Origin of the sequence: Aquimarina sp. AU119 (genome assembly GCF_900312735.1) — a bacterium.
GTDB lineage: Bacteria > Bacteroidota > Bacteroidia > Flavobacteriales > Flavobacteriaceae > Aquimarina > Aquimarina algiphila.
Map to the genome: position 1 here is coordinate 403,700 of NZ_OMPF01000022.1, position 57,671 is coordinate 461,370.

The 57,671-nt window shown below is 32.3% G+C and carries 47 protein-coding genes (1 of these 47 cut by a window edge); 30 read left to right on the top strand and 17 right to left on the bottom strand.

The annotated features are described in order from the left end of the window. Nucleotides 1-33 precede the first annotated feature (33 nt). Entirely contained in the window at nt 34-612 is a 579-nt protein-coding gene (locus DK442_RS19680; RefSeq protein WP_109437601.1) for an alkylphosphonate utilization protein, read from the top strand. A gap of 42 nt (nt 613-654) precedes the next feature. On the opposite strand, the gene DK442_RS19685 is transcribed toward DK442_RS19680, so the two are convergent. Genes DK442_RS19685 through DK442_RS19695 form a run of 3 tightly spaced genes read right to left on the bottom strand, consistent with a single transcriptional unit; the run spans nt 655 to nt 6,038 of the window. Continuing rightward, nucleotides 655-1,497 (bottom strand): mechanosensitive ion channel family protein, encoded by an 843-nt coding sequence (locus DK442_RS19685; protein ID WP_109437602.1) that lies wholly within the window; start codon nt 1,495-1,497, stop codon nt 655-657. A gap of 16 nt (nt 1,498-1,513) precedes the next feature. Then, nucleotides 1,514-4,147, bottom strand: coding sequence for a DNA gyrase/topoisomerase IV subunit A (locus DK442_RS19690; protein WP_109437603.1), 2,634 nt, complete (start codon nt 4,145-4,147; stop codon nt 1,514-1,516). 31 nt (nt 4,148-4,178) lie between these two features. Continuing rightward, entirely contained in the window at nt 4,179-6,038 is a 1,860-nt protein-coding gene (locus DK442_RS19695) for a DNA topoisomerase IV subunit B (protein WP_109437604.1), read from the bottom strand. 321 nt (nt 6,039-6,359) lie between these two features. On the opposite strand from DK442_RS19695, the gene DK442_RS28490 reads away from it, so the two are divergent. The 3 genes from DK442_RS28490 to DK442_RS19710 all read left to right on the top strand — a co-directional run bounded on the left by DK442_RS28490 (nt 6,360) and on the right by DK442_RS19710 (nt 8,527). After that, entirely contained in the window at nt 6,360-7,169 is an 810-nt protein-coding gene (locus tag DK442_RS28490; RefSeq protein ID WP_200825141.1) for a carboxypeptidase-like regulatory domain-containing protein, read from the top strand. Between the two features lie 315 nt (nt 7,170-7,484). Then, nucleotides 7,485-7,946, top strand: a complete 462-nt coding sequence (locus tag DK442_RS19705) for a hypothetical protein (protein WP_109437605.1) — start codon at nt 7,485-7,487, stop codon at nt 7,944-7,946. A gap of 50 nt (nt 7,947-7,996) precedes the next feature. Next, nucleotides 7,997-8,527: a GNAT family N-acetyltransferase gene (locus DK442_RS19710; protein ID WP_235010996.1), complete on the top strand. Its 531-nt coding sequence runs from the start codon at nt 7,997-7,999 to the stop codon at nt 8,525-8,527. A 48-nt stretch (nt 8,528-8,575) separates the two neighbouring features. Here DK442_RS19710 and DK442_RS19715 read toward each other — a convergent pair whose 3' ends face one another. Next, complete coding sequence (locus DK442_RS19715; RefSeq protein WP_109437607.1) at nt 8,576-10,453, bottom strand: peptidase M61; 1,878 nt, start codon at nt 10,451-10,453, stop codon at nt 8,576-8,578. A gap of 131 nt (nt 10,454-10,584) precedes the next feature. Between DK442_RS19715 and DK442_RS19720 the strand changes: the two genes are divergently transcribed. Next, entirely contained in the window at nt 10,585-11,349 is a 765-nt protein-coding gene (locus tag DK442_RS19720; RefSeq protein ID WP_235010997.1) for an alpha/beta fold hydrolase, read from the top strand. A gap of 4 nt (nt 11,350-11,353) precedes the next feature. On the opposite strand, the gene DK442_RS19725 is transcribed toward DK442_RS19720, so the two are convergent. The 3 genes from DK442_RS19725 to ychF all read right to left on the bottom strand — a co-directional run bounded on the left by DK442_RS19725 (nt 11,354) and on the right by ychF (nt 15,841). Next, nucleotides 11,354-13,510 carry a response regulator gene (locus DK442_RS19725; protein WP_109437608.1) on the bottom strand — a complete coding sequence of 719 codons (2,157 nt, stop codon included), beginning with the start codon at nt 13,508-13,510 and terminating at the stop codon, nt 11,354-11,356. A 214-nt stretch (nt 13,511-13,724) separates the two neighbouring features. Next, complete coding sequence (locus DK442_RS19730) at nt 13,725-14,624, bottom strand: DMT family transporter (RefSeq protein WP_109437609.1); 900 nt, start codon at nt 14,622-14,624, stop codon at nt 13,725-13,727. A 122-nt stretch (nt 14,625-14,746) separates the two neighbouring features. Continuing rightward, the gene (gene ychF / locus DK442_RS19735; RefSeq protein ID WP_109437610.1) at nt 14,747-15,841 is read right to left on the bottom strand and encodes a redox-regulated ATPase YchF; all 1,095 of its coding nucleotides are present in this window, start codon (nt 15,839-15,841) and stop codon (nt 14,747-14,749) included. A gap of 233 nt (nt 15,842-16,074) precedes the next feature. On the opposite strand from ychF, the gene DK442_RS19740 reads away from it, so the two are divergent. The 5 genes from DK442_RS19740 to DK442_RS19755 all read left to right on the top strand — a co-directional run bounded on the left by DK442_RS19740 (nt 16,075) and on the right by DK442_RS19755 (nt 21,458). After that, nucleotides 16,075-16,590, top strand: coding sequence for a hypothetical protein (locus DK442_RS19740; protein WP_143918121.1), 516 nt, complete (start codon nt 16,075-16,077; stop codon nt 16,588-16,590). A 174-nt stretch (nt 16,591-16,764) separates the two neighbouring features. Then, entirely contained in the window at nt 16,765-16,932 is a 168-nt protein-coding gene (locus DK442_RS28495) for a hypothetical protein (RefSeq protein WP_200825142.1), read from the top strand. 218 nt (nt 16,933-17,150) lie between these two features. Continuing rightward, a complete protein-coding gene (locus tag DK442_RS19745; protein ID WP_109437612.1) occupies nt 17,151-19,772 on the top strand; it encodes a TonB-dependent receptor in 2,622 nt (873 codons plus the stop codon). Nucleotides 19,773-19,918: 146 nt separating this feature from the next. Continuing rightward, nucleotides 19,919-21,160, top strand: a complete 1,242-nt coding sequence (locus DK442_RS19750; protein WP_109437613.1) for a mechanosensitive ion channel family protein — start codon at nt 19,919-19,921, stop codon at nt 21,158-21,160. A 25-nt stretch (nt 21,161-21,185) separates the two neighbouring features. Beyond that, nucleotides 21,186-21,458 (top strand): DUF3817 domain-containing protein, encoded by a 273-nt coding sequence (locus tag DK442_RS19755; protein ID WP_109437614.1) that lies wholly within the window; start codon nt 21,186-21,188, stop codon nt 21,456-21,458. Here DK442_RS19755 and DK442_RS19760 read toward each other — a convergent pair. After that, complete coding sequence (locus DK442_RS19760) at nt 21,455-22,039, bottom strand: hypothetical protein (RefSeq protein WP_109437615.1); 585 nt, start codon at nt 22,037-22,039, stop codon at nt 21,455-21,457. The genes DK442_RS19755 and DK442_RS19760 overlap by 4 nt on opposite strands. Nucleotides 22,040-22,097: 58 nt before the next feature. Continuing rightward, on the bottom strand, nt 22,098-24,143 hold the full coding sequence (locus DK442_RS19765) for an HDIG domain-containing metalloprotein (RefSeq protein ID WP_200825143.1): 2,046 nt from the start codon (nt 24,141-24,143) through the stop codon (nt 22,098-22,100). Nucleotides 24,144-24,289: 146 nt separating this feature from the next. Between DK442_RS19765 and DK442_RS19770 the strand changes: the two genes are divergently transcribed. From DK442_RS19770 to DK442_RS19815, 10 genes are all read left to right on the top strand, one after another. Next, the gene (locus tag DK442_RS19770) at nt 24,290-25,468 is read left to right on the top strand and encodes an acetyl-CoA C-acyltransferase (protein WP_109437617.1); all 1,179 of its coding nucleotides are present in this window, start codon (nt 24,290-24,292) and stop codon (nt 25,466-25,468) included. A gap of 33 nt (nt 25,469-25,501) precedes the next feature. Then, complete coding sequence (locus DK442_RS19775; protein ID WP_109437618.1) at nt 25,502-26,251, top strand: C40 family peptidase; 750 nt, start codon at nt 25,502-25,504, stop codon at nt 26,249-26,251. A gap of 444 nt (nt 26,252-26,695) precedes the next feature. Continuing rightward, nucleotides 26,696-28,273, top strand: coding sequence for a T9SS type A sorting domain-containing protein (locus DK442_RS19780; protein WP_109437619.1), 1,578 nt, complete (start codon nt 26,696-26,698; stop codon nt 28,271-28,273). Nucleotides 28,274-28,493: 220 nt separating this feature from the next. Next, complete coding sequence (locus DK442_RS19785; protein WP_109437620.1) at nt 28,494-31,502, top strand: carbohydrate-binding protein; 3,009 nt, start codon at nt 28,494-28,496, stop codon at nt 31,500-31,502. 651 nt (nt 31,503-32,153) lie between these two features. Beyond that, nucleotides 32,154-37,751, top strand: a complete 5,598-nt coding sequence (locus DK442_RS28665) for an Ig-like domain-containing protein (RefSeq protein WP_109437621.1) — start codon at nt 32,154-32,156, stop codon at nt 37,749-37,751. Between the two features lie 117 nt (nt 37,752-37,868). Continuing rightward, the gene (locus tag DK442_RS19795; RefSeq protein WP_109437622.1) at nt 37,869-38,396 is read left to right on the top strand and encodes a GNAT family N-acetyltransferase; all 528 of its coding nucleotides are present in this window, start codon (nt 37,869-37,871) and stop codon (nt 38,394-38,396) included. A gap of 80 nt (nt 38,397-38,476) precedes the next feature. Then, nucleotides 38,477-39,058 carry a TetR/AcrR family transcriptional regulator gene (locus tag DK442_RS19800; protein WP_109437623.1) on the top strand — a complete coding sequence of 194 codons (582 nt, stop codon included), beginning with the start codon at nt 38,477-38,479 and terminating at the stop codon, nt 39,056-39,058. 65 nt (nt 39,059-39,123) lie between these two features. Then, entirely contained in the window at nt 39,124-39,873 is a 750-nt protein-coding gene (locus DK442_RS19805; RefSeq protein ID WP_109437624.1) for an SDR family NAD(P)-dependent oxidoreductase, read from the top strand. Between the two features lie 249 nt (nt 39,874-40,122). Beyond that, nucleotides 40,123-40,419, top strand: a complete 297-nt coding sequence (locus DK442_RS19810) for a hypothetical protein (RefSeq protein WP_109437625.1) — start codon at nt 40,123-40,125, stop codon at nt 40,417-40,419. A gap of 41 nt (nt 40,420-40,460) precedes the next feature. Then, nucleotides 40,461-41,213, top strand: coding sequence for an SDR family NAD(P)-dependent oxidoreductase (locus tag DK442_RS19815; RefSeq protein ID WP_109437626.1), 753 nt, complete (start codon nt 40,461-40,463; stop codon nt 41,211-41,213). Between the two features lie 124 nt (nt 41,214-41,337). Here DK442_RS19815 and DK442_RS19820 read toward each other — a convergent pair whose 3' ends face one another. Then, nucleotides 41,338-42,471 carry a T9SS type A sorting domain-containing protein gene (locus tag DK442_RS19820; protein ID WP_109437627.1) on the bottom strand — a complete coding sequence of 378 codons (1,134 nt, stop codon included), beginning with the start codon at nt 42,469-42,471 and terminating at the stop codon, nt 41,338-41,340. Between the two features lie 219 nt (nt 42,472-42,690). Between DK442_RS19820 and DK442_RS19825 the strand changes: the two genes are divergently transcribed. Together DK442_RS19825 and DK442_RS19830 are read left to right on the top strand one after the other, a co-directional pair. Further along, complete coding sequence (locus tag DK442_RS19825; protein WP_200825144.1) at nt 42,691-43,479, top strand: LytTR family DNA-binding domain-containing protein; 789 nt, start codon at nt 42,691-42,693, stop codon at nt 43,477-43,479. After that, nucleotides 43,463-44,542 carry a sensor histidine kinase gene (locus DK442_RS19830; protein ID WP_109437628.1) on the top strand — a complete coding sequence of 360 codons (1,080 nt, stop codon included), beginning with the start codon at nt 43,463-43,465 and terminating at the stop codon, nt 44,540-44,542. Before DK442_RS19825 ends, DK442_RS19830 begins: the two co-directional genes overlap by 17 nt. Nucleotides 44,543-44,561: 19 nt before the next feature. Here DK442_RS19830 and DK442_RS19835 read toward each other — a convergent pair whose 3' ends face one another. From DK442_RS19835 to DK442_RS19850, 4 genes are all read right to left on the bottom strand, one after another. Then, on the bottom strand, nt 44,562-44,912 hold the full coding sequence (locus DK442_RS19835; RefSeq protein ID WP_109437629.1) for a hypothetical protein: 351 nt from the start codon (nt 44,910-44,912) through the stop codon (nt 44,562-44,564). Between the two features lie 7 nt (nt 44,913-44,919). Further along, nucleotides 44,920-45,909 carry a type I glyceraldehyde-3-phosphate dehydrogenase gene (gene gap, locus DK442_RS19840; protein ID WP_109437630.1) on the bottom strand — a complete coding sequence of 330 codons (990 nt, stop codon included), beginning with the start codon at nt 45,907-45,909 and terminating at the stop codon, nt 44,920-44,922. A gap of 93 nt (nt 45,910-46,002) precedes the next feature. Next, on the bottom strand, nt 46,003-46,683 hold the full coding sequence (locus tag DK442_RS19845) for a DUF2461 domain-containing protein (RefSeq protein WP_109437631.1): 681 nt from the start codon (nt 46,681-46,683) through the stop codon (nt 46,003-46,005). A 187-nt stretch (nt 46,684-46,870) separates the two neighbouring features. Further along, complete coding sequence (locus tag DK442_RS19850; RefSeq protein ID WP_109437632.1) at nt 46,871-47,290, bottom strand: CBS domain-containing protein; 420 nt, start codon at nt 47,288-47,290, stop codon at nt 46,871-46,873. Nucleotides 47,291-47,604: 314 nt separating this feature from the next. On the opposite strand from DK442_RS19850, the gene epsC reads away from it, so the two are divergent. The 3 genes from epsC to DK442_RS19865 all read left to right on the top strand — a co-directional run bounded on the left by epsC (nt 47,605) and on the right by DK442_RS19865 (nt 51,497). Further along, the gene (epsC, locus tag DK442_RS19855; protein ID WP_109437868.1) at nt 47,605-48,396 is read left to right on the top strand and encodes a serine O-acetyltransferase EpsC; all 792 of its coding nucleotides are present in this window, start codon (nt 47,605-47,607) and stop codon (nt 48,394-48,396) included. Next, a complete protein-coding gene (gene cysM / locus DK442_RS19860) occupies nt 48,396-49,280 on the top strand; it encodes a cysteine synthase CysM (RefSeq protein ID WP_109437633.1) in 885 nt (294 codons plus the stop codon). The genes epsC and cysM overlap by 1 nt, the downstream gene beginning before the upstream one ends. A gap of 171 nt (nt 49,281-49,451) precedes the next feature. Then, nucleotides 49,452-51,497 carry an alginate lyase family protein gene (locus tag DK442_RS19865; protein ID WP_109437634.1) on the top strand — a complete coding sequence of 682 codons (2,046 nt, stop codon included), beginning with the start codon at nt 49,452-49,454 and terminating at the stop codon, nt 51,495-51,497. 56 nt (nt 51,498-51,553) lie between these two features. Here the strand turns inward: DK442_RS19865 and DK442_RS19870 are convergent, their stop codons facing one another. The 3 genes from DK442_RS19870 to DK442_RS19880 all read right to left on the bottom strand — a co-directional run bounded on the left by DK442_RS19870 (nt 51,554) and on the right by DK442_RS19880 (nt 54,930). Further along, entirely contained in the window at nt 51,554-52,195 is a 642-nt protein-coding gene (locus DK442_RS19870; RefSeq protein WP_109437635.1) for a hypothetical protein, read from the bottom strand. Between the two features lie 185 nt (nt 52,196-52,380). Beyond that, nucleotides 52,381-54,057 carry an AraC family transcriptional regulator gene (locus DK442_RS19875; protein WP_109437636.1) on the bottom strand — a complete coding sequence of 559 codons (1,677 nt, stop codon included), beginning with the start codon at nt 54,055-54,057 and terminating at the stop codon, nt 52,381-52,383. 537 nt (nt 54,058-54,594) lie between these two features. Next, nucleotides 54,595-54,930: a helix-turn-helix domain-containing protein gene (locus DK442_RS19880; RefSeq protein ID WP_109437637.1), complete on the bottom strand. Its 336-nt coding sequence runs from the start codon at nt 54,928-54,930 to the stop codon at nt 54,595-54,597. A gap of 105 nt (nt 54,931-55,035) precedes the next feature. Here DK442_RS19880 and DK442_RS19885 point away from each other — a divergent pair, with 105 nt between their 5' ends. From DK442_RS19885 to DK442_RS19905, 5 genes are all read left to right on the top strand, one after another. Next, on the top strand, nt 55,036-55,635 hold the full coding sequence (locus DK442_RS19885; RefSeq protein ID WP_200825145.1) for a nitroreductase family protein: 600 nt from the start codon (nt 55,036-55,038) through the stop codon (nt 55,633-55,635). 10 nt (nt 55,636-55,645) lie between these two features. Continuing rightward, on the top strand, nt 55,646-55,942 hold the full coding sequence (locus tag DK442_RS19890) for a putative quinol monooxygenase (RefSeq protein WP_109437638.1): 297 nt from the start codon (nt 55,646-55,648) through the stop codon (nt 55,940-55,942). Nucleotides 55,943-56,199: 257 nt separating this feature from the next. After that, nucleotides 56,200-56,553: a hypothetical protein gene (locus DK442_RS19895; protein WP_109437639.1), complete on the top strand. Its 354-nt coding sequence runs from the start codon at nt 56,200-56,202 to the stop codon at nt 56,551-56,553. A gap of 111 nt (nt 56,554-56,664) precedes the next feature. Further along, nucleotides 56,665-57,516: a helix-turn-helix transcriptional regulator gene (locus DK442_RS19900; protein ID WP_109437640.1), complete on the top strand. Its 852-nt coding sequence runs from the start codon at nt 56,665-56,667 to the stop codon at nt 57,514-57,516. Between the two features lie 73 nt (nt 57,517-57,589). After that, on the top strand, nt 57,590-57,671 hold the start of the coding sequence (locus DK442_RS19905) for a metallophosphoesterase (RefSeq protein WP_109437641.1). The gene runs 641 nt beyond the window's last position; the window shows 82 of its 723 coding nt (coding positions 1-82); the start codon lies at nt 57,590-57,592; its stop codon lies beyond the right edge, outside the window.

The window sequence follows — 57,671 nt, forward strand, 5'->3', positions numbered from 1 at the left end:
TTCTAAAAAACGTATCAAATATTAGTCTTGAATATGAGTCTTGAAAGAGAATTACTTAAACGTAGCGGATCTGTATGTGAATTATCAGGAGAAACTGAAAATTTAAAAGTTTATCAGGTTCCAAAATCTCCTGGAACCGGTATAGATGCTCATATTCTTATTTCTCAAATTTGTTTAGATCAAATTGAAAACCCAGAAAGTATAGACCCTAATCACTGGCGTTGTCTTAATGATAGTATGTGGAGTGAAGTTCCTGCTGTACAGGTAATGGCCTGGAGAATGCTAAATAGACTAAAATCTGAAGGTTGGCCTCAAGATTTACTTGATATGCTATATCTAGATGAAGATAGAATGGCATGGGCTGCAGCAACGGGTGAAGGTGATGACCCAGATGAGGCTATAAAACATTTAGATGCTAATGGAGCACTTTTACAAACAGGTGATTCTGTTGTTTTGATAAAAGACTTGGATGTCAAAGGAGCAAATTTCACAGCAAAAAGAGGTACAGCTGTTCGTAATATCTCGCTAGTGTATGACAATCCTGAACATATAGAAGGACGTGTAAGTGGCCAACACATAGTAATCCTTACTAAATTTGTCAAAAAAACATAATAGATTACTTTAGATATATTACTTAAAAGGCCGGCCTCCTAATCAATTTATTATTCTACGAATAGGTACTGGCATTTCTATATTTTCTTCTAAAAATCTTTTATGTACATTTTCTTTGAGTTTACATTTCATTTTAAACTCCTTAAAAGGCTCCGAAATCCATACATATGCCCTAACATGAACATAAGATTCATGAACATCAATTACACGAACTTCTGAAACAACCTTATTTTCTTCTTCTTTAAACTTAGCGATATATTCTAATTTTGCTGCTTCTTCTAAAATAATTTTTCGAACCACATCCACATCTGCTTTTAATCCTATTTTAAAATTATTAAAACTAAGTACTTTGCTATCCTCAATAGTATGATTTAGAATGGATTCTGTGCTAATTATAGAATTTGGTATGATTAATCTCTTGTTTTCAAACGTATTAATTACTGTATGTCTAAGTGTTATATCGACAACAATACCAACTCGTTCAAGGTCTAATTTGATATAATCTCCTATCCTAAAGGGCTCAAACAAAACAATAAAAACTCCGGCGATAAGGTTAGATATTGCTGCCTGAGCTGCAAAACCTATAATTGCAGCTAGAATACCTGCTCCAGAAAATATTAGTGTAGCCTGTCTTCTTAAAAAAGGAACAGTTCCAACAATAATCACAAAAGCAATGATAATAAAAATGAAACGTATTGAGTTTTTTACAAATTTTAGTTTTGTGACATTATAACTCCCTCGTTTTTGTCTTCTATTTAAAAAAAGAATTAATAACCACTTAACAACCAAAGAAATACCCCAACTGATCAGAATAATAATAAAAGCGTACAGAATAACACCTTCTATATCTTCTACATTGATATATTTTTTAATTAATTCTGTCACCTAAGAATTGTGTAATCTAAAACAATGTCGGTTGCTCATTATCATCATCTACTTCTGTGGTTCCGTTAGAATCAGAAGAAGAAACATTCTCTTCTTCTATTACCTCTATTTCTTCTGCCGGTAGTGCTTCTGGCTCATCATATGGTAAAGATTCTAATAAATTGATCTGTCTTACCTTATGTGTAGTTAACTGATTTCCTAGTGCTTTTGCTCCCTTAATAGCAATAAATTCTTCAAGATTTATTTCTTCATTCGGGCGTTGGTCTTTTCCTCGAAGCTTAGTAAATACCATTTCTGCAATAGGTCTATAATCTGTAGATACTACTTCCAAAAATGATTTAGGATGCTCTGTAATAAACATTTCTTCTCGTTCAGGACTATCGATAAGAAAACGTTTAACATAATATCTTTCTTTTTCTCCATCCCAATAAATCGCAGATATTGGTTTTTTTGGTTTCCATTTTTCCAGAACGATCATATCTGAATTAAAATGCAGTGTCATCTCTGGGATAATTGTTTTTGCTATACCTTTTTGAGTAATCACCAGTAAACGATCTTCTCCTCTAAATTCACCTAACAATTCTCCTCTTCCATCAACATTAAGACGTTGTACAGAGTCATCAAACCATATTTTTCGTGGCTTTAAGGTAGAGACTCCTTGCTCTTTGAGCTCTACTCGCTTAATATTGTATTTGGTAACTATATTTCCTTTTACCCCTCGACCTTTTATTAATAAATCTGAAAAATCCAGATCAAATTTTAGTTTTTTAATACTTCCTGCCTGACGTAAGAAAATAGTAATCACTTCGGCTTCGCCATTAGGGTTTGCAGAAAAATATATGACTTTTGAAGATTTTTTACCTTGTGCCAAATCATACTCTTTATCTCTAGTCACCCCTGTAACAGCAAAACGTTTTACATAAGACGAACCCCCTTTACCATCTTGATAAATCATATTATAAATGGTACGCTTATCCTTTTTCTTAAATACTGCTACATGAATAATATTTTTGCCAATAAAGGTCTTTGCTCCTACTTTGGTTATCATCAATTTTCCCTCACCTGTAAAACAGATAATATCGTCAATATCTGAACAATCTGCTACATATTCATCTTTTCGCAGAGAAGTACCTATAAAACCTTCTTCACGATTTACATATAGTTTTGTATTACGAATAACAACTTTGGTAGCCTCAATATCATCAAAAATCCTGATTTCGGTTTTACGCTCTTTCCCTTTTCCGTATGTTGTTTTTAATCTTTTAAAATAATCAATTGCAAATTGTATAAGGTGTTCTAAATTGTATTTTACCTTTGCAATATCCTCTTCCAGAGCTTCTATTTTTTGCTGGGCTTTATCAATATCAAATTTTGAAATACGTTTAATTCGAATCTCAGTTAGGCGTACAATATCTTCCTCTGTTACTGCTCGCTTCAAATGTTTTATATGAGGTTGTAACCCTTTATCTATAGCTTCTATAACTCCTTCCCAAGTGTCTACCTCTTCAATATCACGATAAATACGGTTTTCTATAAATATTCTTTCTAAAGATGCAAAATGCCATTGTTCCTGAAGTTCTTCAAGTTGAATTTCTAATTCTTTTTTGAGTAATTCTACTGTATTATCAGTAGAACGACGCAGCATTTCTGACACTCCAATAAAATTAGGTCTGTTGTCCTCAATGACACAACCTAATGGTGAAATAGATACTTCACAATTTGTAAATGCATATAATGCATCTATTGTTTTATCAGGAGAAATTCCTGAAGGAAGATGTATTAATATCTCTACCTTTGCGGCAGTATTATCTTCAATTTTTTTAATTTTAATCTTTCCTTTTTCATTTGCTTTAAGGACAGAATCAATTAAACTAGTAGTTGTAGTAGAGAAAGGAATCTCATCAATGACCAATGTGTTTTTATCAAATTGAGCAATTTTTGCACGTACTCTTACCTTACCACCTCGATTACCATCATTATAGTTTGTAAAATCAGCGATTCCTGAAGTAGGAAAATCAGGTAAAATAGTAAATCTTTTGCCCTGTAAATGCTTAATTGAAGCTTCAATTAATTCTATAAAATTGTGAGGAAGGATTTTTGTACTTAATCCTACGGCAATTCCTTCTGCGCCTTGTGCTAATAACAAAGGAAATTTAACCGGCAGATTAATGGGTTCTTTCTTTCTCCCATCATACGATAATTGCCAATCTGTAACTTTAGGATTATAAACTACATCTAGTGCAAATTTAGACAAACGTGCTTCAATATACCTGGATGCAGCCGCTCTATCACCGGTAAGTATATTACCCCAGTTTCCTTGCATATCAATTAGTAACTCTCTTTGTCCTACTTGTACCATAGCATCAGCAATACTAGCATCACCATGAGGATGATACTGCATCGTATGTCCAACAATATTAGCTACTTTATTATATCTACCATCATCCAGATCCTTCATAGAATGAAGAATACGACGTTGTACTGGTTTCAAGCCATCTTCTATTGCGGGTACTGCTCGTTCCAGGATTACATAAGATGCATAATCCAGAAACCAATCTTTATACATTCCTGTAACTTTAGTAATCACCTCTTGCGGCTGGTGATCCTCTGGAGTTAAATCGTGATCTAGTTCTTCGTTTTCGTTTTCCAAATCTATATATAATTTAGGGGCACTTTAATAATTACAACTCTTCCTCTACTGTATCCAATTCTACTTTTAGGTTATCAATAATAAACTCTTGTCGTTGTGGTGTGTTTTTTCCCATATAAAAAGACAGTAATTCTTCTATTGATTTTTCTTTATCCAACATTACCGGATCAAGACGTATGTCATCTCCAATAAAATGTACAAATTCATCAGGTGAGATTTCACCTAATCCCTTAAATCGAGTAATCTCGGGTTTCCCTGACAATTTTGCGATAGCATCTCTTCTTTCCTGTTCAGAATAACAGTAAATGGTTTCTTTTTTATTACGTACCCTAAACAATGGTGTTTGCAGTATGTACAAATGTCCTTCTTTTATAAGTTCTGGAAAGAATTGTAGGAAAAATGTAATCAATAATAACCTAATATGCATTCCATCGACATCGGCATCAGTGGCAATTACAATATTGTTATATCTTAAATCTTCTAAAGATTCTTCAATATTTAATGCAGCTTGCAACAAGTTGAATTCTTCATTTTCGTACACAATCTTTTTACTCATATTGTAGCTATTGAGGGGTTTTCCTCGTAAACTAAATACTGCCTGGGTATTCACATCTCTGGATTTGGTAATAGAACCACTTGCCGAATCTCCCTCTGTTATAAACAATGTACTTTCAAGATTACGATCTTTCTTACTATCAGTAAGATGAACACGACAATCTCTTAATTTTTTATTATGTAAACTAGCTTTCTTAGCTCTCTCCCGAGCCAGTTTACGAATCCCCGATAAGTCTTTACGTTCTCGTTCTGCCTGTAAGATTTTACGTTGTAAACTTTCTGTTGTATTAGGATTTTTATGTAAGAAATTATCTAATTTAGTTTTTACAAAATCGTTAATATAGGTTCTCACTGTTGGTAAGTTTCCTCCCATATCGGTAGATCCTAATTTTGTTTTTGTTTGACTTTCAAAAACAGGTTCCATAACCTTAATACTTATGGCAGATACAATAGATTTACGAATATCACTCGCTTCATAATTCTTACCATAATATTCTCTGATGGTTTTTACAACAGCTTCCCGAAATGCAGCTTGATGTGTACCTCCTTGTGTTGTGTGTTGCCCATTTACAAAAGAATGATATTCTTCACTGTATTGTGTTTTACTATGGGTAATCGCGATTTCAATATCATCTCCTTTTAGATGTATAATATCATATAAACGATCCTCTGTATTTATATTATCAGCAAGTAAATCTCTTAATCCATTTTCTGAAAAATATTTTTCTCCATTAAATATGATGGTTAATCCTGGATTAAGATATACATAATTCTTAAGCATTTTGGCTACATATTCTGAACGGTATTTGTAGTGCTTAAAAATAGTATCATCTGGAACAAAAGAAACTTTGGTTCCTCTTCTTCGCGAAGTTTCATCCAGTGTTTCCTGGTTGGTTAAATTTCCTTTTTCAAATTCTGCAGAAGCTGATTTACCATCACGAGTAGATTCAACTCTAAAAAAAGTAGATAACGCATTTACCGCTTTGGTACCAACTCCATTTAGTCCCACCGATTTTTTAAACGCGCGAGAGTCATACTTCCCTCCCGTATTCATTTTTGAAACCACATCAACCACTTTTCCTAAAGGAATTCCACGACCATAATCTCTTACGATCACCTTATCTCCTTGAATAGAAATTTCTATAGTTTTACCAGCACCCATTACATATTCATCTATCGAATTGTCGAGTACTTCTTTTAATAAAATATAAATTCCATCATCTGCAGAAGATCCATCTCCTAACTTACCAATATACATTCCAGGTCGCATACGGATATGCTCCTTCCAGTCGAGGGATCGTATATTATCTTCGGTATATTTGGTTTCCTTGCTCATAAATTTCGGGTAGAATGCCTGCTAATATAAGGCTTCACTTATTAAATTAAAATAGCCATCCTACAAAGTAATTAACAAATGCATAACGAATTTTGTTGATTATTTGGTATCCAGTGAATTGATAAATTATACCTAATAATTTTAAGATCTAATAATAAGGAAACAAAAATGGTAAAAAACACCTTAAAAATACGTAAAAATACGTATAGACTCTAGTGTGCTTTGCTTCATACATTTGTTTAGCGAAAAAACTTCCCTCAAAACCAATATAAAAAACACTAAACAAAAAATACGAATTGGAAAACAAAAACACACAAAATCATGAAAACACTGTCAATTTATTTTTTACTTTTTTCATTCTTATTATTCTCAAGTTGTAGTAATGATGATAATTTTATCCCAGAACCTGAACCTGAACCAATTGCAGAGCCAGAACCTGAACCAGAACCAGAACCAGAACCTGAGCCGGAACCAGATCCTATACCCGCTGCTGATATCATCGGAACAGTAGATTTATTTGACGATGATCAAAGTATGGTTGATAACTCTGGTATGTCTGTAAGTATAGAAGGAAGCGATCCATTAATTACTACCACAACAGATCTCAATGGGAATTATTCTTTAAAAGATGTTCCTTTTGGCACATATAATTTGGTATTTGAGAAAGAAGGTTTTGGGATCCACAAAATTTTTAATATCGAGCATAAAGATGAAGGAGAATTTACATTAATGGCCAATGTCCTTAAATTAGGTCAAATATCTAATAGCATGATAACTGCTACTTCTGTTAGAATAGAAGGCAATTTTATTATACTTAATATAAGTCGACCCATGACAGAGAATCTTTTGGTAAAAAGAATACGAATTTTTTATCATAAAAGTGATGATGTAAGTAATGAAGTGTATACACAGTTCTCTCCTATTATTGGTACTACTGGCAATCCGGCCAATTTAACATTCTCTATTTCATTTTTCAGATCACTAGGCTTCGAATCTGGAGAAACCTTATGGTTTAAAGTATATGGAGATAACTTTTATAGTAATTCTTATGAAGACCCTGATCTGGGAAGAACTGTATTCCCCAATGTCAATACCAATACTGTGGATGCAATTTCAGTTGTTATTCCATAAAACCAACTTAACAAAACGAAATCTAACTCATTAAAAACCGCCTATGATTTAACATCATAGGCGGTTTTTAATTAGCATTGTAAATAATCACATCCTTATTAAATAGTAATGAGGTTCAAAAAAGCTTCTCCAAAATTTAGAATAAAGTTATTAATATTCTTTTAATAGTTCTTTATCGGTTCATTAGTACATTATGCTAAAGAATTGTTATTAAAGGTCTAAATAATTTATTTCCTTTTTACCTTTAATCTCTTATTATTAAACTATTCTTTATAAAGAATAATTAACTATTACTTCATAATTTAAAATTCAAGAATGAAAAAAATAATCGTTTTACTATCAATCTTATTTTTGTCTATACACAGTTTTGCACAAGATAGTAGTAACTGGAAACTCATCTATCATAATGATAAAGACGGAAAAGCCTTAGAAGGAAAAATTGAAACCCTTATTAAAGCTGTTCGAAATGGAGAAAAAATACGTGTATATTGGTCATCACAAAGACGAAGTGATAAAACCAAAAAAGTTGAGCATTTTACTGATGCAAAATTTTTAACCATATTAAGTGACACCATTGTTTTTGCACAAATAGATCCTATAATTGGGCAAACGCCAAGTTATGACACACAAACTGTAAAACTAAAAGAAAACCTGGAATGGTCGCTAATAGCAGCAACAAATGGCAAATCTGATACAATGATGCGAAATGTAGTTACAGGAGAAATATTAGGACATGGTTTGGTACCATTTGCTATTAAATGGTATGTAAAACGTTAAATTTCTCTTTTGGAAACAGGTATTATTTATGTAACAAAAATCTAATTAAATTGAATATAGGCACTACAAAATATAATGTAAGAGAGGCTAATCAGAATGAGTTTGATGAAATAGGAGAATTAATGGTTAATGTATATTCTCAATTAGAAGGCTTTCCAAATAAAAATGAGCAACCAAACTATTATTCAATGCTTGCAAATATTGGAAATTTAACAAAAAACCCAAAGACTAAGCTATTGGTAGCCGTTTCTCCTAATGGAAAGATTGGAGGGAGTGTGGTTTACTTTGGTGATATGAAATACTATGGTTCGGGAGGTACTGCCACAAAAGAGAAAGGCGCAGCGGGCTTTAGGCTGTTAGCGGTTGATGTAAATACCAGAGGCAATGGCTTAGGCAGGCTCTTGACTGAAGCTTGTATAGAAATAGCGAAAGATGAAAATCAAAATCAGATTATAATTCACTCAACAAAAGCAATGCAAATTGCATGGAAGATGTATGAGAATATTGGATTTAAAAGGTCTGAAGATTTAGATTTTAAACAAGGAGAACTACCTGTTTTTGGTTTTCGACTAATGTTATAGTATAAAAAAAGCCCTTTAAAAGGGCCTTTTTTATACTATAAGGAATAGTTATCCTTTTAACCACGCATCCCTAAGCGTGGATTTTTGTTTTGATGCTGCTGTATCTGCTTTAAGTTTTTTACCATTTGTAAAAGACTTAGTTACTTTAGTTTTTATAACAATATCCTCTCCTGCTCTATTTAACTTTACTTCGACATCATCTCCTTCTTGCCATTGAAAAGTTGAACCCAATACACTATTTGCATTCTGTAAGGTTAGTTTTGTACCATTTACCTCTACGATATCGTCATTAGGCTTCACTCCATTATCTGCCCAGAAACTGTTGTCTGAAACTAAATCAGTAAAAAAGATAGTGCCTTTTTCTTGATTACCAGCAACAATTAACGCTCCCGAATTTTGAATATAATTTGTTTCCACTTTTTCAGACGCTACAGAAAGCCCTACTTTATTAAAGAAATTCTCATAATTAATTGGTGTTTTTCCTTCTACGTGTTTTTTCAAAAATTCACCAATCGATGGATACGTCATGGCAGTAATTTCTTCAATAATTTTGTCATCTTCAAAAGGTTTGTTTTTCCCATATTTTAAAGATAATTCTTTCATCAAAGATAAAATGCCTCTCGTACCATTACTTTCTTCTCGCATCAAAATATCGATACACATTCCTATGAGTGCTCCTTTTTCATATACATTAACATAATTGGACGCGTATGGTTCTTCTAAAATATTCTCACTCATTACCGTAAAACTCATTGTATCATCAAATCCATTTGCACTTTGAATTTTACCCATTACTTTATCATAAAACTCTTGTTCTTCTACCAAACCTTGATTTACTTGAAATAAAGTAGCAAAGTACTCAGTTACTCCCTCATACATCCATAAGTGTTTTGAAAAAGTCGGTTTATTATAATCAAAATAATGTACATCTTCAGAATGCACGCTAAGTGGAGTTACAATATGAAAAAATTCGTGAGATACTACATCTATCATAGCCGAAGCAAGAGCCTCATCTGGCATTTGCTCTGGCAAAACAACAACAGTAGACGTATGATGTTCTAACGCTCCAAACCCTGTTGGCGAATCTTCAGTTCCCTCTGCTAGATAAAGATAAATATCATATCGAGGGGTACTATTAATATCTCCAAGATATGCTTTTTGTCCTTTCATCATTTTAAATACAGTCTCTTTTATTTTTGCTGCGGTATGTACTTTATTCGGAGAATATATACTCAAAACAATTTTAATATCTCCAACCATAAATTCCTCGACATCAAGATTACCATACATCATTGGATTATCTGTTACCTCAAAATATCTAGCTGCAAAATACTTATCTGTAGTAACCTTACCATCTTCACTAGTTTCTGATCCTACTTTTTGTAACGCAGATGTCCTTTTCATATCTGTTGGTGCTTTTACATCCAAAGCATACTGATTGTTTTTTAAAACATCAAAATACCCAATAAATCCATGAAGGTTTAACACGTAATTTTCTGGTTCTGTATTAGTTCCTGATGGGGAAAAAGGAGTACCGACATCTGTATTTTCAATATCATACGTATCATTTACTAAATACGTTATTTTATCAAGTTGTTTAGCATTTGGTATTAACCATATATTAGTATCCTTTTTCTCGATATTAATTTCATTCCCTTCATAATCAAAAGCTTTAACCTCATCAACAAACTTTCCAAAATCACTAACGGCATAGGTTCCCTGAACTACTTTAGGAATATAGTACTTTACAGAATCTTGGGTAAAACGTCCCGGATCTATTGTAACCGGTATTTTATCTTCTTTAACTTGAGTTAAGTCAATAGCTGTCGCTATAGGTGAGTTTGTTGCAATATCATTGGATGGGTTCTTTGTTCCACATCCAATTAGTAATACACCAATTGAAATCTTGGCTAATGTGTTCTTCATTGTATAAAATTAACTATTTACTATTTCTAGACTAAAAAAAAAGTTGAGTGTTTCAACTTTAATATCGCAAATTATACATTTTGTGTAGACTTTGGCTTATTTTTAGCACTTTTTATAACAAAACCTCAATTTTGGACTTAATAATTGATAATCATCGATTACGACTCTCTACAACAATCGATTTAATTGACAAGAGAAAACCGACGTTTATTTTTCTTCATGATTCTCTAGGATGCAATGAATTATGGAGAGATTTCCCTCAGAAACTGGCTTCTGAAACAGGATATAATGCTATTTCTTATGACAGGCAGGGATATGGCCAATCAGAGCCTTTTGCAACCTTAGAACGTGATCATAACTATTTAAAAAAGGAAGCACAGACGTTAGGAAAAATAATAAAACATTTATCGTTAAAAAATGTAATCTTATTTGGTCATAGTGATGGCGGAAGTATCGCACTCCTTGCAGCCGCATTATTTCCTGAAAGTATAATTGGTATTATTACAGAAGGAGCTCATGTATTTGTAGAACAAGAAACTATTAATGGTATTAAAGCTGCCGTTGAAGCCTATAAAAATACAAATCTTAGGGAAAAATTAATAAAATATCATGGAGATAAGACTGATGACGTTTTTAGAGTATGGACCAAAACCTGGTTATCCAAATCATATCAATCCTGGAATATTGAAGAATATTTACCACACATCATCTGTCCATCATTAATAATCCAAGGTAAAAAAGATGAATATGGCACAATTGATCAAGTAAATGCTATTGTAAATACAACTAAAGGAAATTCAACATCATTACTAATTCATGAAGTAGGTCACACTCCGCATCGGGAAAATCCTGAAGTTGTTATTGGTGAAACTATAAAGTTTGTAAGAAGTTTATAAAGTGTTATCTCAATAAATGCTTTGTAATTATATTCTTGAGGTCATTTTTATTAAGTGGCTTATTTATAATATCATTCATTCCAATTGCCATACATTCTTCTTCTATTTCACTTAACTCTGAAGCGGTGAGTGCAATAATAGGTGTCGTCTGATCAAATTCGCGTATACGTCTAGTAGCCTCTGTTCCGTTAAGGTACGGCATATTAAGATCCATAAGAATAAGGTCAAAATCTTCCTTTTGAACCATTTGTACAGCATTAAAACCATTTTCTACAATAGTACAATCATATCCTATTATGTTTAAAAGATTTTTAGTCACAATTTGATTTATCTTATTGTCTTCTGCAACCAATATTCTTCTATACATTGCATTAATCCCATCAGCATTCGTATCGATGTCTTGTTCTTCTTTTTCATTTATAACCTCTAACTCTAAATCAAAATAGAATCGTGTCCCTCTTCCCTCTTTACTATCCAGATGAATTTCGCTATCCATCATTTCTAAGAGATTTTTCACAATCGACAGCCCTAATCCAGTTCCCTCTGCCTTGTTAAACTCCCTACCTACCTGAGAAAATTTTTCGAATACAAATTCTTTTTTATCTTCGGGAATACCTACACCATTATCTTCTATTTCATATCGAATTGTGATCATATCCTTATCCAGGGAAATGATCTTAATTCTTAGCCATATCTTTCCGTTTTCGGTAAACTTAGTTGAATTTCCTATTAAGTTAATTAAAACTTCAGAGACTTTAAGCGAGTCAACACTTAATACATCCGGCAATTCATCTGGTATTTGTAAGATAAGTTCATTGTTTTTATTCTTTGCCTGATACTCAAAAGAGTATAATAGATTTTTTGATAATTGAAGAAGGTTAGTTGGAGTACGTGTTAATTTTTCATTGTTAGATTCTATTTTACTTATTTTCAGAACTTTATTTATCAAGTCCAATAAATAATCTCCAGAGAATTTTAAAGAGTTAAGGAGTTTTTTATGTTTGGCAGGAATATCATTTTCTTCTAATAATAAGGTGGTAATACCTACAACCCCATATAGCGGAGTTCTTAATTCATGACTTACGGTAGAAATAAATTGAGATTTTGTATTCGTAAGTTTTTCTGCTTCAGCTTTTGCTTTGATTAACTCTTCATTTCGTTCTTCTAATACTTTATTAAGTTTCTTCTTTGATGAATATCCATAAAAAACAAAAAGTATCCCAGCTAGTAACAAAATAAGACTTATCGAAGTAATAGTAATAACAATATTTCTCTTATCAATTTTTGCCAGGTACTCTTTTTCTCTTCTATTAGCTTCTAATTCTCTTTTAAATTCACTTATATTAAAATTTAGTTTAGCAACTTCTATTTGTTGTAATTTTTCTTCATCTAATAGTTTATCCCTATAAAACAGGTGTTTATTTATGCTATATAGTGCAGAGTCTGCATTACCTACTTTTTCAAAAGCTTCTGCTTTTGCTTTATATGCCTCATTAAGGATCGAAAAAACATTTATTCCTTCTAGGTTTGTTATAGCTTCATTTAATAACTGATGAGATCTCTCATATTGTTCTTTGCCAATATAATAACGGCCTAAAAGGTATTTCACATGACTTGTTGCCACAATACCAAAAGAACCTGCATGATCTTCGGTTAATTTTTCGGCTTTTTTTAGATATGGAAATGCTTGATCAAATTCTTTTTCTTTAATATATATCCACCCTATGTTTAATACAGGCGGAAATTCTTTGCTTTTGTCTTTAACCCTTTCTGCTACCTCAAGCGATTGATTGAAATAATCCATACCTCTTTCTACCTCTCCAAGTCCATCTGAATACACCCCACCTAACGCATTTAAACTATATGATATCATTACTGTATCTTTAGCTTTTCTTGCATATTTTAATGCTTCCTGACTATGAAACTCCATGTTTTTATAGTCTTCTATAACTTCATAATTACTTACCATTAAATAATGACCTTTACATATATACTCGTCATTATTTAATTGATGTGCAAGATCAATTGTTTTAATGGCATAATCCAATGACTCTTTTATTTTGAAAGCAGTACGAAATTTTTTGGATTTTGAAAGGAACACTTCTAAACTATCACTAACCTCTATTACATCATTATTTTGTCCATAAGAAACAAATCCCATGAATATAAAGTAACATACGAACAATACTTTTCTAAAAGTTCCCAAACTATAGATTTAATATGTATTCTATTAATACAGTGAATTTGTAATTCCTAAAGATTTTCCCCAAAATCTGTAAACAGATATTCACTATCAGAATGTTAAATTAATGAAAAAAACATTAAAAAACACCTAAAAGTAACATTGATCCTTTTATATCGATATAGATTTTATCTTATTTTTTCTGTTTTGAAATCACGTAAACTCCAAAAATGACAATTAAAGCTCCGACAATTTGTATTAATGAAAGGTTTTCTCCCAAAAAGAAATATGCCAATACTATTGTAGATACAGGACCTAAACTTGCGATAATAGAAAAATTAGATGCTCCTAGTTTAGCTATCGCTGCTGAAACAAGATAAGACGGTATAATTGTTGAAAAAATTGCCATTGCAATGCAAATCAAATACAATTCTAAAGGATAATTCATAATATCTCCTCTATCAAAAACCAGATATTGTATAATGATACATAATGAAGAAATTATCATTGCATATGATGTAAAGGTTATCACTCCAAATTTAGGAATCAGCCATCCACTTCCTACAAGATAAGTAGCATATGTTAATGCACTCAAAAAGATTAACATTGCTCCTAACGTAATGTTATTGGTTTCTGTTTCCATCTGGAGTTCTCCCCAAAATGTAATAATTACCCCTATATAAGTTATCAAAATAGCAGCTAACTGTTGCCGTGTTATAATATTTTTTAAAAAAACTCTTGAAATAATAATTACTAATGTTGGATATAAAAAAAGAATGATTCTCTCTAACCCTGCCTTTATAAATTGTAATCCAAGAAAATCAAAGTAACTGGCTAAATAGTATCCTACAAACCCAAAAAATACAATCCAGCTATAATCTTTGATTTTAATTTTTTCTTTCTGTACAGGTTTATTAAAAAAAGTAATCACAAGATAAACCGGTAGCGAAAACACCATTCTAAATAATAATAGATGTTCAGAACTTATTTCATACTTATACGCCAGTTTAACTAAAACAGCTTTCGCAGAAAATAGAACTATTCCAACTACAGCCAGTACAATTCCATACGAAGATAATTTGGTGTTTTGCATTTCTCAAAAATAGTAGTATTCAGTTTTAGTCATAATCACGGTTTGTATAAATTACAATCGCCAACACAAAAAAACCTTCCTAAAAAATAGGAAGGTTTTTTAAAATGTCTTGATATTGTTTATTATACATTAAACAAGAAATGCATTACATCTCCATCATTTACCACGTATGATTTTCCTTCTACTCCAAGTTTTCCTGCTTCTCTTGCTTTTGCTTCGCTTCCATATGCTATAAAATCATCATATTTGATAACCTCTGCACGTATAAATCCTTTTTCAAAATCTGTATGAATTACTCCTGCTGCTTGGGGAGCCGTCGCCCCTATGTTTATTGTCCAGGCTCTAACCTCTTTAACTCCTGCCGTAAAATATGTTTGTTGATTTAATAGCTTATATGCAGCACGAATTAATACAGATGCTCCGGGTTCTTCCAATCCCATATCTTGTAAAAAAAGTTGACGTTCTTCATAATCCTCCAACTCTGTGATATCCGCCTCTGTTCCAACAGCCAAAACTATAACTTCAGCTTTTTCTTTAGCTACAGCTTCTTTTACCTTTTTCACATAATCATTTCCATTAACAGCAGCTCCTTCATCTACGTTGCAAACATAAAGCACTGGTTTGTCTGTAATTAATTGTAAAGGTGCAACATATGCCATATGATCATCATCAGAAACTGCAATAGCTCTAACAGAGGTACCTGCTTCTAATCCTTTTTTAAGTTCTAACAAGATAGCCTCTTCTTTCTGAGCTTCTTTATTACCTGTTTTAGCAGCACGTTTTACCTTATCTATTTTCTTTTCAACAGCTTCTAAATCTTTAAGTTGTAATTCGATATCTATAGTTTCCTTATCTCTAATAGGATCTACTGATCCATCAACATGAACAATATTATCATTATCAAAACAACGTAATACATGAATAATAGCATCTGTTTCTCTAATATTTCCCAAAAACTGATTCCCTAGACCTTCTCCCTTACTTGCTCCTTTTACCAAACCAGCAATATCAACAATCTCTACCGTAGCAGGTAGTACTCGCTCAGGATTTACAAGTTCTTCAAGTTTCTCTAACCTAGAATCTGGTACATTAACCACACCTATATTAGGTTCTATCGTACAAAACGGAAAGTTAGCACTCTGGGCTTTGGCATTAGATAAACAATTAAATAATGTTGACTTTCCAACATTTGGCAATCCTACAATTCCTGCTTTCATGGTACTTAATATTATAATGACCGGGATCTTTTAATATAAAATCCCAAATTTTGAGAATGCAAAGATAATGGTATTCATACGTAGTAAACAAATAACAGATTCATTAGATTATAGATTAATTCAAATAGCATAAAAAAACACCATAAAAGGCTCTTTTTTACGTTTATTAAAAATACAAACCAAAGTCTTTTTTACATTTTTTGTAAATTTGACAACCAAAATAAATACGCAAAATGAAAACTTTACAAACACTAGTCACATTGACATTCATGATTTGCGCATCTGTTAACTACGCGCAAGAAGATGAAAACAAAACCAAAAATTCATCTGAAGAAATAGTAACCAAGATTATTCGCATAAAAGGCCCAAATGGAGAAGAAAAAGTGATTAAAAAACAAGAAGTGATCAAAAAAAAGAGTCAGATCAAGCTTAACCCAGGCGATGAAAACAAAACCAATCAATCTGCTCAATATACAGAAGATGAAGTTATAGTACAAAAGTCTCATTCTTCTTCTGATATGGAAAAATATAATAAGGTTAGCGATGATAAAGGTTTTGTTATTACTTTTTTAAAAAAAGAAGGTAATCAAGTTTCAAAAGTAAGACCTATAGGAAGTGGGTATTATCTTGTTAATATGGGAGAAAAAGATAATTGTGTCGGTCATTTTGATAAAGATAAAAACTTTATTCTTGAAGCTTATGATACAAAAACAGATGAGATTATAACAACAGTTTATCAAGCTAATTAACCTTATACAAAATCATCAAAATCTTTTTATAATACATAGTAAAGTTGAACTACGAGTTCGACTTTACGTATTTATATGAATTAACGAAATCTAATTGTTAATTGTTTATTATACTCAATACTAATGGTTTTATAAATATGTATCTTAGTCTATATAATCTTAAAACCTAAAATTATGTTACAAAGTATTTTAAATCTAAATGGAGTTCAAAAATTGAACAAAAATAAACAACAAGCGATTAAAGGTGGTGCATGGCCTAGAAATGAGGAAGATTGTCTTCTTTGTGGTGGCGAATGGGATTTCCCATTATGTGCCTTACCTGTTAATTCTGTCTGCCTTTAATCAAAAAAGCTTATCTTAATTATAAAGAGTCTTAAATCCACAAGGCTCTTTTTTTTGTTTTTATGAATCTATATCTCTTTGATTTTCAAAATCTAAAATTATATAACTAAATATATAAGAACTACATAATATGGTTAAAAACTAGTTAGAATAAGATGTGTTATAATTATCTTTTAAATATCTTTAGCATAACAATCAACTTAAATAAACATTAATACATGAAAAAATTCACACTCATTTTATTCGGGTTACTTACAAGTTTAGGCTTCAGTCAACAAATTGTAACAGGAACTGTAACAGACACTCAAGGAATTCCTTTACCTTATGTAAATATCATAGAAAAAGGCTCTTCTAAGGGTACAACCACAGATGATCAAGGTAATTATTCTATTGCAGTAGATGCAAATGCTACCTTAGTCTATAGTTTTGTTGGTTTCCAAACTCAAGAAATTCTGGTAGGAACTCAAGAGAAGATTGATGTTGTTCTATTAGATGGAGAAGCATTAAGAACTATTGTTGTTGTTGGATCAAGGAGTCCAAAACGAACTGCCACAGATACCCCTGTTGCTATTGATATTATTGATATGCAGGATGTAATTACCAAAAGTGGTAAAATAGAAATTAATGAACTATTACAATATGCTGCTCCCTCATTTAATGCGAATAAACAATCTGGATCTGATGGAGCAGATCATATAGACCCTGCTACTCTACGTGGTCTCGGTCCTGATCAGACTCTTGTTTTAATTAACGGAAAAAGAAGACATTCTTCTTCTCTAATCAATGTGTTTGGAACAAGAGGTAGAGGTAATTCTGGTACAGATCTTAATGCTATCCCTGCCTCTTCTATAAAAAGAATTGAAGTCTTAAGAGATGGTGCTGCAGCGCAATATGGTTCTGATGCTATTGCCGGTGTAATCAATATTGTTTTAAAGAACAGTGTCAACAAATTAACGGGTAGTATTAGTTATGGAGCATACAATACAAATGCTAAAGGAGATTTTCCGGCAGGGACTCCTAATACAGATGGAAATCGTTTGGATACAGAAAACGATGGAAACCGAATCGCAGATGATAAGGATTTTGATGGAGGGTCAGTAAAAATTACTGCAAATTATGGTGTTGAAATTGGAGAAGGTGGTTTTGCTAACTTCACTACAGAATATCTTAGTAAAAATAAAACATTACGTCCTGGTTTTGATTTTAGAAGGGGGTTTGGTGAAGCTGCAATAGATGGTTTCAATTTCTTTGCAAATGCCGCAATACCATTATCAAAAAAGACAGAACTGTACGCTTTTGGAGGAAGAAATTATAGGGATACTGATGCTTTTGCATTTACTCGTAACGGAGGAGAACGCGTTGTAACTCAAATCTATCCAAATGGCTTTACTCCTAGAATAACATCTAATATCATAGATAATTCAGTTTCTGCAGGAATTAGAACAGAAACAGATAGTGGTTGGAAAATTGACATTAATAATACCTGGGGTAAAAACAACTTTCATTATTTTATTAAAGGAACATTGAATGCTTCTCTTCAGGAATCTTCTCCAACAGATTTTGATGCCGGAGGACATAGTTTAAGTCAGAACACGACCAGCTTAGATTTTTCTAAATACTACCCTAATATCCTTCAAGGACTTAATATAGCGTTTGGTACAGAATACAGAACTGAGAATTTTGAAATTTTTGCTGGTGAAGAAGGATCTTATGCTACATATGATGTTAATGGTTTACCAATAACAGATCCTGCAACCCAGACACAACCAACTGATCCCGATTCTGGTAATTTAAGACCAGGTGGTTCACAAGGATTCCCGGGGTATAGCCCTGCAAACGAAGTAGATCGTTCTAGGTCAAACATTTCAGTATATGCAGATAGTGAACTTGATATTACTGATCGTTTCTTATTAGGAGCTGCTGCAAGATTTGAAGATTATAGTGATTTTGGAAGTACAATTAATGGAAAATTATCCTTTAGATTCAAAGCAACAGAGGATATTAATATTCGAGGTTCTGTGAGCACAGGATTTAGAGCTCCATCATTAGCTCAAATTTATTACAATCTTAGATTTACAGATTTTCAAGGAGGTGTAGCAACAGAAACATTACTATCTGCTAACAACAGTCCGGTTACGGCTTCTTTTGGAATTGATCAACTAGAAGAAGAAACTGCAATAAACGGAGCACTAGGAGCTACAGCTACTTTTGGGAGTTTTACAGCAACCATAGATGGATACTATATTAATGTTAAAGATAGAATTGTGCTAACTGGTACATTCGCTGCACCACAAATACCAAATGTAGCAGAAGCTCAATTCTTTGCTAATGGAGTGGACACAGAAACTGTAGGTCTAGATTTAATACTTTCCTGGAAAGGAAATTATAGTTTTGGTAACCTTTCTGCTACATTAGCAGGAAATATAAATAACATGAGTATCGAAGATGTGAATAATGGGCCTTTGGATGAAGGAACTTTCTTTGGAGAAAGAGAAAAAGCCTTTTTATTAGCTTCTGCTCCAGAAAGTAAATTTTCTTTGAATACAAGTTATACCAAAAATAAATTTAATGCCGGAATTGGTTTAACTCATTTTAGTGAAATAACGCTTATCGATTTTACAGATGCAGAAGATGTATACGGAGCAAAAATTACTGCTGATTTAAACTTAGGATACAAAGTAACAGATAAACTAAAATTTACTATCGGCGGAAATAACATTTTTAATGAATATCCTGATCAACAAGATGATGGAGAAACTGAAGCTGGTGGATATTGGGATGCTGTGCAAATGGGATTTGGCGGAGCATATTACTATGCAAGATTAGATTTCAACTTCTAAAAGTTTACATCATAAAGATATAAAAACGCTACATCGAATGATGTAGCGTTTTTTATTTTTTTCATAATTGGTATAAAAATATTGTGTTTCATTGCTCCATCAATAACTATAATCATAATTTTGTATAAAATAGTATTGAAATACAGATGAAAGATTTAACACGTTACTTTTATAACCTTTTTGTTTCTAAAGGACTTTCAGAAAATATAGCAGAATATTTAAATGTACTTATTGGAGTTTGCATACTTGTTATTGTTATTTTCTTTTTAGATCTTATGATGAGGAAAGTAATCATAGCCATTTTTAAGAGCTATGCCTTTAGATCAAAAAATACGTTTGATGATTATTTAGTTAAGAATAAAACCTTTGATTATCTAGCTCATATCATCCCTCTATCCATTATCATTTGGGTTCTACCCATGCTATTTATTGCTTTCCCAACTGCAGAAAGGTATTTGGAGACCTTGTTCGATATTATGGTTATTGTATTAGTGATTTGGATCTTAAGAAGTATTCTAAGAACCTTTAGAGATTTTTTAAAATCCTTAAGCTCATTTAAAGACAAACCAATTGATAGTTATGTACAAGTCTTTATGATTTTTGTTTGGACAATCGGAATTATTTTTGTCTTCTCATCCATGACAGGAAAATCTATCTTAACATTTCTTACTGCATTAGGAGCTATGTCAGCGGTTATTCTTTTGATTTTTAAGGATACTATCTTAGGCTTTGTAGCCAGTATACAAGTAGCAGTAAACGATACCGTTAGGATTGGGGATTGGATTACTATGGAAAAATATGGCGCTGATGGAGATGTGATTGAGATCAATTTATCTTCTGTTAAAGTTCAGAACTTTGATAAAACCATTACAACAATTCCTACGTATCATTTAACTTCAGAATCATTTAGAAATTGGCGAGGTATGATGGATTCTGGCGGAAGAAGAATTAAAAGAGCTTTATTAATCAAAACTTCCAGTGTTTCATTTTTATCGAAAAAAGATCTTGAAGATTTAAAAAAAATAGCACTTATTAGTGATTACATCAAAAGTATACAAAAGGATATTGACACATATAATCAGGATCATAGCATCGATAAAAGTACACTTATAAATGGAAGAAACTTAACTAATATGGGAGTCTTTAGAGCATATGTAGATTTCTACCTCGAAGATCATCCTTATATTAATAAAAACATGACCATTATGAGTAGACAGCTTGCTCCTAGTGCACAAGGAACACCATTAGAAATATATGCTTTTAGCAACGATAAAGTTTGGAAAAATTACGAAAAAATAATGGCTGATATTTTTGATCATCTTTTATCTGCAATACCTTATTTTAAACTAGAAGTGTTTGAACTTAATTATACGATTGAAAAACAATAATCTTTTTTGTACTAAATAGAAATTTATGATTACCAGTTTTAGAATTATTAGTTACCTGGAAGGTATTTCCTATTTACTTATCCTATTTGTAACCATGCCATTAAAATACATATTCGAATCTCCTGAACCCAATAAAATAATTGGAATGGCTCATGGGTTTCTCTTTTTGGGTTATATCGTAGTTGCTATTCTTATAAAAACAGAAAAAAAATGGGATACTAAGACATTAGCTATTGTACTTATTTGTTCGATAATTCCATTTGGGACATTTTGGATGGATAAAAAATATTTACGTTAGAAATTCACAGTACCATTGAAATTTCCTTCATATATACTATGTAAATTAAGCACACTATGATATCCTCCTATACCTTGGGGTTCTATGGATATACTCCCGGTATGTAAAGGAATTTCCTGTCCATTAAAAGTGATCGCTAAAATTATATTATCGGGTGGTAAACTATTATAATCAGGGTTAAAATAATGATAATTATAGTCTGCATAATTACCTGTAACTATAATAATTTCAAGCACATCACCTGTATCTAAATCGTAGACTATATGATCCTCTCCATTTTCTGAAGGTACTAAAGAAGCATTCGCAACTTGATACAAATATTCTCCACTAGGAGCATTTTGATTTTGGATAGCGCCAAAATCATGATGACACGTATGATCACATCTATGTATAACAATTGGACGTCCCCTCTTTGATTTTGGAAGCTGTTGTTTAGATGTTCTTCTTTCAATAACAACATCTGGGATAGGTAAATTTATGTCTACATCCACAGCTACTCTACCTCCTACTACAAGTTGTGCAGAAATTGGAAATATTATTAATACACTAAAAAATAATAGTAAAAAAGAGTCTTTTTTCATGTTGATTTAAATTGTGTAAATCTTACATCAATTTAATCAAACAATATGCCATAAAAAATTACTCAGGATATTCGATCCTCAAATGATAAATATTAGTCAATTTGCGCTTAAAAACCTTTTTTACCTGTTGAATTTCTTTAAAGGTGATATTCGCATTTAAGAATTGGCCATCTTCCATTTGTTTGCTCACTATCTTCTCTACAAAAGAATCAATCAGACTACTTGTAGGGTTTTTAAGACTTTTTGATGCAGCTTCAACACTATCGCTCATCATAAGAATCGCAGTTTCCTTAGAAAAAGGTTTAGGTCCGGGATATTGAAAATCTTCAATATTTACATTTTCATTTGCCTCTTTTTCTTTAGAATAAAAATAATATACTGTGCTGGTTCCATGATGTGTTCTAATAAAATCAATAACACGATCAGGCAGGTTATTTTTTTTAGCAATTTCTACACCTCGAATTACATGATTAATAATGATTCTTGCACTTTCTTTTGGAGATAGCACGTCATGGGCATTACCAGAAGCCGATTGATTTTCGGTAAAATAAGTAGGATTGGCCATTTTACCAATATCATGATATAGAGCTCCTACTCTAACTAGCATCGCATTTGCACCTATTTCATTTGCTGCAGCTTCTGCAATATTAGCCACGTTAAGAGAGTGATGAAATGTTCCTGGAGCCTTATTAGATAACTCTTTTAATAATACCGAATTAGTATCACTTAATTCTAATAGAGATACGTCAGAAATTAATCCAAAAATCTTTTCATAAGCATATATCAAAGGGTGTACAATTAAAGTAGCAAACCCACTAATAACGAATAACCCTACAGTAACCCAATCGATATTGCCAATACTTCCTTCATGGATAACATGAAAAGCAATGTATGCCAAAATATAGATTATAGTAATTTGTCCAACAGATATAAACAAATTGGCTCTCTTAAATGATTCTGAAATTGTAAGAATCGTTACAATTCCTGCAATGATCTGTAAGAACGTATACTCATAACTATTAGGCACAACAAAACCTAATATTAAAACTGTAATCACATGGGTAAACAACCCTAATCTTGAATCAAAAAATGCTTTAAGTACTAAAGGAAGAATACACAAAGGGACGACATAAATATAGTCTGAGCGATATTTTACCATCAATGTCGTAATTAAAACCAAAAATAAAACATTGAAGAAAATAAAGGTCACCTGTGTGTTATTCTCATAAATATCTTTTCTATATTTTCTTATAAACAATAAAAGCATCATAAGAGCCAAAGAAACCAGCAGACAATATCCCAATACAATCCAATAGAAGTTTTTATCACTCCATACCTGAGATTCATATTCTGCTTTTAAAGAATTTAATATTTGTAGTTTATCTCCTTCTACTACTTCTCCTTTGGCAATAATTCTACTTCCTCTAGAAACTCCACCCCTAGTAGTCAAAACTTTTGTTAATTCATTCTCTAATGTACTTTCAGTAAGCTTTTGATTTAATTTGACATTAGGTTTTATTAAATCAAAAAACAGTGCTACAAAGTCACTTTTAAACTTAGCATATTCACTTTTATCTATTCTAGAATTGATAAGTTTTGTTAGCGCATTAGGTGTTAGAATTTGTCCGTAAGTTATCGCTTCTGCTTCATTACCTTTATTCAAAAATATTTGTCTCTTATCATCATAAGAATAGGTTTCTTGTAAAACACCATGTCGGTAGATATCATTTAAGACTATTCTTCCAAAAAGTTTAGCTTCATCTCTAGAACTGCTTTGACTAAAAGTTTTTAAATAACTTGAAAACGCTATATCATAAGAATCTTTAGCTGTATTCGCAATTATTGTATCATAATCAAAGTAAGGAATAACATTGTCTTTAATACGAGTCTTCTCTATCTCTATCTCTGATTCAGTCTTTGCTATAGCAAAATCAAAAGGAGCATATAAGTTTTCATATTGCCAAGGTTTACCTTTGGTAAATTCGTATTTAAAAATTCCTCCTTTAGGAAATAAATACACGATAAGTGCAGTGGTACATATAAACAGAAAAATCCTGTACATTGAGGATTGCCGTTTATATAGATTGTTTAAAAACCTTTTCACAAATATTATTCTATAAATTACTCAAAAGTAATAAAAAATAAGTCAGTGTAATATTAGGCGGCTTGTTAGTAACTTCACTATGTATATCCTTCAAAAATCATTAAATTCGCAGAATAACAATACACACATTTTTTAAAATAAAAATAATGAATAAAGAAGTAGTAATTGTATCTGCAGCTCGTACGCCAATTGGAAGTTTTATGGGAAGTTTATCTACTGTTCCAGCTACACAATTAGGAGCTACAGCAATCCAAGGTGCTCTAGATAAAATAAACCTCGACCCTTCTCTTGTGCAAGAAGTATTTATGGGTAATGTAGTACAGGCAGGAAATGGTCAAGCTCCCGCAAGACAAGCTGCATTAGCAGCTGGAATCTCTGAAAATGTTCCTTGTACAACAGTCAATAAAGTATGTGCTAGTGGTATGAAATCTGTAATGCATGCGGTACAAGCCATAGCCCTGGGTGATGCTGATATAGTCGTTGCCGGAGGAATGGAAAGTATGAGTTTAATACCTCATTATGTTAGACTAAGAGCTGGACATAAATTTGGACCTCAGACCTTAGAAGATGGTATGCAAAAAGACGGACTAGTAGATGCTTACGATCAGCAAGCTATGGGTACATGTGCTGATTTATGTGCTACAGAATATAATTTCAGCCGTGAAGATCAGGATGCATTTGCTATTCAATCCTATGAAAGATCTGCAAAAGCATGGGCTGAAGGTAAATTTACAAATGAAGTTGTTCCTGTAGCTGTTCCTCAACGGCGCGGAGAACCTGTAATGGTTACCGAAGATGAAGAATACAGAAACGTAAAAATGGAAAAAATATCATCATTGCGTCCTGCTTTTTCTAAAGATGGAACCGTAACCGCTGCAAATGCATCTACAATTAATGATGGTGCCGGAGCAGTTATTGTTATGAGTGCAGAAAAAGCTGCTGAATTAGGTCTAAAGCCTTTGGTGAAAATAAAAGGCTATGCAGATGCCGCTCACGAACCAAAATGGTTTACAACAGCGCCTTCTAAAGCACTACCTAAAGCACTAGCAAAAGCTGGGATTTCTCAAGATGATGTTGATTTTTTTGAATTTAATGAAGCTTTTTCTGTAGTGGGGCTATCAAACATGAAGATTTTGGGACTTACTGATAAAAATACAAATGTAAATGGTGGAGCTGTATCATTAGGACATCCTCTTGGTTGTTCTGGAGTACGCATCCTAATTACTTTAATCAATGTTCTTGAGCAAAATAATGCAAAAATCGGAGCTGCTGCAATCTGTAATGGCGGTGGTGGTGCATCAGCAATGGTTATTGAACGTGTGTAATAATTAAATTAAAATTCTAACTAAAATTATTACATGCAATACGGTATTTGTAATCTAAGTATTGTTCCATTACGTTTCGAACCACAAGATACCAGTGAAATGGTTTCTCAAGTTCTTTATGGTGAACATTTTAAAATTTTAGAGCAACGTAAAAAGTGGAGTAAAATTCGATTAGCTTTTGATAAATATGAGGGCTGGATCGACAATAAACAATACTTAGAAATTACAGAACAGATATACAAAAATTTTAATGACAAACCTCAATGTCTTGTAGGAGACATGGTAGAGTTTGTAAGCTGTCAAGAAGATCAATTAATGCCCATTCCGTTAGGTTCGTCTTTAAAAGCTCTTGACTTTTTTAAGCATCATTACGAAGGAACTAGAATTCTAGACGTATTACCTAAAGAAACCATTGTACAAACTGCCTTTCTTTTTCTCAATGCTCCTTACTTATGGGGAGGAAGAACTAATTTTGGAATTGATTGTAGTGGATTCACCCAGATGGTATATAAGCTTACTGGTCACCAATTGCTAAGAGATGCTTCACAACAAGCTACACAAGGTGAAGCTCTTAGTTTTATTGAAGAGAGTGAACCTGGGGATCTAGCCTTTTTTGATAATGATGAAGGCGCTATCACACATGTAGGTATTATGATGAAAGATAACTATATTATCCATGCGCACGGAAAAGTGCGTGTGGATCGTATTGATCATACCGGAATCTACAATGTAGAAAAACGCACTCATACACATCAACTACGAGTAATTAAACGAATTATCTAAATCTTATCTATATTTTCGGATTGGATTATTATAGCACTTACAAAAACCATTTGTTGTAAAACATTTTATTTTTCGGGAGTGTATTATAGATAATTATTGTTTATCAAATTTTCTCTTAAAACCTTTAATATACCTCTCTTATTTTTACATAAATCTTGTAAATTCTCAAAAACTGTAATATTTGTCATAAATAGTAATAAAACATCTTTGATTTTATACAAAACACTATCTATCAAATAACTAAACTACATCAATTTTGTAACCAATACATCTTCCTAAAGGTATACAAAAGGGGTACATGGAGTACAAATGGTATACAAAATAATATACGATCTGTCTTTTACACAATAACTATAGTCATTCCATAATGGTAATAATAAATTAGCGCCGTCTATTTTAAGACACCAACTAAATCTTTTTATTAAAACTCTTAAAACTCAAATCATGAAATCTAAAATTCACTTTTTTTTAATGATGGCCATTATGGCCATATGCTCACAAGTCTTTGCTCAGCGTCCTAGTTTTAATAAAAACAAGGATATTTTGATCGCTTGTTTTGATATCAAACCTGATCCGGATGATATCCATGCAGTAGCCGCCTTAGGTAGTATGCTAGCACATCCAGATTTAACTGGGGTGAATTATTTTGCTGTTGCTGGGGCTTATGGTAGTCAAGGTGGTAGTTATCTACAGTCAAATTCACTTTTCAATATGGCATTTGGAAATAACTGGACCGATGCACATTCTAATAGATCTGCTGCTATCGCTGCTATAACCAGTAAGGTAGTTCCCATTCTTCAAAACGGAGGAAAAGTTTGGGTTCAGGAAGGAGGGCAATCAGATGTTACTGCTGATTGGTTAATGCCAGTAATTAATGCCAGCAATGGTATCAACTCTAATACAACTAAAAACAATGTCATTCTCGTACAACATGATGATGGCTTTAATGAGGGGCAGGCTAATCAATCAAAACTCAACAATGTAAAAGCAAATACTAGATATTTTCTTCTTGATGATGGAAATGCTGGTTGGAACGATGGTTGGGGAGATCATGGACCCTGGTCTACTCCTATGTACAGAAATAGAAGTAATTCATTTGTTGATCAAGCTAAAAACTCTCCTAATAGTGTAGCTAAAGCCCTATGGACAGAGGCTGATCGTCTTTTCAACAGTTATTTCCCAAACGGATTTCCCCATGATTGGTCATTCTTCTTCACAGATGGTGTTGATTATTCAGATTGTGTAGAAAACTGGTGGATTTTTGAAATAGGTTCAAATGCAGATACACATGACAAATTTTGGTCAAGATATGTAATGAATACAACATCAAACCCGGGTCCAAACCCTAATCCAAATCAGCAATTTTTTATAGTAAATCGTCAAACAGGAAAAAAATTACGTCCTCAGAATAATGCAGATGGCATTACATTAATCCAAGTTCCGGCAAGCACTACAAGTAATATTGTAAAATGGGAACAAGTAAATACTTCTAATGGTTATTTTTATTTAAAAAATGTAGAAACTGGGAAATATTTTAGGCCAGTAGGTAATAATGATGGTTCTGCCCTTGAGCAAAGGCCTACTAGTTATAGTGGCAACTATACACAATGGAAAAAAGTAAATTCTTCTAATGGATATTTTTACTTACAAAACAGACAAACTAATCATTACTTCAGACCTACCACTGACTCTGATAACAGTCCAATGGTACAACGTCCTACAACATATTCTGGTAACTACACACAATGGAAGTTTGATGCTGTCGGTTCTAAAACCAGTGCATTAGAAGATAATAAAATAGCAATATACCCTAATCCTGCATCAAGTCAATTGAAAATACTTGGGATTGCTAAACAAGATATTATATCTGTTAAAGACCTATCAGGAAAAATGGTAATAAAAGAAGTTACATCTATAGAGAAAAACATGAATTTGGATGTATCTCGTCTTCAAAACGGAGTATACGTATTAACAGTAAAAAATGCTAATAAAAACACCACACTTCAATTCGTAAAAAAATAAAACATAATTTAAAAATAAACCCTGATTATAAATGTAATTATTAAGAGGTGTACAAAAAGTGTACATAGAGTACAAATGGTATACAAAATCATTTGTAATCCTCTTTTAAATAATAGTTATAGTTATTCCATTATAGCAGTAATACATTTAGTATATACAGTTTAAGGTAAAACTAACATTTAAACAAAAAACTTTTTAAACACAAACACAAACACAAATCATGAAATCTAAAATTCGTATTTTTTTAATGATGGTCACTATGGCCATATGTTCACAAGTCTTTGCTCAGCGTCCTAGTTTTAATAAAAACAAGGATATTTTGATCGCTTGTTTTGATATTAAACCCGATCCGGATGATATCCATGCAGTAGCTGCCTTAGGTAGTATGCTAGCACATCCAGATTTAAGTGGGGTGAATTATTTTGCTGTTGCTGGTGCTTATGGTGGTCAAGGTGGTAGTTATCTACAGTCAAATTCACTTTTCAATATGGCATTTGGAAATAACTGGACCGATGCACATTCTAATAGATCTGCTGCTATCGCTGCTATAACCAGTAAGGTAGTTCCCATTCTTCAAAACGGAGGAAAAGTTTGGGTTCAGGAAGGAGGGCAATCAGATGTTACTGCTGATTGGTTAATGCCAGTAATTAATGCCAGCAATGGTATCAACTCTAATACAACTAAAAACAATGTCATTCTCGTACAACATGATGATGGCTTTAATGAGGGGCAGGCTAATCAATCAAAACTCAACAATGTAAAAGCAAATACTAGATATTTTCTTCTTGATGATGGAAATGCTGGTTGGAACGATGGTTGGGGAGATCATGGACCCTGGTCTACTCCTATGTACAGAAATAGAAGTAATTCATTTGTTGATCAAGCTAAAAACTCTCCCAATAGTGTAGCTAAAACCCTATGGACAGAGGCTGATCGTATTTTCAACAATTATTTCCCAAACGGATTTCCCCATGATTGGTCATTCTTCTTCACAGATGGTGTTGATTATTCAGATTGTGTAGAAAACTGGTGGATTTTTGAAATAGGTTCAAATGCAGATACACATGACAAATTTTGGTCAAGATATGTAATGAATACTATATCAAACCCTGGTCCAGACCCTACTCCATGTACTGGTAAAACATTTGAAGAAAAAAATGGTGTAGCAGCTATCGAAGCTGAAGATTTTGTAAAACAATCTAAAACTAAAGATAGAGAGTGGTTTATTATTGGTAGCGGAGGAAATGGTAGCACGCCTAATCCAGATCCAGATCCAGGTCATCAAGGAGCTGCAAGTGGAGGAAAATATGTTGAGTTATTACCTGATACTCGTGTAACGCATGGTGACCCTCTAGTTCCTGGAGTTAGCTTTTCTGATGCACCAGGTGTCGCTGCAGTATTAGATTACAAAGTAAAATTTAATTCTCCAGGTAAATATTTTGTTTGGGTAAGAGCGTATTCTACTGGATCCGAGGATAACGGAATACATGTTGGTATTGATGGTACCTGGCCAGATTCTGGAAAGAAAATGCAATGGTGTGCCGGTAAAAATGCCTGGACATGGGAAAGTAAACAACGTACGAATGCTAATCACTGTGGAGTTGCACAGCAAATATTTATAAACGTACCTACCGCTGGTATTCATACCATTTCGTTTTCTATGAGAGAAGATGGTTTTGAAATGGATAAATTTATTTTATCAAAAGCGTATACTAAGCCATCTGGTGCAGGAGCCAATCCTATTGCAGCAAATTGTGATAATCCAAACCCTAACCCTACTTCAATTGCTATTCCGGGAACCATTCAAGTAGAAAACTTTGTCGCTAAAAATGGAGGAGTAAAAGCTGAAAACACACCAGGAGGCGGTCAAAATTTAGGATTTATTACAAATAATAACTATACAGAATACAATATTAATGTTACTAATGCGGGTACTTATAAAATGGATGCCTTCGTATCTTCAAATGGTGTGGGAGGAAATATTGTAGCTTCTGTTGCCGGAAATAATTTGGCAAGCTTAACTGTTCCTGTAAATAATGACTGGCATAACTATAGTACTCCTGTTTCTGGAAACCTGAATTTGGCTGCAGGTACACAAAAAATTCGTTTTACGTATACTGGTACTGCTGGTTTCTTGTTTAACTTTGATCGTGCTGTATTAACTTTGACTACTCCAACCGGTTCTGCTAATTGCAGTACAGCACCTACTAATCTGGCTATTGCAAGTGCTACGAACACTTCGGTCACTATATCATATAACAATACTGCTAATGATACACGTACGTTTGAATTAAGGGCATTCCCTAAGGGTGGATTCTCAGGAAACATTAATTCTGGCGGTGTAGGATTTGCTGCTGGTGCTGCCGGAAATACTTCTATAACGATGAATGGTTTACAAAACGGAACTTCTTATGATTTTGTATTAAGAGCTTTATGTAGTGGAGGAACTCCTGGTGCGAGTCCACTAGCTCCTACTATCGTAGGAAGTACTACAGGAGGTACATCCGCAACCACTCCTCAAACTACAACATTATCAGCCATTGATGATGCATTCCTGCAAGGAAATACTCGTTACAATAGTTCTATATTACGTACTGAAAGTGGAAAAAGAGTTTCCTACCTAAAATTTGACGTATCAGGTATTAATGGGCCGATTACAGCCGCTACACTTAAACTAACTGTAAGTGGTGATAGTGGTAATGGTAACATAGAAGTAAACCTTGGTAATGGTAATAATTGGACTGAAGCTAATTTAAATACAGCAAATGCTCCTGCTAAAGGTGTATTGTTAGGAAACTTAAACAAAACGTATAGTTTAAATCAAGCTCAAAATTTCACATTAAGTAATTTAGCCATTAGTGGTAATTTCTTATCTTTAGTAGTAACACAAACTGGAGGAAATGACGTTAGTTTTGCTTCTGATGAAAATGCTAATGGGAAACCTGTATTAACTATTACCTATGATGCGCCAGCTAGTGCCAAAATTGCGTTAGACACCTCTAAAACAATGGTATATCCAAATCCAGCAGTAAATGAACTGCAAGTACTTGGTATTGCTAAATACGATGTTATATCCGTTAGAGATCTTTCAGGAAGAACTGTAATTCGAGAAAATACATCAACAACAAAAAATATGAAACTAGATGTGTCTAACCTTCAAAAAGGAGTATACTTTTTAACAATAAAAAACAACAGTAAAAGTACCACACTTCGATTTATGAAAAATTAAAATAAATCAAATCATTCAATATCTTAAAACGCCATGCAAAATAAATGCATGGCGTTTTTATAGTTATTAAAGCTTATAATTTCATATTTAGATAGTGAAATAAACCAATATCATTTTTATCTTTCATTCACACATTACAGCACTCTATATCCTATTATCAATCAGTTAAAAACATTTCATTAATAGATTATTTTTTTTAACTGTAGAAATTCCTCTTTCTGTCATTTATAATATAGCAGCTCTAATTATACTTATAAATATTAAATCGTTCAGCAAATAAACCTTATATAAAACTGACTTCTAACATTTTAGTTTATCAGTTCTTTTAGACAATTATTACTGCCATCTCACTTTGGAAGCTCCTACTGCCTTCATATTAAGAGTAACATTAAAAAATAACTTTCAAACCACCCTATTCATATTTAAAATTCTGATTTTAAGACCTTTAACCAAAACCATGTATTGAGAACGGGAGTATTTCTTAAGAGGGGTACAAACAGGGTACATAGTGTACAAATGGAGTACAAAATCATTTGTACCCTTCTTTTATGTAATAACTATAGTGATTCCATTATGGTAACAATACATTAGCTCGGTTTATTTAAAACAGAACTATTTAACTAAAAAAACTTTTTAACACAAACACAAATCATGAAAAAAACTCCAGTATTAATTCCATCATTATTAACAATAGTGATGTTATTAATTATGCCCTTTAGAGGGCATTCGCAATCCGTTGATGTCAGCGGAACACTCCAGAAATGGCATAAAATAACCGTTTCCTTAACATTACCAGGGAATAATTTAACCGAAGCTGCAGCCACATTTAGAAATACTAGAATGGATGTGATTTTTACAAGTCCAAGTGGTAGAAATATCAGAGTACCTGGTTTTTTTGCTGCAGATGGAAATGCAGCTAACACCAATGCAAAACAAGGTAAAGTATATAAGGCTTATCTAAGACCCGATGAAACGGGAAACTGGACATATCGTGTATTGTATTATACCGGTAATGATATTGCAATTAGTAATGTTGGTAATCTACCTTCTCCCGTGCATAATCTCACAGGAAGTGCTGGAAGTATTACTGCGTCTAATAAAACAGTTCCTGATTTAAGAGCAAAAGGACGTTTGGTCTATAAAACGACTGGTACCGATAGTGAACGTCGTTATCTTCAATTCTCTGAAACAGGAGAATACTATTTGAAGTTAGGTCCTGATTCTCCTGAAAATTTCTTAAACTATAATGATTTTGATGCTGATGTAGCGGGTAATATTAATTCTGGGTTTACTCCAGAACATCAATTTAACCCACATGCTACAGATTATAACAACACTGACCCAACCTGGGATGGTGGTAAAGGTAAAAATATTATCGGTGCCTTAAATTATCTGAAAGATCAAAAAATGAACTCTGTTTCTATGAGTCTTTTTGGGGGTGATGATAAAAATGTATACCCATGGACAACCGCTAATGCTAAATTTGTTTATGACGTATCTAAATTAGAACAATGGGAAATTGTTTTAAACCATGCTGAACAAAATGGGTTATTGTTACATTTAAAATTAGCTGAAAACGAAAACTGGGATGCTTTAAACAGTACCGAATTAAAAACATATTATCGAGAAATGATTGCACGATTTGGGCATCATCTTGCAGTAGAATGGAATTTTTCTGAAGAATATAGAGGAACTCCTGCCAGTGCTATCGAACGTATTGATTTTATGGCTGCTAATGATCCTTGGCAAAACCATCGTGTAATTCACACATATCCAGATGAACACAATAAGTACACAACTTGGTTAAGTCTTGATGCAAAACTAACAGGAGCATCTATACAGAGTTCTAGTAAAAATAATTATGCCTCTGCTTATAATGGTCCTGACGGAATATTAACTTGGATTAATAATTCCAAAAATGACGGAACTCCATGGGTAGTTGCTTCTGATGAACAAAACCCTGGTGGAACTGGAATATTTACATCGCAAGATATCGCTAATAGCTCAGTAAAAACAGAAGCAAGAACCCGTATTCTTTGGAAAACTATGATCGCTGGTGGACCTGGTGTAATGTGGTATGGTGGTGGACAAGGTGATTTTAAAACCGAAAATTTTAACCGTTTTAATACATTATTCAACTGGTCACGTTATGCTGTAATTGATTTTTTTCAAAATAATAATATTGAATTTTGGAAAACTTCAAATAATGACAATTTAGTTTCAGGTTCTGCAAACTGTTTGGCTGAAACTGGTAGAACTTATGTAATCTATCTAGAAAATGGAGGTTCAACCAATCTAAACTTAAATGGACAATCAGGAGACTTCTCAGTACAATGGTTTAATCCACGTAACGGAGGAGCGCTATTAAATGGTAGTGTTACTCAGGTTGCTGGTGGTGCTAACAGAAGTATTGGTAACCCTCCTAATTCTGCAAACTCTGATTGGGTTGCTTTAGTAAGACAAAATGGTACAGATCCAGTTTCTGGAGTAAGCATTACACAAGCAACGGTATCTATAAATGTAGGAAGCACATCTAATTTGACAGCAGTAGTAACTCCTTCATCAGCCGCTAATAGAAATGTATCATGGTCTTCAAATAATACAGCAGTAGCTACGGTAAATGCTAACGGTGTTGTAACTGGAGTTGTAGAAGGTACAGCAACTATAACTGTAACTACTCAAGATGGTGGTTTTACTGATACCTCTACAGTTACTGTTACTCCTGCGCCAGTCATAACAGGTGCCTGGGTAGAATCTGATGGTTATTTAGTCATTGATACTGAATCACTTGATTTTCCCACAAATTCACTTTGGTCGAAAAAAACAACTGGAGGAAATCAGCCTTTAGGTAATGGTTATATCCAATATGATGGTCCAGATCGCCAATTCGTTGATCCTCTTCCTGATGGAGTTTTAAAATATGATATCAAGATAAATACTCCTGGTACTTATCAATTTATTTGGCGAACAGGATATGGTTTCAATTCAACAACATTTGATGGTGCAAATGATTCCTGGTTAAAAGTTAACGGAACCGATTTTTATGGAACAAAAGGAAGTGCCAAGGTTGGAAGTCTAAATGAATGGATGAAAGTATGGGTACAGAAAGATGCCTTTGTTAATGAATGTTTTGGTGAGCATAACGGTCAAAACGGATTAGTAATTTTTGCTGACTTTGATGCTCCCGGCTATTATTCTATTGAAGTAGCAGGACGTTCACAGGGACATGTTATAGATAGGTTATTTATGTTCCAAACTGGAAAAGGAACTATAGCAATGAACACTACAACTCCAGAATCTCCACGAGAGGGTAATACTACCCCTATAGCTGTAACTGGAGTTTCTGTATCTCCTGCAACGGTTTCTATTAATGCTGGTCAGACTAGTGCTTTAACACCAAGCTTTACCCCTTCTAATGCCACTAATAGAGGTATAACTTGGAGTTCAAATAATACTGCAGTAGCTACAGTTAGTGCGACTGGTGTAGTTACTGGTGTTGCAACCGGTAGTGCAATTATCACAGCAACAACTGCTGATGGTGGGTTTACTGCTACAAGTACTGTTACTGTCGGTGGAGGATCTTCTTGTACTAATGTAAGCCTAAGCGCTATTACTGATTTTGCCAACAGAGAATTAACTGGGTTTGCTCCTGGATATGTAGATACTGTAAGAAATGCTTTAGCAATTGATGCATCACAATACAAAGATCAATTTGCTGCTGCAACAACTTCATTCAGTGGTGAAGCTGGAACTTATGATGTCGTTATTAATACACTTACCGAATTAGATGGTGAAAGTACCTATAGAATATTTATAGATGAAGTATTAATTGGTACATTCCAAAACCCTACTACAACTACAGATTATGCTCCTGCTAGTCAAACTTTTACAGGCATAACTGTGGCCAATGAAGCCGTACTTAGAGTAGAATTTAATTCTAATACTAATGGTAATATTCCAGAAGGAAATGGTACTGCTTTTTCTAGAGGACGTTGGACATCATTAGAATTTAGGTGTAGTGACAATACACCAACACCTGCTGATTGTAATACTGCACCAACAAACTTAACAGTATCAGGTGTAACCAATACATCTGTAACTTTATCATTTGATAATACTACTAATGATAGTAGAACTTTTGAATTAAGAGCTTTCCCTCAAGGAACTTTTACAGGAGATATAAATGCAACTTCATCTGGTTTTGCAGCTGCAGCTGCAGGTAGTACATCAGTTACTATGAATAATTTACAAGCAGGTACGGCATATGATTTTGTATTCCGTGCTCTATGCTCAGGAGGAACTCCGGGAGCAAGTCCATTAGCTCCAACGGTTGTAGGAACTACTTCAGGAGGTACAACTACAATTGCTGTAACCGGAGTAAGTGTTTCGCCAACAACAGCTTCAATTGATGTTGGACAAACTAGTAACTTAACAACAACTGTTGCTCCAGTTAATGCAACCAATAAAAATGTAACATGGAGTTCTAGTAACACTGCAATTGCAACGGTTAATACTAGTGGTGTAGTTACTGGAATATCTGCAGGAGCTGTGACTATTACGGTAACTACTGTCGATGGAAACCTCACTGCTACTAGTGCAATCACTGTAAATGCAGTCAATACTGCCGATTGTAGTGCTGCACCAACAGGTTTAACAGTATCCAATGTTACTGATACTTCTGCAACTTTATCATTTGATAATACTGCGAGTGATACCAGAACTTTTGAATTAAGATCTTACGCACCAGGAACTTTTACAGGAAATGTAAGTGTTGGAGCTTCAAGTTATGCAAGTGCACCTGCGGGAAGTACTTCTATTACAATTAACGGATTAGTCGCTGGTACTACATACGATTTTGTTTTCCGTGCTTTATGCGTTGGAGGAACTCCAGGAGTTAGTACTACTTCTCCTATAGTAACCGGAACCACTTCTGGAGGTACAACTACAATTGCTGTAACCGGAGTAAGTGTTTCGCCAACAACAGCTTCAATTGATGTTGGACAAACTAGTAACTTAACTGCAACCGTAGCTCCCGCTAATGCAACTAATAAAAATGTAACATGGAGCTCTAGCAACACCGCTATAGCAACAGTTAATGGTACTGGTGTAGTTACCGGAGTGGATGCAGGAACTGCTACTATTACTGTTACTTCTGTAGATGGAAACTTTACTGCTACCAGTGCTATCACTGTAAATGCTATCAATACTGCTGATTGTAGTGTTGCTCCAACAGGGTTAACAGTATCAAGTGTTACTGATACATCTGCAACTTTATCTTTTGATAATACTTCTAATGATACTAGAACAATTGAGGTAAGAGCATTTAATGATGGCACGTATACAGGTTCTTTATCTGGTGCTTTCGCTTTTGCTTCTGGATCTTTAGGTGTTACATCAATTACTGTTAATAATTTAGTAGCTGGTACTACATACGATTTTGTGGTACGTTCTCTGTGTGGTGCAGGAGGAAATGGACCAAGTCCAGTTGCTACACTTTCTGGTAGTACTTCTGGAGGTACAACTACCACACCGCAAACAGCAACTTTAAACCCTGTAGATGATGCTTACATACAAGCAAGTAATAATTCTACAATAAATAATAGTGTTCTTTATGTTGATGGAACAAATCGTGTTTCTTACTTAAAATTCGATGTCTCGGGTATCACTGGAGCTATTACTTCTGCAAGTTTAAAACTTACAGGAAATACTGATGTGGGTAACGGAGTAATTAACGTTAACCTGGGAACTAATAGCAATTGGACAGAAACGAATTTAACTTCTGCTAATGCTCCTGCCAAAGGTGCTTCATTAGGAAATGTAAATGGTCCTTTCTCAAATGGTGCAGTTAAAGATATCGCTTTAACTGGTGTTACCGTAAGTGGTAATTTCTTAACCTTAATCGTTAGCCAGGCTAGCGGTGGAGATGCTAACTTCAATTCTTCTGAAGCTGCGACTGGAAAACCCGTTTTAACTATTACTTATGATGCGCCGGCCAGTGCCAAAATTGCTTTAGACAACACTAAAATAGTCGCATACCCTAACCCTGCACAAGATCAATTACAACTTATAGGTATCGCAAAACAAGATGTTATATCTGTTAGAGATCTTTCAGGACGAACAGTAATTCGAGAAACTACATCAACAGAAAATAACATGAAACTAGATGTATCTCGTCTTCAAAACGGAATTTACTTTTTAATGGTAAGAAGTGCTAGTAAGAATACTACTCTTCAATTCATGAAAAATTAACTTAGATTATTATACTATTAAGTATTAGTATTAAAGGTGACTCTATTGTAATAGAGTCACCTTTTAACTTTGATAAAATGAATACTATTTGTTATTTTAGTTGAGAATACTATACTTATGATTTCTCAAGAAATACGTCTGGTAAAAATATCCCTTACAGATAGTGAAAAATTGACCAAAATTGGAAGACAAACCTTTTATGATGCCTTTGGTCCACCAGCCAATACTGAGGAAAATATCCAAAGCTATCTAAATGAAAAATTTACCCTGGAGCAAATTACGAAGGAACTTCAACACTATAATTCATTTTTCTATTTTGCCATGTTAGATAATATAATAACTGGATACATTAAACTAAATATGGGAGATGCCCAAACTGAGCCTATGCAGGGTAATCCGCTCGAAATAGAAAGAATTTATGTCTTAAATAGATATCAAGGTAGAAAGATTGGACAATCATTAGTAAATGAATCAATACGTATTGCTAAGGAAAAAAATGCAGATTATGTTTGGTTAGGTGTTTGGGATCAGAATCCCGGAGCTATTAGATTCTATGAAAGAAACGGATTCAAAACCATTGATAGTCATGAATTTATGCTTGGAACAGAAATCCAAACGGATATCATTATGAAATTAGAAATCTAATAATTTTTAAAAATTATGATTTTAATAACAATATTGAATCCAAATATAACGTAATTTTGAAATGATCATTTCAATTAAAAATGCCAAAAGTAGAAACATTTGACAGAAACCAGGTTTTACAAAGAGCCACAGAAGTATTTCATATCAAGGGATACAATGGTACTTCTATGCAAGATTTGGTGGATGCAACTGCTTTAAACCGGTCTAGTATCTATAATTCTTTTGGTAGTAAATTAAGTATGTTCTTAGAAGTTCTTTCTTATTATCAATCCAGTGTTGGTGGACAAATGGATAGTAGACTTATTCACGCTCATAATGCATCTGATATGATAAATGCAATTTTTGAAATGTATCTTGATGAAATATTGATTGATGATGATAAAAAAGGATGCCTGATAGTAAATTGTAAATCGGAAATGACAAATCAGGAACCTTTAATCAATTCGTTCATGGAAAAAAATCAAGATAGAATGATTGCTATGCTTGAGGATATTGTATACAACGGACAAATGGAGAAAATTTTTAATCAAGATCAAACTGCAAGTCAATATGCGCTTTATCTATTTTCATCCATACAAGGATTGCGAATGACAGGAATATTGAATAAAAATGAAGAAGACCTTAGAAATTTAATACAAAACTTAGTTAAAGTACTTTATTAATATATTTTTTTTAATCGATTTGAAACGATTGTTTCAAATAAAACATCTTAACATAAAATAATAAAATGAAAAAATTACAAGACAAAGTAGCCGTTATTACCGGCGCTAATAGCGGAATAGGATTGGCAACCGCTAAACTTTATTTACAGGAAGGTGCCAAAGTAGTCATTTCAGGAAGACGTCAAGAAGCTCTGGATGAAGTCTCAGCAGAATTAGAAGGGGATTTCATTACAATAAAAGCAGATGTATCTAAAGCAGAGGATAACAAAAGATTAATCGAAGAATCAACTGCAAAATATGGTAAAATTGACATCCTCTTTCTTAATGCAGGTATTGCTCCTCCTACTCCAACAAACGAAATAACCGAAGAACATTATGACACTTTATTTAACACAAATGTAAAAGGTCCTATCCTGGCGACAAAAGAAGCATTGCCACATATCACTGACGGGGGAACTATTCTTTTTACCAATTCTGTTGTTACCCAGAAAGGTTTTGATGGATTAGGAGTATATTCTGCAACCAAAGGGGCATTGCGTGCATATCAACGTGTTTTAACCTCTGAAGTGAAATCAAGAGGTATTAGAGTAAATTCTATCGCTCCGGGACCTATTGCAACTCCTATATACGATAAAATGGGATTACCCCAGGATGTAGTGGAAGAAATGGGTAAAGGGTTTGCACAACAAGTACCCCTAGGTCGCTTTGGGACTTCTGAAGAAATTGCAAAATCTGCATTGTTTTTAGCCTCAGAAGATGCATCATATATTAATGGTGTAGAATTAGAAATAGATGGTGGATTAAGTCAGATTTAAGAAATAAATGATTTAGAAATAGAAAAAGCTGATTATAAGAATAATCAGCTTTTTCTATTTCTAAATCATCACTTTATCTCTACTAGTATGCGATAGCTAATAAAAACTCATCATAATAGATTTTTGTATAAAAAATACATTATTTGTATATTACAATCTTTAAAATTTATTATTTACATAATTTTTACGAATTCTTTATCAAATTTCCAAACTCCTCCCATTTGGCATATAACTTATTGAAAGTATACTATGGGAAAAGAAAATGATAATCACAAGTGGTATTCGTTAATAGAACTATCACAAAATTTCTTCGAATTAATAGTTTCTTCTGAAACAAATCAAATTAATGCTTATACCGGTCATAAATCTGAAGATCAGAAAAAAAAGGATAAGTTCATTACTTTTTTTTTGAGCACATATACAATTGATAATCCCAAAAAAACAGGTAGACAAATAATTCTAAATGTAATAATCAATTACACTCCTATTTTTTTAAACACAAACTTAAACTCTATAAAAACAACTCTATTTGATTGTTATAACTGAAATAATTACGATTAACAAAATTTATAATTAAAAACAATAGAATGAAAAAATTACACAACAAAGTAGCCATCATTACAGGTGCAAATAGTGGAATCGGACTAGCAACAGCCAAACTATATTTAAAAGAAGGTGCCAAGGTAGTGCTTTCTGGAAGGCGTAAGGAAGCCTTAGATGAAGTAGCAGCTTCTCTTACAGGAGATTTCATTACTGTTACTGCAGATGTATCTATAGCAGAAGATAACAAAAGATTAATCAGGGAAGCAATCAATACATACGGTAACATTGATATTTTATTTCTTAATGCCGGAGTTGTTTTAAAACCTACTCCAACTGATGAAATTACAGAAAAGCACTATGATGAGATATTTAATATCAATGTAAAAGGGCCAATACTAGCTATAAAAGAAGCCTTGCCGCATATAAATGATGCAGGAACGATTTTATTTAATAACTCTGTAGTTACACAGCGAGGTTTTGATGGCCTCGGAATATACTCTGCAACCAAAGGTGCATTACGTGCCTATCAAAGAGTATTAACATCAGAAGTTAAGTCCCGAAAAATAAGAGTAAATTCTATTGCTCCAGGTCCAATTGCTACAGATATTTTTACAAAAATGGGATTACCAAAAGATATTACCGAAGAAATGGGTAAAGGTTTTGCCCAACGAGTACCATTAGGTCGTTTTGGCACACCAGAAGAAATAGCCAAATCAGCATTATTTCTAGTTTCCGACGATGCTTCTTATATCAATGGTATAGAATTAGAAGTTGATGGTGGAATGAGTCAGATTTAAAAAAAATAATTTATAAACTAACATAAAAAGCTTTAGAGTAAATATATCTTTAAAGCTTTTTATGTTAGTTTACAATATTGATAGTGTGTTTGGATAATACCACAATTATCGAACTACTATTAACTTATCTTACGATGATTAGCTTATAACGTTTACAGCTTCCTTTAGAAACTTCTAGTTTGTAAAAACCTCTTTTCCAACCTTCAACCTTAATTGTTTTTAAAATATCTTCAGTTTCATTTGTCTCTTCACTTTGAAAAACAAGTTTTCTACCAAATAGATCATATATTTTAATCTTAAAGGTTCCTTTTTCCTTTGAGTCAATCGCCACATTCAATATTTCAGAAACAGGATTTGGATAAGCTTTAAGTCCTATATAAAAATCACATCTTCTCTTTCTTCTGGATATTTTTCTTACATTTCCTAATCCACTAAACTCAGAAACATACAATTCACTTCCTGATCTATTTGAAATAATTCCTGCAGGATAAGAAAATGTAGCTTCAGAAATATTACCATCTGCATTGCCATTAGAACTACCTGCATATATCTCTACATCATCAATCGCTCTGGGGTTAATTTTATAGATTTTATGCTCTCCATAATTAGTCCCAAAAAGAGAGCCATTTGCATATGCAAGAAAAGCTAGAAAAGGAAAATCTGTTCCAGAATCAGGGACCGTAGCTACATATTCTAATTCTTTTTTTCTTGAAGATAATTTATAAATCTCTCGATTATTAAAATTACCTATATAAAGAGCTCCTCTTCGATCAAAAGCCAACCCTACAGGCGAATCAAGAGGTACTCCTTGATAAAGTACCTTAATCGTACCATCTGGAAATAATTCTTTAATACCATTGTCTTGTACATCTGTATAAATTATAGTATTGCGATATAATGATTTGATCATTCCTGATGGAATTCCGCTATCTAATGGAAAACTTTTCACAAGACTTCCGTTAGTATCATATTTCCTAATTGTTCTACCCCCATACTCTGCAACAAATAGATTATCCCAAGAGTCAAAAGCTAAACCATTGGGATTCTGTAATCCGGTTACAAAAGTACTTACTTTTCCTTTTGGTGTTATTTTATATACTGTATTCCCTACAAAATTAGATCCATATAAATTCCCTTTAGAATCAAGAGCCAACGCATCATCAATATCTACTTCGGGAGAGTTTAAAATCGTAGTTACATTTTGGCCATAGGTTGTGAAAGATAAAATAATGAATATAAAAAAATAGAATTTCCTCATTTTATGATGGTTTTTGAGTGAATTAAAACTTACTGACTTATCGTAATTATTTCGTTTAAAATTATCTTTTTTGGACAATGCTTTCTTTGTAATGAAGTCTACCTTCCTTTTTTTGAAGTGAATAGCTTTTATTTTGATGTGAATGGAATTATCAAAAAATTAACAAATTAATTTTAACTACATTGTTCAATAATCTTGTAACCATATCAACAACATATAATGAAAATTTCGGCATTGATAATTGATGATGAACCTCTTGCGAGGAAATTAATATCAAATCTACTAATCTCAATTTCTGAAATTGAAGTAATAGGCCATTGTAAAACGGGGCGAGAAGCTATTTATCTGATTAATGAATTAAATCCGGATCTTATATTTCTAGATATTAAATTAAAAGATATGACAGGGTTTGATATTCTTGAAAGAATTTCTGTAAAAACGCCTGTTGTAATATTTGTAACTGCTTTTGAATCCTATGCATTAAAAGCATTTAATTTTTTTGCCTTTGATTATTTATTAAAACCATTTAATGAAGAGCGTTTTTATATTTCAGTAAAAAAAGCTTTAGAAATTTTCAATAAAAAAGAAAACCTATTGCTTCAGGAAAAAGTAGGTGATTTACTTAATTATATCAAAAATGATGACAACAATATCTCTTCATTAAATAAAAGAATACCGATTCCACTTAGAAATAAAACGACATTTATTGATACTGAATCTATCTTGTATATTACTGCTTCTAACTACTATGTAGAAATTTATACACAAGAAAGAAAATATTTGCTAAGAGAATCGATGCAAAACTTACTAAAGCAACTAGACTCTAATACTTTTATACGAATTCACAGATCTACCATTGTGAATATTGACTATACAAAAGAACTTATAAATTCGGCTTATGGAACAATTGATGTAAAAATGAAAGACAATCATCAATTTAGAGTTAGTAAAGGTCATAAAAATCACTTTTTAGTAAAAATGGGAGTAAAAAATGAAAAATTACATTGATAAAAAGTTATTCTTCATCCTTATGGGCTATGTTATTGCTTATAAGATAGTCATTATATTAAGAGTGATCTTATTTTGGTTTTATGAAGAAAAAAGTTTTAAAAATATTGAATTACTTACCATAATTATTAGAGAGTTAACTGGTGCAATATTTATTGTCGCCCCTATAGTCTGCTTAATTCTTTTCCTAACCAAAATTATGATAGGCTACAACTATAAATGGTCATATATCATAATAATACATTTTATGATGTCTTGGATATATGGTTTTTTTATCTCTTTGTTTGGAGAAATATATATAGCGATTTCCAAAGCAGATATTACCTCTTTTTCGGGAGATAAAATAATTTATAACTTAATATATTTTTCAAGTCGTGATTTCTTAGGTTACGTTGGGTTTGTGAGTATTATTTATTCTTATTACTACATTAATAGAAGTACAAAAATGGAGTTACAGAAAGCATACTTATCTCAACAACTTCTAACCATGAAAATGGAAGCTCTAAAATCTCAGTTAAACCCTCATTTTTTATTCAATACGCTTAATAGTATTTCTGCACTTATAAAAGAAGATCAAAAGAAAGCTCAAGATATGATTATGTACTTAGGGGACTTATTGCGAGAACTATTAATTCTAAAAGATGAAAACCTTATTACTGTTGATAAAGAACTAACCATACTTAATAAATATCTAGATATCATGAAGATTAGATTTTCTGATCATTTATCTATCGATATTTCTATTGAAAAAGAAATTGAAAATGTACTCATTCCAACAATGATCATTCAACCTATTATAGAAAATTCATTGAAACATGGATACTCATATGATGTAACAAATCTTAAGGTACAATTAAACATAAGCAAAAGGGAAAACTCCCTTAGGCTTCATATAGTAAATAATGGAAAAGCTCTAGATTTGCAAAAACCTACAAATGGTATGGGTTTAAAAAATATAAAAGATCGCCTGCAGACACTATACGATACTAATTTTGATTTTATACTTTCTTCTATTCCTAATAATAAAGGTGTAGAAACCATTATAACGCTTCCAATCGTATAAAACAAAACTTCTTAGTATCTCATTTATTTTTAGGTTTTGGAACATTACCTATAAGCGAACTATTTGATTTAATAAGTTCTGCTATTAGATTACATCCTTCTTCAAAATAATCAGAATCCGCGGGTAATAGCATCCATGTTTTAGGTCCGAAATTTTTTATAATCCTGACATCTTTTATATGCTTCCTTAACTCTTCGTGATACTTCATTTTGGTAGCGATCCACACACCATTATCATGACGATTTTCTTCTTTTTCACATAAAGCAAAAACAATCTTTTCTCCATAATAAAAAGCATCCACTCCAAACATTTTATGATGTTTTAATTGAAGTGGATATAAAGCTTCTAATATAAAATCATAAGGAATCATTGATACATTACAATTCTAATATTTGTCGAATCATTTGATTTGTAAATCCCCATTCATTATCATACCATATCATTATTTTCACAAGGTCCCCATCGACTACCCTAGTCATAGAAGCATCTACAGTAGCTGCATATGGGTTTTGTTGAATATCAGAAGAAACGATAGGCTCATAAGTAACGTCCAGTACTTTAAGGTATCTATCTGTTTTTGCTTCTTTTTGAAGGATTTCATTAATCTCTTCTGCACTGGTATTTCTCTCGGCAACAAAAGTAACATCACTAACTGATCCTACAGGAACCGGAGTTCTTATCGCTACTCCGTCAAATTTCCCTTCATATTGTGGCAATGCTTTTGTTGTTGCTATGGCTGCTCCAGTAGATGTTGGAGTAAGATTAATAGCACCTGCTCTACCCATTCTTGGGTTCTTTTTTGAGGGCGCATCGACTAAGGTTTGAGAAGCTGTATATGCATGAATGGTATTCAGAATTGCCTTTTTAACTCCAATGGTACGTCCTAAAATCTCTACAACCGGACTTATATTATTAGTAGTACAACTTGCACAAGAAAATATTGCTGTTTTTCCATCTTCGGTATTTACTCCATGAACTACAGTAGGGGTATCTTTACTCTTTGTTGGTCCAGATATCACAACATTAGTAGCTCCAGCAAGAATATGTTTCTCAGCATCTTCCCGGTTAGTAAAGAACCCTGTACTTTCTATTACAATATCGATGTTATTTTCCTTCCAGGGTAATTGCTCTGGATCCCTTTGGTTAAAATATAATATTTTTTGTCCATCAACATCTAAATGATTATCATGAACACTGACTTCTTTATCATAAATCCCATAAACACTATCATATTTTAGTAAATATTGTGCATTCTCTATAGACATCAGATCATTTACAGCTACAACCTGTAAATTTGGCTCTTCCATAATTACTTTTAAGGCTGCACGACCTATTCTTCCGAATCCATTAATTGCTATTCTCTTCATATTTTTTGTTGATTTATAATGTGTGATAATTACTACATAATGGTCGCGATAAATGAACGAAAATTACGTTTTAAGAGTATCTATTTATAGTTGTTAATCATCTAATAAAGAAACCCCGTTAAGGTCTGTTGTAAGCACATCGCTCATATAATCAAAATAAGGCCTTAATAATTCATAATGAAATACAACTTTGTCCATAAAATCAGATGCAAACACTTCATCATCTGTAAAACTATGTTGAACGAAAAAAGATTTGTTCTTAATCAGATCAATAGCAGGATGATCTTTACTAAATCCTTTGGGAGCAGTTTTAACCTGATATTCCTCATTAAAACCTCCAAATGCTTTTTTGAAATCTGGTTTGGATAATATGTCTCTAATTTCCTGATCATCCATTTCAAATTCTTTTCGAATTCTTAACAAATCAGCAGGTTGAGGGCCAAAAAAACCACCTGCCATCAAAGAATTACCTGGCTCTAATCGCAGATAATAACCTCCTCTCCTATGTGCTCCCGATCTACTAAAACTTACACTACGATGTACGTTATATGGTGTTTTATCTTTACTAAAACGAATGTCTCGATTGATTCTAAAAACCTTAGTTTTTTCAATTTCATCTTTTTCATTTAATCTCTCCGCAACCTCGGCATAAAATATTTTTAGTAATTTTTCATTACGTTGGTATTCTTTCTTGTTCTCGGTCATCCAATCTTTATGATTGTTTTTCTTTAGATTTTTTAAAAACTCAAATGACGATTTTGGTATGGTACTCATATACTAATTTTGAAACTTAAAATTACTAAAATCTATCTTCTGAATTGAAGTTTAACTAAAATTTATGGAATGTGTACCATCATTTCCCTTCTTTACAACCCGTAAGTAAAACATCAATAAAAGAAAAAGTATAGTTCACACTACATACTTACTAGTATCATTATTATAAACATAAAATTTTAAGTATCTAAAATTGATCTAATAAATAGTTTATTAAATCGGTAGTAGTCACAATTCCCACTAATTTGTCATTATCAATAACTGGTAATGCATGAAATTCTCTTTCAGATAATATTTCTGCTACTTCCTTAATTGTCGTGTCAGAATTTACACTTACAAGATTTTTTGCCATTACTTGTTCAATAGTGAACATTTTATAAACGACAGTATCTACTTCATGTTCAAATTCATTAACCGTATCTACAAAACTTATACGAAGTAAATCTGTATAGCTTAATATCCCTACAACAGCATCCCCTTTAACTACAGGGATATGGCGAATTTTATTTTTCTTAAACAACATTTCTGCTGTTTCTAAACCATTAGTGCTGTTTAATGTAATAACATCAGAAGTCATTATTTTGGAAATGGGAGTTCTTTTTTTCATTGTAATCAGTTTAAATTTACAATCAAATTTAGGATCATATTTTCAAAAAAATTATGATAAATATCAGTTGAAATAAAAGGAAAAGGAACACGTCAAGAAAAATTTTTAAACTGAAGATATTTCTTTTTTTAAGTTTTTATAAAAGCGTATTTGCTTTACAGATTCTTCTTGTTTTTTAACCTATTTTTATGGATAAATACAAATTTAAACCACGTATTGTTATAATTATCTGAAAAATGTAAGGATTTACAACTTATAAGGACTCATGTTATTCTTTATTCTATATATTTACTAGAGTTTTTAAAAGAACTATGATGACCAAAGAAAGAGATCAGATTATAGCAAAGATCGAAGAACAAAAAAAGAACCCAAATTTAAAGCTAAAACTAAAAGAAAGAACAGAATATTTTACAAATTTACTTTTCTATACTTTGTTTGATACCGATACTGAAGTTGCTAAAAATATCGACCTACTCGAACAAACATTTGAAGAACTCGTTGATCTTGCTTGCTGGGAAACAGAAAGACCATGTAGTAAGTTGTGGCAATCTTATCTAGAAAAATTACCTAAGATATTAGAAAAATTGAATCTTGATGCTCAAGCTTTTATGAAAAGTGATCCAGCTGCTAATTCTATCGAAGAAATTTATATGGCGTATCCTGGATTTTATGCTATTGCAATTTATAGATTAAGCCATGAGCTATTAAAATTTGGTCTACCCCTGGTCCCTCGATTAATGACAGAATATTCTCATCGATTAACCGGTACTGACATTAATCCTGGTGCAGAAATTGGAGAATCGTTCTTTATTGATCACGCTACAGGTATTGTTATTGGAGAAACTGTAATTATAAAGGATAATGTAAAAATATATCAAGGAGTTACTCTTGGTGGACTTTATGTGGATAGAAAACTTCGTAATGTAAAACGGCACCCAACTGTAGAAAATAATGTTACCATTTATGCAAACGCAACCATATTAGGAGGTAATACGATTATTGGAGCTAACAGTACTATTGGTGGTAACGCCTGGATTACATCTTCGGTTCCCGAAAATTCAATTATCTCAAACACAGCAGAAATCAAGATCAAAAAAGTTGTTTAATGTCACATCGTATTTTAGACCTTATTGGAAACACTCCATTGGTAAAGGCCACTTCCTTAATTGATAATCCTAATGTTGAATTATATTTAAAGCTAGAAGGTCACAATCCTGGTGGCAGCGTTAAAGATCGTGCTGCTTATAACATGATTAAATCAGCATTGGATCGAGGAGATATCGATCAAAAAACAAAATTAATTGAAGCCACCAGTGGAAATACAGGCATTGCGCTTGCTATGATTGCAGGAATCTTTAAACTTGATATTGAACTGGTAATGCCCGAAAACTCTACCAAAGAACGGGTACAAACAATGAGAGCTTATGGTGCTAAGGTTACACTTACTTCTGCTGACATAGGCATTGAAGGAGCTCGTGACTATGCTGAAGAAAAAGTGAATAAAGATGGATATATCATGCTTAACCAGTTCGCAAATGACGATAATTGGAAAGCGCATTATAAAACCACTGGCCCAGAGATTTGGAAAGATACCGAAGGTAAAATCACTCACTTTGTATCCTCTATGGGAACTACAGGGACTATTATGGGTACTTCAACATATTTAAAAGAACAATCAACAACTATACAAATTGTGGGAGTTCAACCTACAGATGAATCCAAAATTCCGGGAATACGAAAATGGCCTAAAGAATACCTTCCTAAAATCTTTAATCCCGATAAGGTTGATCAGGTAATTGAAGTAAGTCAGGAAGAAGCTACAGAAATGGCTAAACGTCTTGCAAAAGAAGAAGGTGTATTCTCTGGTATGAGCAGTGGTGGTTCTGTTACTGCAGCGATTAAACTTGCTAAAACTTTAAAAAGCGGAGTTATTGTGGCTATTATTTGTGATCGAGGAGATCGTTATCTAAGTTCTGACTTGTTTGATTAGCTAGTTTTTTCACTATTATCTTACTAGTAGCTCTTTAATACAATATACCTTTACCATATTTCTCAGTATTAAGCATTTTTTATATCATATCGTATAGAAAAATACCTATAAGTTATAGTAGTAGTATTCTTATCTTTTTAATTTTTAACTGAATTTAAAACACATAAGAGTATGGTAATAATCATCAGAAACATCTTAATCGTTTTAGTTTTTATTTTCTTTCCAGACAATACTCTTGCACAAAAAAATTGGAAAGAGATTCTATCTATTAAAGATTTGAATGACAATTACCCCGAAATATTACATCATATATTTGATCATATTAACCTTAATTATCCTGGTTTAGAAAAAGTAAAGGACGCATATGATAATAACGAATTTATAAAGGCTTGTGAGTACTTACTTCTATATTATAAAAATGGAAATACTTCAAATTATTTACGAAAAAAACTCCCTATACAAACACATAAAACTATAGCCCAGGCAGATACTATATTAAAGAATATTTTTACCATTCAGAATGTTAAAGGAAAAGTACCCTACGGTAAAGATGGTCATAGGGATTGGTATTATAAAGGACCAAATGAAGATGCTGAATGGGCTTGGCTTTCTAATAGGCACCATCAAGTCGATGAAGTATTGAACGCATATTTTGATACCGGTAATCCCAAATATGTCATCTATATCGATTCTTTTTTAAGAGATTTTATTATAAAAAGTCAACCGTATCCTAATAAACAAACTTGGGGTGCAATATGGCGTGGTTTAGAAGTTTCTTTTAGAAATAAATCCTGGCCTAGAATATTTTATAGTTTAATAGACAGTGAACATCTATTAGATGTCACAAAATTACTAATATTAAGCAGTTTGTCTGATCATGCTGATTATAATCACAAATACCACATAGGTGGAAATTGGTTGACTATGGAGCTATCTGGACTTTCTGTAGTCGCTACTTGTTTTCCAGAATATAAAAAATCTGAAGAGTGGTTGTCTTATGCTACAGAAAAATTAACGCAAAGCATTGCAGATCAAGTCTATGATGATGGAGTACAGAATGAATTAACATCACATTATCATTATGTAGCTCTAATGAACTTTGAAGAGTTTAAAAACACTTGTGAATTGGCAGGAAAAAAAGTTCCTTCATCTCTAATAAGAACAATAGAAAAAATGTATGATTATACCGCAAAATCTATACGTCCAAGTGGTTTTGGTGGGTTAAATAATGATGGTGATTTAATGTACAACAGAGATAATGTTCTCAAAAGTGCAAAAAAATTTGACCGTCCTGATTGGGAATATATAGCATCTAATGGTAAGACAGGACTAGCTCCCTTTACCTTATCATATTTTTTCCCGTGGGCTGGTCAGTTGATATCAAGGAATGGATTTGATAAAGATGCACATTGGTCCTTTTTTGATGTTGGTCCATGGGGAGCTACACATCAACATAATGATAAATTACATATTTCGGTATCTGCATACGGGCGTGATCTGCTTGTAGATTCGGGTAGATTTGCGTATAAAGGAGAAGTAGCAAAAAAATTTAGATCCTACGCACAAAGCAGTGCTGGCCATAATACCGTTTTAATTGATCATAAAGGACAAGGAGAAGGTCCTTCGGTTACAGAAAAGCCATTGGATACTGCTTCCTATAAAATCACTGACGAATTTGATTACGCTACAGGGGCTTTTAATGTTTTTAATGATATCCAAGGCAAAGCAATACATAATCGATCCATCTTTTATATTCGTGGTGATTTTTGGATTGTAGTAGATAAAATTATTACTGATAGACCGCGAGAAATCGAAACCCTATGGCATTGGCATCCAGAATGTATTGTAGAACAAGAAAATAAAATCGTAAAAACAAATCATGAAAAAGGAAATTTAGCAATAATTCCGGTGGGGTATCAGGATTTTAAAATTACCCAAATTAAAGGAAGAGAAAAACCTAGCCCCCAAGGATGGTATAGCTCAATGTATAACCAGTTTGAACCTAATACGGCAACCTCATATAGTACTACAATTAAAGCCAACAAAACATTAGTTTGGATACTTCAGCCTTCAAAAAATAAGCTCCAATTATTAAAACCAAAAATAATAGCTGAAGACAATAGTCAAATTAAAATTGAAGTAAAATCTAAACAATATCAATATCAAGTCAATATTCCTTTTTACAATAGTACAAAAGCAGCTTTAATCAAAAAATGAAATAAAAAGTCATATCCTTCTATAGTATTAAAGAAAAGGTATTTGTTTTTTACAACTTAATTATCCAGAATATTAAGAATTTGATCTGTATTGGATACTCTTGCAGTAACAAATATTATTCGTAATACTTGAATTTCTTCTCCTGTAAAAGAAGCTGCGGGATATTCTTCATTAGATAGGCCTTCTGTATAATTTTCTGGTTTTGCCGGAATTTCACTTTCTATTAATTTCACATGCTTATCTGTCATTTCAGAGATTATATATACTTTATCTGAAGTAGCTACTAAATCTCCAATATCCAAAGTTTGTAAAATAAACTTTTTTTGTTGGTTATTTTCAGTCATAAAGGATCTAGTTGCACCTATACTATCTTTAACTTCTAAATAAAACCCAATAGGAACAGCAAGAAGAATTGTTAAAGCAATAATACCAAAGCTCCAATACCCCCATGAAGGAACTTTTAGATTTCTTTTCATTTCTTCTGCTGTCTTCACTATTTCTGTACTCCATTGGGATTTTTTCACCCGTTTTCCGGTATCTTGGCATATGAGATTTGTTATCTTTTTTGGAAAAAGAAAAAAGGAAATTCTGGCATCTCGTCTTATTAACTGAAGAACAACATTACCAGATGAACAATTACCTGTTTTTAGTTCAAAAAAACGTTCTTCTATTAGATTTTCCTTAACCGATATCCACATACCTTATATATTTAACTTGATACTTTTCTTAATTTTATTGTCCATTAATTAGATTTCAAATGTAAGTGAGTACCATAAAAAAAGAGTTCCAATTTATAATATGGAACTCCTTTTTTTATAATATAAAATTACCAATCACAAAGAAATATTGATATAAAAGCATGTATATCAATAGAGTATAAAAATTATGCATTTTCTAAATCAATAGAAGGTATGTTCTTTTTTTGATACTCTGAAGGAGTAAGTCCAACTAAATTTTTAAATACTCTATTAAAGGATGTTTTACTAGGAAAACCGGCTTCGTAACCTATTGCAAGAATTTTATAATGTTTATAGTCTGGGTTTTTCATCAATTGCTTAGCACTGTCTACTCTATATAAATTTATAAAATTATTGAAGTTTTTATGAAAACAAACATTTAATATTTCTGAGAAAAGATGTGTGCTTATGGCTAACTTATCTGCAATATCTGATTGTTTAATTTCATGATCCAAATAAGGTTTTTCTTCCTCCATATAATCTAAAATACGTTTCATGTATTTTTCTTGATCCTGTAAGGTAATCGTAGCCTTTTTGTGTGATGATAATTTAGTATTTTCTTCAATTGTTTCTTGTGCTTGAATTTTTATGGCTAATTCATTCAATTTATCCTTTAATGCCTCATTTTCATTTTCTAAAAGAGTTTTATCATCTTGAAATTGCAAGGATTCTCTGGCTAATTTCATTCTTTTATTCCAATACATAATGGCAAACACTATTAATAAAATGACCAATACGCCCCCTAAGAAAATATAGAATTGTTTTTGTTTACTTAAAAATGCAATAGATGCTTTTTGTTTGTCTATAATAGTTGACTTTGTTTCTGATTCTTTTTCTATTTCTAATCGTTTTGCCTTAGATAATGTCTTAAGATATTGCTCTCTAGTTTTTGTAAAGGCTTTTTGTTCTTCTAATGATTTTTGTATGCTATCTAATGATTCATAGGCTTGAGCAAGGTATCGATGAGAATCCATCTTTATTTTTAGAAAATTACCCGAAATACCTATCTCTTTTGCTTCTTTTAAATATGGTAAAGCTTCTGAATCTTTCTTTAAATTAATACATCCTACAGCAATAGTTAATTGAGCCAAAGCCTTACTTTCTATAGATTCTTTTGGGGTAAAACGTTTTAATGCCTCTGTACTATTATCAATAGCATCCTGATAGCGGTCTAATTTTAAATAGCAATCAGAAATATTAATCATTGCTCTAATAATAACCTCATTACGATTCTTCTTTACTCCAAAGTCTTTTACCTTTTTCATATACTCAAGAGCTCCTAAAAAATCTTTCTGATGTAAGGCGGTTGTACCCAATGTATTATTGGCTACCAACACAAACTCTTCAGAATCTTCAACACTTTCAGCAAGGTTAATGACATTTTTCATTGTACTCGATGCCATATCATAATTTCCGATAGCGTTGTATAAATTCCCTAAATTTACCTTAATCAATAATGTTAAATAATCTTTTTCTGGTAATGATTTAACAAACTCTTCAGCTTCAAAATATTTGGATAACGATTGCTCATATTGATCAGTTTGCTGATAATATATAGCCAGATTTAATAAGGATCTAACCCTAATTTCGCCCAGATCATTAGATATAGCAATTTCTAAAACGGTATCTGTATATTCTTTAAAAGCTTTTAAATCTCCTCTGCCATATGCTTCTCTTGATAATTTTTTGTATTTATTTATACTATCTTGAGGTGAAACTACAATTTGATTATGTAATGCTGGAATTGAATCAATATTATCTTGGGCAAAGGTAATAGTAAGACTAAAACAGTAAAGAATACGTAAATAAAAGAGGGTCTTCATTATACAAATGTCTATCGAGAATATAATCTCTTTTCTTATTAAATGTACTACGAAATATGATGTTTTTAAAGAAAAATATTAATCTTTTTTGTTCATAGCACATTGTTCTATCTACTCGTAATAACGAAGAATTACCGTTCTAAAGTATGTTTGTAATTATTCTTTAAGGGTTCTTATTGTTTTATAAGAATGAATAAAGTGTTTTATTAATATTGTCATAATAAAAGACTTTTCTCATCCTATTTATTTATGTTTTCTCAAAATCAATGTAGTATAGTTCAATAGCAATAAATATGTAACACACCTTTTACAAATAATTATAAATCCTTGTAAAAGGATGTATGTTATAAGTTATTAATTATGGTAAATTATAACATATGCTAGTTAAGTTAATTACATATAAAAATAGCTCACCAACTAAAACAATCAAATCAAAAAATAAAAATTTAGATAGTAAGTCAATAGATAATGTAAATCAAATAAAATTTTCAGTTTTAATGACCTTTTAAAATATGAATAGCAAGTTAATTGGAACACTTATTTCGAATAATTTTCAACCACATAGTCGCCCCAGTCAGCAATAGATTGAATTAACGGAATTAAAGTGTTACCAAAATCTGTTAAAGAATATTCTACTCTTAAAGGAGGTTTTGAAGTGTAAACCTTTCTTTTAATAATTCCATCTTCTTCCAAAGTCTTTAACTGTAAACTTAAAGTTCGTTCGGTTACTGTTGGCATTTTCTTTCTTAACTCATTGTAACGTAACGTTTTTTCCATTAAGTAGAATAAGATTACTGTTTTCCACTTTCCTCCAATAATTCCCATTGTTAGGCTTGCACAACAAGGGTATTGTCTTCCATTAAATTTATGCATAACTCATATAAAATTAAACTATCCTTTTTGACCGTTATTGCAAAACTATAATACTATACTTAATTTTGCAACTATAATTAGTATAGTTAAATTAAAATATAGAATATGAGCTTTCTAGAATCAATGCAGCAACGCTACACAACCAAAAAATATAACGCAACAAAAAAAATTGAAAGTCAAAAAATTCAGGAATTAAAGGAGATTTTACATTTAAGTCCTTCTTCAATAAACAGTCAACCTTGGAAATTTACTTTTGTTTCAGATAATGACAAAAAACAAAAACTTTCAAAAGTTTCGTGGTTAAACACAAACAAGGTTCTTGATAGTGATACTGTTGTGGTATTTAGTCGTATTAACAATATAGATGTATTCGAAAAACAAATTGATCAAGAACTGCCAAAAGGTGCAGTTGATTATTATAAAGAATTTATAAAGCCCCAATCCGAGGAGCAAATAAAAGTCTGGTTTGATCGACAAGTTTATTTAGCTTTGGGTGTTTTATTGAGCGCTTGTGCTGAAATGGGAATTGATGCAACACCAATGGAGGGAATTGAACCAAAAAACTATGACAAAATCTTAAATCAGACAGACTACTCCACCCTTATGGCTGTCGCAATTGGCTATAGAGACAAAGAAGATTTTAATCAACCAAGCAAAAATCCAAAATCAAGAAGAGACATCAATAAAGTTATTACAACAGTATAAAATAGAAAGAATGGAAAATCAAAAGTTAACAATCGTAGCTAGAATTTTAGCGAAAGATAAAAAGAGAGAATTAGTCAAAAATGAACTAATAAAGCTTATCGACATCACAAGAAAAGAAAAAGGATGTATTAATTATGACCTGCATCAGGACAACCAAAATAAAAACTTATTTCTGTTTTATGAAAATTGGGAAAGCAGAGAACTATGGCAAACGCATATGAATAACACCCATTTGGCTGAGTATATAAAAGCAACTGATGGTGCTGTCGAAGAATTTATTCTCAATGAAATGTCCCATATCGGATAATAACCACACACAGACAACATATAAAAATAGCAGAAAAGAACTACATTTTAAAATGTAGTTCTTTTCTGCTATCACAGTTTTAAATCAAGTCCATCAAATCTTTTTGGTTTACAACAATCTCTTATTATAAAGTGCTTTAGTACACTCCTTCTTATCCATTTAAATCAAAAAGTGCAATTTTTAGTCCTTTTTTTGTACTTAAAAAGCTTTAATTCTACTTCATCTTTGTAGTGTATTAATCACTAAAATTTAGAATTATGAAATTTGTAACCAAAAGAATACATGCTTTTTTAGATTATCCAGTAGCAATTGCATTAATTATACTTCCATTTTTACTAGGCCTAGGTGCATCTAACCCATTTGCATTTTGGCTTTCTATTGCCACTGGAATAGCAGCACTAATTTTAACAATATTAACAGATCATCATTTAGGAATAGTACGAGTTATTTCATACAAAGCTCATTTAATCGTAGATTTCCTGGTGGCTATAGTTTTTATACTAGCACCATTTATTTTTTCTTTTAAAGGAATAGATGCGTACTATTATTGGATTAATGGTATTGCTGTATTAAGCGTTGTGAGTTTACATAAACCAGAACTAGCTGTTTAGTATTGACTCACAATATATATAGACAATAGCGATTTGAATTGTAATTCAAGTCGCTATATTTTTATTTTGTAAATTACTTTTCGAATATAGAGGTTACATTATTCTAATTTTATGGTAAAACTTGAAGAAGTAATAGATATCCCAAAATTTTCAAATCAGTTAGAAAATAAGGTGTTATATTCTAATCACTCTGATGATATTTCTATATCTTATGATTCTACATATACATTAAAATATGTCATAGAAGGTGTAAAACATTATAGCTTCAATAATCAAAATATTGAGGTATCAAAAAATCAATATTTAATTTTAAATAACAATAGTAGAATTACTACAAACGCAAAAAGAGGAACAAAAGGATTGTCATTCTTCTTGTCACCTAAACTCATCAATGAAGTATATAGTTATCATACCAATACTAAACCTCAACCTGAATTTCTAGAAGTAATTCAAAAACAAACCAATAATAACGTAAGTCTGCTATTAGAAAAAATAACTCATCTTTATGAGAAAGACTCCATTACTTTCAAACATCAAATAGATCATTTGTTTATTCGACTTTCTGAAACAATTATTCAGGAACAAATCAATATTGATCATAAATTTTCGGCATTAAAAATAATTAAACACAATACAAAAAAAGAGCTCTTTCAAAGGGTCTCTTTGGCTAAAGAATATTTAAATGATAATATAAGTAATACTGTTTCACTAGAAAAAATCAGTAGCAATATTGGAATTAGTAAATATTATTTACATCGATTGTTTACAGAAATTAACGGAATTACCCCTTTAGAATATCTCACTTCTATCCGTTTAGAAAAAGCCAAGAATAGATTACGTTATTCTAAATGTTCTATTTTTGAAATTGCTATTGAGTGCGGCTTTGATAACATTTCCTATTTTTCTAATACATTTAAAAAGCATATAGGTTCTTCTCCAACTCAGTATCGAAATAATGTATAGAAATCTGCAAGATTCTATAAATACATTATCAATCGCATAGGTACTTTTGTTTTCTTAATTAAAATAAAGATTTATGCCTATTAGATTAGCACATATCACTGATTTACATTTGGATGAAGAGTTACCTTCAAAAAATGGTATATCAACAAGAAAAC

Coding starts and splice junctions, on each gene's coding strand:
- DK442_RS19680 (WP_109437601.1), top strand. CDS start 34: ATGAGTCTTGAAAGAGAATTACTTAAACGTAGCGGATCTGTATGTGAA.
- DK442_RS19695 (WP_109437604.1), bottom strand. CDS start 6,038: ATGAGCAAGGAAACCAAATATACCGAAGATAATATACGATCCCTCGAC.
- DK442_RS28490 (WP_200825141.1), top strand. CDS start 6,360: ATGAAAACACTGTCAATTTATTTTTTACTTTTTTCATTCTTATTATTC.
- DK442_RS19705 (WP_109437605.1), top strand. CDS start 7,485: ATGAAAAAAATAATCGTTTTACTATCAATCTTATTTTTGTCTATACAC.
- DK442_RS19715 (WP_109437607.1), bottom strand. CDS start 10,453: ATGAAGAACACATTAGCCAAGATTTCAATTGGTGTATTACTAATTGGA.
- DK442_RS19725 (WP_109437608.1), bottom strand. CDS start 13,510: ATGGGATTTGTTTCTTATGGACAAAATAATGATGTAATAGAGGTTAGT.
- DK442_RS19730 (WP_109437609.1), bottom strand. CDS start 14,624: ATGCAAAACACCAAATTATCTTCGTATGGAATTGTACTGGCTGTAGTT.
- ychF (WP_109437610.1), bottom strand. CDS start 15,841: ATGAAAGCAGGAATTGTAGGATTGCCAAATGTTGGAAAGTCAACATTA.
- DK442_RS19740 (WP_143918121.1), top strand. CDS start 16,075: ATGAAAACTTTACAAACACTAGTCACATTGACATTCATGATTTGCGCA.
- DK442_RS28495 (WP_200825142.1), top strand. CDS start 16,765: ATGTTACAAAGTATTTTAAATCTAAATGGAGTTCAAAAATTGAACAAA.
- DK442_RS19745 (WP_109437612.1), top strand. CDS start 17,151: ATGAAAAAATTCACACTCATTTTATTCGGGTTACTTACAAGTTTAGGC.
- DK442_RS19750 (WP_109437613.1), top strand. CDS start 19,919: ATGAAAGATTTAACACGTTACTTTTATAACCTTTTTGTTTCTAAAGGA.
- DK442_RS19755 (WP_109437614.1), top strand. CDS start 21,186: ATGATTACCAGTTTTAGAATTATTAGTTACCTGGAAGGTATTTCCTAT.
- DK442_RS19760 (WP_109437615.1), bottom strand. CDS start 22,039: ATGAAAAAAGACTCTTTTTTACTATTATTTTTTAGTGTATTAATAATA.
- DK442_RS19770 (WP_109437617.1), top strand. CDS start 24,290: ATGAATAAAGAAGTAGTAATTGTATCTGCAGCTCGTACGCCAATTGGA.
- DK442_RS19775 (WP_109437618.1), top strand. CDS start 25,502: ATGCAATACGGTATTTGTAATCTAAGTATTGTTCCATTACGTTTCGAA.
- DK442_RS19780 (WP_109437619.1), top strand. CDS start 26,696: ATGAAATCTAAAATTCACTTTTTTTTAATGATGGCCATTATGGCCATA.
- DK442_RS19785 (WP_109437620.1), top strand. CDS start 28,494: ATGAAATCTAAAATTCGTATTTTTTTAATGATGGTCACTATGGCCATA.
- DK442_RS28665 (WP_109437621.1), top strand. CDS start 32,154: ATGAAAAAAACTCCAGTATTAATTCCATCATTATTAACAATAGTGATG.
- DK442_RS19795 (WP_109437622.1), top strand. CDS start 37,869: ATGATTTCTCAAGAAATACGTCTGGTAAAAATATCCCTTACAGATAGT.
- DK442_RS19800 (WP_109437623.1), top strand. CDS start 38,477: ATGCCAAAAGTAGAAACATTTGACAGAAACCAGGTTTTACAAAGAGCC.
- DK442_RS19805 (WP_109437624.1), top strand. CDS start 39,124: ATGAAAAAATTACAAGACAAAGTAGCCGTTATTACCGGCGCTAATAGC.
- DK442_RS19810 (WP_109437625.1), top strand. CDS start 40,123: ATGGGAAAAGAAAATGATAATCACAAGTGGTATTCGTTAATAGAACTA.
- DK442_RS19815 (WP_109437626.1), top strand. CDS start 40,461: ATGAAAAAATTACACAACAAAGTAGCCATCATTACAGGTGCAAATAGT.
- DK442_RS19820 (WP_109437627.1), bottom strand. CDS start 42,471: ATGAGGAAATTCTATTTTTTTATATTCATTATTTTATCTTTCACAACC.
- DK442_RS19825 (WP_200825144.1), top strand. CDS start 42,691: ATGAAAATTTCGGCATTGATAATTGATGATGAACCTCTTGCGAGGAAA.
- DK442_RS19830 (WP_109437628.1), top strand. CDS start 43,463: ATGAAAAATTACATTGATAAAAAGTTATTCTTCATCCTTATGGGCTAT.
- DK442_RS19835 (WP_109437629.1), bottom strand. CDS start 44,912: ATGATTCCTTATGATTTTATATTAGAAGCTTTATATCCACTTCAATTA.
- gap (WP_109437630.1), bottom strand. CDS start 45,909: ATGAAGAGAATAGCAATTAATGGATTCGGAAGAATAGGTCGTGCAGCC.
- DK442_RS19845 (WP_109437631.1), bottom strand. CDS start 46,683: ATGAGTACCATACCAAAATCGTCATTTGAGTTTTTAAAAAATCTAAAG.
- DK442_RS19850 (WP_109437632.1), bottom strand. CDS start 47,290: ATGAAAAAAAGAACTCCCATTTCCAAAATAATGACTTCTGATGTTATT.
- epsC (WP_109437868.1), top strand. CDS start 47,605: ATGACCAAAGAAAGAGATCAGATTATAGCAAAGATCGAAGAACAAAAA.
- cysM (WP_109437633.1), top strand. CDS start 48,396: ATGTCACATCGTATTTTAGACCTTATTGGAAACACTCCATTGGTAAAG.
- DK442_RS19865 (WP_109437634.1), top strand. CDS start 49,452: ATGGTAATAATCATCAGAAACATCTTAATCGTTTTAGTTTTTATTTTC.
- DK442_RS19870 (WP_109437635.1), bottom strand. CDS start 52,195: ATGTGGATATCGGTTAAGGAAAATCTAATAGAAGAACGTTTTTTTGAA.
- DK442_RS19875 (WP_109437636.1), bottom strand. CDS start 54,057: ATGAAGACCCTCTTTTATTTACGTATTCTTTACTGTTTTAGTCTTACT.
- DK442_RS19880 (WP_109437637.1), bottom strand. CDS start 54,930: ATGCATAAATTTAATGGAAGACAATACCCTTGTTGTGCAAGCCTAACA.
- DK442_RS19885 (WP_200825145.1), top strand. CDS start 55,036: ATGAGCTTTCTAGAATCAATGCAGCAACGCTACACAACCAAAAAATAT.
- DK442_RS19890 (WP_109437638.1), top strand. CDS start 55,646: ATGGAAAATCAAAAGTTAACAATCGTAGCTAGAATTTTAGCGAAAGAT.
- DK442_RS19895 (WP_109437639.1), top strand. CDS start 56,200: ATGAAATTTGTAACCAAAAGAATACATGCTTTTTTAGATTATCCAGTA.
- DK442_RS19900 (WP_109437640.1), top strand. CDS start 56,665: ATGGTAAAACTTGAAGAAGTAATAGATATCCCAAAATTTTCAAATCAG.